General features: G+C 46.0%; 55 protein-coding genes (2 of these 55 only partly in view). 14 read left to right on the top strand and 41 right to left on the bottom strand.

Annotated features, from left to right (window positions below; all coding sequences use genetic code 11):
* Positions 1-92, top strand: the 3' end of a protein-coding gene (gene bioA / locus L8G48_RS02890; RefSeq protein ID WP_248263110.1) for an adenosylmethionine--8-amino-7-oxononanoate transaminase. It extends 1,204 nt beyond the left edge of the window; the window shows 92 of its 1,296 coding nt (coding positions 1,205-1,296); the start codon falls outside the window, past its left edge; it ends in the stop codon at positions 90-92.
* A 48-nt stretch (positions 93-140) separates the two neighbouring features.
* On the opposite strand, the gene L8G48_RS02885 is transcribed toward bioA, so the two are convergent.
* Positions 141-500 carry a hypothetical protein gene (locus L8G48_RS02885; RefSeq protein WP_248263109.1) on the bottom strand — a complete coding sequence of 120 codons (360 nt, stop codon included), beginning with the start codon at positions 498-500 and terminating at the stop codon, positions 141-143.
* Positions 501-606: 106 nt separating this feature from the next.
* Between L8G48_RS02885 and asnS the strand changes: the two genes are divergently transcribed.
* On the top strand, positions 607-2,007 hold the full coding sequence (asnS, locus tag L8G48_RS02880; RefSeq protein WP_248263108.1) for an asparagine--tRNA ligase: 1,401 nt from the start codon (positions 607-609) through the stop codon (positions 2,005-2,007).
* Here the strand turns inward: asnS and L8G48_RS02875 are convergent.
* The gene (locus L8G48_RS02875) at positions 2,004-2,570 is read right to left on the bottom strand and encodes a nitroreductase family protein (RefSeq protein ID WP_248263107.1); all 567 of its coding nucleotides are present in this window, start codon (positions 2,568-2,570) and stop codon (positions 2,004-2,006) included. The genes asnS and L8G48_RS02875 overlap by 4 nt on opposite strands.
* 109 nt (positions 2,571-2,679) lie before the next feature.
* Between L8G48_RS02875 and sppA the strand changes: the two genes are divergently transcribed.
* From sppA to L8G48_RS02860, 3 genes are read left to right on the top strand one after another with little or no spacing between them, the layout of a single operon-like run.
* Complete coding sequence (gene sppA / locus L8G48_RS02870) at positions 2,680-4,533, top strand: signal peptide peptidase SppA (protein ID WP_248263106.1); 1,854 nt, start codon at positions 2,680-2,682, stop codon at positions 4,531-4,533.
* Between the two features lie 38 nt (positions 4,534-4,571).
* Entirely contained in the window at positions 4,572-5,585 is a 1,014-nt protein-coding gene (gene ansA, locus L8G48_RS02865; RefSeq protein WP_248263105.1) for an asparaginase, read from the top strand.
* A gap of 34 nt (positions 5,586-5,619) precedes the next feature.
* Positions 5,620-6,963, top strand: coding sequence for a sodium-dependent transporter (locus L8G48_RS02860; RefSeq protein WP_248263104.1), 1,344 nt, complete (start codon positions 5,620-5,622; stop codon positions 6,961-6,963).
* Between the two features lie 66 nt (positions 6,964-7,029).
* Here L8G48_RS02860 and L8G48_RS02855 read toward each other — a convergent pair whose 3' ends face one another.
* The 17 genes from L8G48_RS02855 to rluC all read right to left on the bottom strand — a co-directional run bounded on the left by L8G48_RS02855 (position 7,030) and on the right by rluC (position 20,408).
* Positions 7,030-8,514, bottom strand: a complete 1,485-nt coding sequence (locus L8G48_RS02855; protein WP_248263103.1) for a bifunctional 2-methylcitrate dehydratase/aconitate hydratase — start codon at positions 8,512-8,514, stop codon at positions 7,030-7,032.
* Between the two features lie 339 nt (positions 8,515-8,853).
* Positions 8,854-9,642 carry a TatD family hydrolase gene (locus L8G48_RS02850; protein ID WP_248263102.1) on the bottom strand — a complete coding sequence of 263 codons (789 nt, stop codon included), beginning with the start codon at positions 9,640-9,642 and terminating at the stop codon, positions 8,854-8,856.
* 12 nt (positions 9,643-9,654) lie between these two features.
* The gene (locus tag L8G48_RS02845) at positions 9,655-10,020 is read right to left on the bottom strand and encodes a hypothetical protein (protein ID WP_248263101.1); all 366 of its coding nucleotides are present in this window, start codon (positions 10,018-10,020) and stop codon (positions 9,655-9,657) included.
* 24 nt (positions 10,021-10,044) lie between these two features.
* On the bottom strand, positions 10,045-10,905 hold the full coding sequence (locus tag L8G48_RS02840) for a DNA polymerase III delta subunit-related protein (protein WP_248263100.1): 861 nt from the start codon (positions 10,903-10,905) through the stop codon (positions 10,045-10,047).
* Positions 10,905-11,522 carry a dTMP kinase gene (gene tmk / locus L8G48_RS02835; RefSeq protein WP_248263099.1) on the bottom strand — a complete coding sequence of 206 codons (618 nt, stop codon included), beginning with the start codon at positions 11,520-11,522 and terminating at the stop codon, positions 10,905-10,907. Before tmk ends, L8G48_RS02840 begins: the two co-directional genes overlap by 1 nt.
* A gap of 2 nt (positions 11,523-11,524) precedes the next feature.
* On the bottom strand, positions 11,525-12,526 hold the full coding sequence (gene mltG / locus L8G48_RS02830; RefSeq protein WP_248263098.1) for an endolytic transglycosylase MltG: 1,002 nt from the start codon (positions 12,524-12,526) through the stop codon (positions 11,525-11,527).
* The gene (gene pabC / locus L8G48_RS02825) at positions 12,523-13,311 is read right to left on the bottom strand and encodes an aminodeoxychorismate lyase (protein WP_248263097.1); all 789 of its coding nucleotides are present in this window, start codon (positions 13,309-13,311) and stop codon (positions 12,523-12,525) included. Before pabC ends, mltG begins: the two co-directional genes overlap by 4 nt.
* 56 nt (positions 13,312-13,367) lie before the next feature.
* On the bottom strand, positions 13,368-13,607 hold the full coding sequence (gene acpP / locus L8G48_RS02820) for an acyl carrier protein (RefSeq protein WP_248263096.1): 240 nt from the start codon (positions 13,605-13,607) through the stop codon (positions 13,368-13,370).
* Positions 13,608-13,725: 118 nt separating this feature from the next.
* Complete coding sequence (gene fabG / locus L8G48_RS02815) at positions 13,726-14,463, bottom strand: 3-oxoacyl-ACP reductase FabG (protein WP_248263095.1); 738 nt, start codon at positions 14,461-14,463, stop codon at positions 13,726-13,728.
* 16 nt (positions 14,464-14,479) lie between these two features.
* Positions 14,480-15,400 carry an ACP S-malonyltransferase gene (gene fabD, locus L8G48_RS02810; protein ID WP_248263094.1) on the bottom strand — a complete coding sequence of 307 codons (921 nt, stop codon included), beginning with the start codon at positions 15,398-15,400 and terminating at the stop codon, positions 14,480-14,482.
* Between the two features lie 10 nt (positions 15,401-15,410).
* Entirely contained in the window at positions 15,411-16,373 is a 963-nt protein-coding gene (locus L8G48_RS02805; protein WP_248263093.1) for a beta-ketoacyl-ACP synthase III, read from the bottom strand.
* A 16-nt stretch (positions 16,374-16,389) separates the two neighbouring features.
* The gene (gene plsX / locus L8G48_RS02800) at positions 16,390-17,415 is read right to left on the bottom strand and encodes a phosphate acyltransferase PlsX (protein WP_248263092.1); all 1,026 of its coding nucleotides are present in this window, start codon (positions 17,413-17,415) and stop codon (positions 16,390-16,392) included.
* A gap of 8 nt (positions 17,416-17,423) precedes the next feature.
* Positions 17,424-17,594, bottom strand: a complete 171-nt coding sequence (gene rpmF / locus L8G48_RS02795) for a 50S ribosomal protein L32 (protein ID WP_248263091.1) — start codon at positions 17,592-17,594, stop codon at positions 17,424-17,426.
* A 16-nt stretch (positions 17,595-17,610) separates the two neighbouring features.
* Positions 17,611-18,138, bottom strand: coding sequence for a 23S rRNA accumulation protein YceD (gene yceD / locus L8G48_RS02790; RefSeq protein ID WP_248263090.1), 528 nt, complete (start codon positions 18,136-18,138; stop codon positions 17,611-17,613).
* A 51-nt stretch (positions 18,139-18,189) separates the two neighbouring features.
* Entirely contained in the window at positions 18,190-18,786 is a 597-nt protein-coding gene (locus L8G48_RS02785) for a Maf family protein (RefSeq protein WP_248263089.1), read from the bottom strand.
* On the bottom strand, positions 18,783-19,445 hold the full coding sequence (locus tag L8G48_RS02780; RefSeq protein ID WP_248263088.1) for an HAD-IA family hydrolase: 663 nt from the start codon (positions 19,443-19,445) through the stop codon (positions 18,783-18,785). Before L8G48_RS02780 ends, L8G48_RS02785 begins: the two co-directional genes overlap by 4 nt.
* Before the next feature lie 15 nt (positions 19,446-19,460).
* Complete coding sequence (gene rluC, locus L8G48_RS02775) at positions 19,461-20,408, bottom strand: 23S rRNA pseudouridine(955/2504/2580) synthase RluC (protein ID WP_248263087.1); 948 nt, start codon at positions 20,406-20,408, stop codon at positions 19,461-19,463.
* Positions 20,409-20,859: 451 nt separating this feature from the next.
* Between rluC and rne the strand changes: the two genes are divergently transcribed.
* On the top strand, positions 20,860-23,760 hold the full coding sequence (gene rne, locus L8G48_RS02770; protein WP_348983633.1) for a ribonuclease E: 2,901 nt from the start codon (positions 20,860-20,862) through the stop codon (positions 23,758-23,760).
* An 80-nt stretch (positions 23,761-23,840) separates the two neighbouring features.
* Here rne and L8G48_RS02765 read toward each other — a convergent pair whose 3' ends face one another.
* The 11 genes from L8G48_RS02765 to gyrA form a co-directional block, all read right to left on the bottom strand.
* Entirely contained in the window at positions 23,841-24,161 is a 321-nt protein-coding gene (locus L8G48_RS02765; RefSeq protein ID WP_248263086.1) for a ComEA family DNA-binding protein, read from the bottom strand.
* Between the two features lie 108 nt (positions 24,162-24,269).
* Positions 24,270-24,965, bottom strand: a complete 696-nt coding sequence (gene pyrF, locus L8G48_RS02760; protein ID WP_248263085.1) for an orotidine-5'-phosphate decarboxylase — start codon at positions 24,963-24,965, stop codon at positions 24,270-24,272.
* Between the two features lie 4 nt (positions 24,966-24,969).
* Positions 24,970-26,127: a lipopolysaccharide assembly protein LapB gene (gene lapB / locus L8G48_RS02755; RefSeq protein ID WP_248263084.1), complete on the bottom strand. Its 1,158-nt coding sequence runs from the start codon at positions 26,125-26,127 to the stop codon at positions 24,970-24,972.
* Between the two features lie 6 nt (positions 26,128-26,133).
* Complete coding sequence (locus L8G48_RS02750; RefSeq protein WP_248263083.1) at positions 26,134-26,394, bottom strand: lipopolysaccharide assembly protein LapA domain-containing protein; 261 nt, start codon at positions 26,392-26,394, stop codon at positions 26,134-26,136.
* 74 nt (positions 26,395-26,468) lie between these two features.
* Positions 26,469-26,750, bottom strand: a complete 282-nt coding sequence (gene ihfB / locus L8G48_RS02745; RefSeq protein WP_011234600.1) for an integration host factor subunit beta — start codon at positions 26,748-26,750, stop codon at positions 26,469-26,471.
* A 38-nt stretch (positions 26,751-26,788) separates the two neighbouring features.
* Complete coding sequence (gene rpsA / locus L8G48_RS02740; RefSeq protein WP_248263082.1) at positions 26,789-28,471, bottom strand: 30S ribosomal protein S1; 1,683 nt, start codon at positions 28,469-28,471, stop codon at positions 26,789-26,791.
* Positions 28,472-28,585: 114 nt separating this feature from the next.
* Positions 28,586-29,278: a (d)CMP kinase gene (gene cmk, locus L8G48_RS02735; protein ID WP_248263329.1), complete on the bottom strand. Its 693-nt coding sequence runs from the start codon at positions 29,276-29,278 to the stop codon at positions 28,586-28,588.
* A 97-nt stretch (positions 29,279-29,375) separates the two neighbouring features.
* Positions 29,376-30,665: a 3-phosphoshikimate 1-carboxyvinyltransferase gene (gene aroA, locus L8G48_RS02730; protein WP_248263081.1), complete on the bottom strand. Its 1,290-nt coding sequence runs from the start codon at positions 30,663-30,665 to the stop codon at positions 29,376-29,378.
* The gene (gene hisC / locus L8G48_RS02725; RefSeq protein WP_248263080.1) at positions 30,658-31,761 is read right to left on the bottom strand and encodes a histidinol-phosphate transaminase; all 1,104 of its coding nucleotides are present in this window, start codon (positions 31,759-31,761) and stop codon (positions 30,658-30,660) included. The genes aroA and hisC overlap by 8 nt, the downstream gene beginning before the upstream one ends.
* A gap of 31 nt (positions 31,762-31,792) precedes the next feature.
* A complete protein-coding gene (gene serC, locus L8G48_RS02720; protein ID WP_248263079.1) occupies positions 31,793-32,878 on the bottom strand; it encodes a 3-phosphoserine/phosphohydroxythreonine transaminase in 1,086 nt (361 codons plus the stop codon).
* Positions 32,875-35,508, bottom strand: coding sequence for a DNA gyrase subunit A (gyrA, locus tag L8G48_RS02715; RefSeq protein WP_248263078.1), 2,634 nt, complete (start codon positions 35,506-35,508; stop codon positions 32,875-32,877). The genes serC and gyrA overlap by 4 nt, the downstream gene beginning before the upstream one ends.
* 149 nt (positions 35,509-35,657) lie before the next feature.
* On the opposite strand from gyrA, the gene ubiG reads away from it, so the two are divergent.
* From ubiG to L8G48_RS02685, 6 genes are all read left to right on the top strand, one after another.
* Positions 35,658-36,386, top strand: coding sequence for a bifunctional 2-polyprenyl-6-hydroxyphenol methylase/3-demethylubiquinol 3-O-methyltransferase UbiG (gene ubiG, locus L8G48_RS02710; RefSeq protein ID WP_248263077.1), 729 nt, complete (start codon positions 35,658-35,660; stop codon positions 36,384-36,386).
* 3 nt (positions 36,387-36,389) lie between these two features.
* Entirely contained in the window at positions 36,390-37,073 is a 684-nt protein-coding gene (gene gph, locus L8G48_RS02705) for a phosphoglycolate phosphatase (protein ID WP_248263076.1), read from the top strand.
* A gap of 270 nt (positions 37,074-37,343) precedes the next feature.
* Positions 37,344-39,674 (top strand): class 1a ribonucleoside-diphosphate reductase subunit alpha, encoded by a 2,331-nt coding sequence (gene nrdA / locus L8G48_RS02700; protein WP_248263075.1) that lies wholly within the window; start codon positions 37,344-37,346, stop codon positions 39,672-39,674.
* A gap of 18 nt (positions 39,675-39,692) precedes the next feature.
* Positions 39,693-40,826, top strand: a complete 1,134-nt coding sequence (nrdB, locus tag L8G48_RS02695) for a class Ia ribonucleoside-diphosphate reductase subunit beta (protein ID WP_248263074.1) — start codon at positions 39,693-39,695, stop codon at positions 40,824-40,826.
* A gap of 3 nt (positions 40,827-40,829) precedes the next feature.
* On the top strand, positions 40,830-41,090 hold the full coding sequence (yfaE, locus tag L8G48_RS02690; protein ID WP_248263073.1) for a class I ribonucleotide reductase maintenance protein YfaE: 261 nt from the start codon (positions 40,830-40,832) through the stop codon (positions 41,088-41,090).
* Between the two features lie 100 nt (positions 41,091-41,190).
* The gene (locus L8G48_RS02685; RefSeq protein ID WP_248263072.1) at positions 41,191-41,457 is read left to right on the top strand and encodes a GrxA family glutaredoxin; all 267 of its coding nucleotides are present in this window, start codon (positions 41,191-41,193) and stop codon (positions 41,455-41,457) included.
* A gap of 28 nt (positions 41,458-41,485) precedes the next feature.
* On the opposite strand, the gene hrpA is transcribed toward L8G48_RS02685, so the two are convergent.
* Complete coding sequence (hrpA, locus tag L8G48_RS02680; protein WP_248263071.1) at positions 41,486-45,415, bottom strand: ATP-dependent RNA helicase HrpA; 3,930 nt, start codon at positions 45,413-45,415, stop codon at positions 41,486-41,488.
* An 11-nt stretch (positions 45,416-45,426) separates the two neighbouring features.
* On the bottom strand, positions 45,427-46,461 hold the full coding sequence (locus L8G48_RS02675; RefSeq protein WP_248263070.1) for an isoaspartyl peptidase/L-asparaginase family protein: 1,035 nt from the start codon (positions 46,459-46,461) through the stop codon (positions 45,427-45,429).
* A gap of 89 nt (positions 46,462-46,550) precedes the next feature.
* On the opposite strand from L8G48_RS02675, the gene L8G48_RS02670 reads away from it, so the two are divergent.
* Together L8G48_RS02670 and L8G48_RS02665 are read left to right on the top strand one after the other, a co-directional pair.
* Entirely contained in the window at positions 46,551-46,787 is a 237-nt protein-coding gene (locus L8G48_RS02670; RefSeq protein ID WP_248263069.1) for a hypothetical protein, read from the top strand.
* 259 nt (positions 46,788-47,046) lie between these two features.
* On the top strand, positions 47,047-47,457 hold the full coding sequence (locus L8G48_RS02665) for a hypothetical protein (RefSeq protein WP_248263068.1): 411 nt from the start codon (positions 47,047-47,049) through the stop codon (positions 47,455-47,457).
* Here L8G48_RS02665 and L8G48_RS02660 read toward each other — a convergent pair.
* From L8G48_RS02660 to L8G48_RS02620, 9 genes are all read right to left on the bottom strand, one after another.
* Positions 47,413-47,754: a hypothetical protein gene (locus L8G48_RS02660; protein WP_248263067.1), complete on the bottom strand. Its 342-nt coding sequence runs from the start codon at positions 47,752-47,754 to the stop codon at positions 47,413-47,415. The two genes, L8G48_RS02665 and L8G48_RS02660, sit on opposite strands and share 45 nt — an antisense overlap.
* A 3-nt stretch (positions 47,755-47,757) precedes the next feature.
* A complete protein-coding gene (locus tag L8G48_RS02655) occupies positions 47,758-48,786 on the bottom strand; it encodes a reverse transcriptase/maturase family protein (RefSeq protein ID WP_248263066.1) in 1,029 nt (342 codons plus the stop codon).
* Between the two features lie 288 nt (positions 48,787-49,074).
* Positions 49,075-49,419, bottom strand: coding sequence for a diversity-generating retroelement protein Avd (avd, locus tag L8G48_RS02650; protein WP_248263065.1), 345 nt, complete (start codon positions 49,417-49,419; stop codon positions 49,075-49,077).
* Between the two features lie 64 nt (positions 49,420-49,483).
* Positions 49,484-51,019, bottom strand: a complete 1,536-nt coding sequence (locus L8G48_RS02645; RefSeq protein ID WP_248263064.1) for an SUMF1/EgtB/PvdO family nonheme iron enzyme — start codon at positions 51,017-51,019, stop codon at positions 49,484-49,486.
* A complete protein-coding gene (locus tag L8G48_RS02640) occupies positions 51,016-55,827 on the bottom strand; it encodes a phage tail protein (RefSeq protein ID WP_248263063.1) in 4,812 nt (1,603 codons plus the stop codon). The genes L8G48_RS02645 and L8G48_RS02640 overlap by 4 nt, the downstream gene beginning before the upstream one ends.
* On the bottom strand, positions 55,827-56,228 hold the full coding sequence (locus L8G48_RS02635) for a DUF6950 family protein (protein ID WP_248263062.1): 402 nt from the start codon (positions 56,226-56,228) through the stop codon (positions 55,827-55,829). The genes L8G48_RS02640 and L8G48_RS02635 overlap by 1 nt, the downstream gene beginning before the upstream one ends.
* Positions 56,225-56,848 (bottom strand): hypothetical protein, encoded by a 624-nt coding sequence (locus L8G48_RS02630; RefSeq protein ID WP_248263061.1) that lies wholly within the window; start codon positions 56,846-56,848, stop codon positions 56,225-56,227. Before L8G48_RS02630 ends, L8G48_RS02635 begins: the two co-directional genes overlap by 4 nt.
* Positions 56,838-57,440, bottom strand: a complete 603-nt coding sequence (locus tag L8G48_RS02625; RefSeq protein WP_248263060.1) for a hypothetical protein — start codon at positions 57,438-57,440, stop codon at positions 56,838-56,840. Before L8G48_RS02625 ends, L8G48_RS02630 begins: the two co-directional genes overlap by 11 nt.
* Positions 57,441-57,530: 90 nt before the next feature.
* On the bottom strand, positions 57,531-57,671 hold the 3' end of the coding sequence (locus L8G48_RS02620; RefSeq protein ID WP_248263059.1) for a hypothetical protein. 354 nt of this gene lie beyond the right edge of the window; the window shows 141 of its 495 coding nt (coding positions 355-495); the start codon falls outside the window, past its right edge; its stop codon occupies positions 57,531-57,533.

Here is a 57,671-nt window from a genome sequence, read left to right as displayed (position 1 = left end):
TGCCGCCGTATGTGATTACTAAAGACGAACTGAGCCGTTTAACGCATGCAATGAAAGACTACATAGAAAGTGTCGAAAAACTGCTTAGCTAGGGCGTGTTGATCTTTGCTGATTGCTTTTGCAGCAAAGATCAACACGCCCTAATAACCGAAGAAATAAATAGTCAGCCCCCCTAAACAGCTCATAATCAGAATAAGGGTGTTAAGCCACATATGCTGCTTATGCTGTCGGAAAAGAACGTAATTAATAACCAGACTGGTTAAGCTGACAAACAGTCCAATTAACAAAAGAATAAAAAATAAATCACCGAGCGTAATGTGCCAATAGTCACGAACGGATATTCCGAAAATCTCGGTTAAAATGTTATTACGCTCGGGTTTGGCGTAATTGAAAACTACGGCTGCAACGACAAAAATCAACCAGCCAAAAATAGACAACCATCCCAGCACGCGAGACCAGAACGGGACTCTCTTTAAATCATCTAAAGATCCCCTTTTCATAATTTTTCTCTCTGTTATCAGGGGTTATACTTGAGTCTGCGCCAAACCGAGGTAACATAGCAACCTTTCTATACCAAAATAGTGTAATTTCGGAGAAAACCAACTCATGTCGTATGCTTCTGTAGTGGATGTTCTGGCAGGAAAAGTCGCTGTCGATGAAACCGTAACAGTCCGGGGCTGGGTGCGCACGCGCCGTGACTCAAAAGCCGGTATTTCCTTCATTAACCTGCACGATGGCTCATGCTTTGATGCCATTCAGGCAGTGGTTCCGGCAGAACTTCCCAATTACAGTAATGAAGTTCAGAAGCTGACTACCGGTTGCTCCGTTGCAATTACCGGTGTCGTTGTTCCCTCAAAAGGTAAAGGGCAGTCGTTTGAGCTGCAGGCAACTAAAGTACACGTCTATGGCTGGGTGGAAGATCCGGACACTTACCCGATGGCTCCGAAGCGCCATAGCATGGAGTATTTACGAGAATATGCACACTTGCGCCCTCGTACTAACATTACCGGCGCGGTGATGCGAGTTCGTAATGCCTTGTCTCAGGCAATACACCGCTTCTTCCATGAACAGGGCTATTTGTGGGTCAGCACCCCTATTATTACCACCTCGGACTGCGAAGGCGCCGGTGAAATGTTCCGCGTTTCAACATTAGACATGCTGAACATTCCAAAAACCGATAAAGGCGAAGTCGACTATTCAGAAGACTTTTTTGGCAAAGAGGCGTTTTTAACGGTTTCTGGTCAACTGAACGTTGAATCCTACGCATGCTCATTATCGAAAGTTTATACGTTTGGTCCGACTTTCCGGGCTGAAAATTCGAATACCAGTCGCCATTTGTCTGAGTTCTGGATGGTTGAGCCTGAGCTGGCGTTTGCCTCGTTAGATGACGTTGCAGGCTTAGCCGAAGCCATGCTGAAATATGTGTTTAAAGCGATACTTGAAGAACGCCCGGACGATATGGCTTTTTTCGAGCAGCGTATTAACTCTGAAGCAATTAAACGGCTAGAAGCAATTGTCAATAACGACTTCGTGCATATGGATTACACCGACGCGATTGAAATACTGAAAAACTGCGACAAGAAGTTTGAATATCCGGTTGAATGGGGTGTTGATTTACAATCTGAGCACGAGCGTTACTTAGCCGAAGAGCACGTGGGCGCGCCCATTATTCTGAAAAACTACCCGCGTGATATTAAAGCTTTTTATATGCGTCAGAACGAAGACGGCAAAACTGTTGCAGCAATGGACGTTCTTGCCCCGGGGATTGGTGAAATAATTGGTGGTTCAGCGCGTGAAGAACGTTTAGACATTCTTGACCAACGTATTGAGGAGATGGATCTGCCAAAAGAAGAATACGGTTTCTACCGTGACTTACGCCGGTATGGCACAGTCCCTCACGCCGGTTTTGGCTTAGGTTTTGAACGTTTGGTTGCTTATGTTACTGGCGTACAAAATATTCGTGACGTGATTCCATTCCCACGCGCTCCGAAAAGTGCTGAATTTTAATCCAGCACCAGTTGATTGCCGTTCATAAAGAACGGCGATGGGTCTTTTTGAGGTTTTATCGGCGTAGGGACAGCCGGAGTCCCTACGTACAGAAAACCGACAATAGCATCGTCTACCGATAGTCCCAGCTGTTCCTTTATGAAGTCATTTTCAGCCATCCATCCCGTACGCCAAATGGCGCCAATACCCTGTGCAAAAGCAGCTTGCTGCATACCATGAGTCGCGCAGGCAACGGTACAGAGTTGCTCATCTCTCGGAACCTTTGAATGTTCCCGCAAACGTAAGCAAGAAATTATAATTAAAGGCGCACGAAAGGGTAACTGCCCTGCTTGTTCTATTACCGTTTCAGAAAAGTCATTCAGACGCGCCGCCTGCTGGTAAATATCCGCCAAAATCTGTCTTTCTTTTCCCTGAAACTGAATAAACTGATAAGGCGTTAACCCCATGTGATCGGGAGCCCGCACGGCAGCGGCCTGAATTAATTTTAATTGTTCTACAGTTGGGCCAGGTTCATTCAAACGAGGCATAGACGAGCGAGTCGTCAGTAATTCTTCGGCATTCATACATCAACCCTATTCAGTGTGTAATGCTTCGTTACATTCTCTGGCTGGTTTGCAGCTTAAACATTCGATATGCTAAGGCTAATTAAAATTACTAGATGAGAGTGTAACTATGCGTTCAGTCGGATCAATCTTCAGTTATTTATGGAAAATAATCAACGGTACTCGCCGGTTCATTTTGAATCTTGTGTTCTTCATTATTTTAGCGGTATTCATTGCTAGCATGATAAAAGGTGATGACCCTATTGAAGTGCCGGAAAATGGAATTTTGGTTCTTAATCCAAACGGGATATTAGTAGAAGAGAAAACGTGGATTGATCCTTTCGATAAATTCCTCAGCGAAGCTCTGGGAAATGGTGACAATATCCCTGAAGTCCTTTTGTCTGATGTTGTTGATGCGATAGAAAAAGCAAAAACCGATGAGCGTATTGGAGCTTTGTATCTGGATTTACAAAAACTTTATCCCAGCGGTCTGAATAAGCTCGGTGTAGTGGCCGATGCTCTGGATGATTTCCGTACATCCGGTAAACCCATTATAAGCAACGCGGACTATTACCTCCAGCATCAATACTACCTTGCAGCGCATGCCGATCAGCTGTACTTGAACCCAATGGGTACGGTCGTTTTTGAGGGGCTTGATTACACCCAAGTCTACTTCAAAGAATTGCTGGATAAGTTAAAAGTACAGCCAAATGTTTTTAAGGTGGGCAAGTTCAAAGCAGCGGTTGAGCCTTTTATTCGTAATGATATGTCGGAAGAAGCACGTGAGGCAAATGAGTTTCTATATTCGGCCTTATGGAAAAATTTCCACGCAGACGTGACTGCTGCCCGTAATATTAATCCGTTAGTGACCAGCGGTAAAATTAATGACTACATGTCAGCCTTTAATAATGCCGATGGTGATATGGCAAAAATGGCGTTAGAAACTAACCTGGTTGACGCATTGCGTACTCGTACAGAAGTTCGTAATGAACTCATTAATTTAGCCGGACATGATAAAGAAGCGGATACGTTCCGCCAGATTACCTTTGATAATTACCTGGCTTCTGAAGCTACTGTTCCGGATAATCTAAAACCAAAAGATAGTGATCAGGTTGCTGTTATTGTTGCCCGGGGACAAATTGTAAATGGCTCACAAAAGGCTGGAATGATTGGCGGCGACAGCACTGCAAAATTGATTCGCGAAGCACGCAATAACGAGCAGACTAAAGCGATTATTCTTCGCATCGATAGCCCTGGTGGTAGTGCATTTGCGTCTGAAATTATTCGACAAGAAGTACTACAGGCAAAAGAAGCCGGCATTCCTGTTGTTGCTTCCATGAGTACGGTTGCAGCATCTGGTGGTTACTGGATAGCCGCTGACGCAGATAAAATCGTCGCTGCGCCAACAACGATTACCGGTTCTATTGGTGTCTTTGGTTTATTAATGACCTTAGAAGACAGTTTTGCCGCGATTGGTATTCACAGTGATACCGTTAGTACCACTGAGATATCCAGTTTAAATCCACTGGAAGAAATGACTGATTACCAAAAAACACTCATACAGCGCTCAGTAGAAAGCACTTACGAGAACTTCCTTAGTATTGTCAGTAACGGTCGCAACATGGCTCGTGAAGACGTTCATGAAATTGCACAAGGTCGTATCTGGACCGGCAAGCAAGCTATGGAATTAGGTTTAGTTGATAAACTCGGTAACTTTGATGAGTCAGTGACTCTTGCTGCTGAACTCGCAGCCCTGGAAGAGTATGACGTAAATATTGTTAAGCAAGAACTTTCATCAAAAGAACAGTTTTTTGCCAGCTTGTTTAACAGCACATCAGAATTTCTCCCCAGCCCCAGTATTAACAGTCAACATTGGTTAATGGGCACGCTGAATAAAGTGAAATCTGAAACGGCGGTTTTACAAAACTTTGATGACCCTAAAAATGTTTACTCTTACTGTGCACTCTGCCCCCAACCGCGATAGAATTATCGCGGTTGTTTCGCAGAGCACAGGAGTGAACTTTGCCTCGTAAAAAAATTTATGTCGCCTACACAGGCGGCACAATAGGTATGGAAAAATCAGCTCAGGGTTATGTTCCGGTCGCCGGACACCTGAGCTCATGCGTTCAGAATATGCCCGAGTTTTTCCGCGACGAAATGCCTGAATTTACTATTAATGAATACTGTCCATTAATGGATTCTTCCAATATGACACCTTCTGACTGGGTGACTATTGCCCGTGATATTGAAGAAAATTACGCGGATTATGACGGGTTTGTTATTTTGCACGGTACTGACACTATGGCATACACGGCCTCTGCATTATCGTTCATGCTGCAAAGCTTAAGTAAACCAGTCATTGTTACCGGCTCTCAAATACCCTTGGCTGCTTTACGTTCCGACGGTCAAACCAATTTATTAAATTCGTTATATGTTGCCGCCAACTACCCTATTCCAGAAGTTGGTTTGTTTTTTAACAATACGCTTTACCGGGGAAATCGCTCCACCAAAGCCGACGCTAACGGCTTCAATGCTTTTGCCTCACCGAATTATCCATCGTTACTTGAAGCTGGAATTAAAATTCAATTAAATGCAGGACAGTTATCGGAACCCTTAACTCACTCATTAAAAGTTGTTGAGATGACGCCTCAGCCTATCGGAGTTGTCATGCTTTATCCGGGCATTTCCGCTGAAATTATACAAAATCAGTTACAGCAACCCGTTAAAGCCATGATTCTGCAAAGTTATGGCGTCGGTAATGCGCCACAAAATGAAACCTTATTAGCAAGTTTAAAAACAGGCGTTGAGCAGGGTATTACGATTGTTAACTGCACCCAATGCTTCCGTGGTCGAGTCAACATGGACGGTTACGCAACCGGCAATGCTCTGGCTGAAATAGGCATAGTTTCAGGCTCTGACATGACCATAGAAGCGGCTCTTACAAAGCTGCACTATCTGTTATCTCAAGACTTAGATAAAAACAAAATGCAAAAGTTGTTACAGAAGAATTTACGTGGCGAATTAACTCCGCCATAATTTAACGTTGCTCAAAAAATAATAAGAAAAAACTATGGCAAATTCATCACCCGCTTTCGCAACCCGACTGGGTTTTATCTTGGCCGCCGCAGGCTCTGCGGTCGGCGTTGGAAATATCTGGGGCTTTCCTACACAAGCGGCCAGTAATGGTGGCGGCGCATTTCTGCTCGTTTACCTCATTATGATTGTGTTACTGGCCTATCCTATGCTGGTGGCAGAAATTACAATTGGTCGAATACGACGCCAGAATCCAATAGAGTCTTTGCGTAATTTATCCGATAAATCATTGCTACGGGGTTCAGGTGCGATAGCGGGTGTTATAGGCCTGATAGTACTTAGCTTAATATTGAGCTTTTATGCCATTGTGTCCGGCTGGCTTTTATCTTATATGCTTGCGCCAGTAATGGTGTTAATTGGCTTACCTGAGACCGCTGCCTGGTTTACAGAATTCTCCGTCTCCAGGAATATGGTAACCATGATATTTTTCATGCTGTTAACCATTTATGTGGTGCGCTCCGGAGTAAACAACGGTATTGAGCGCTGGTCGCGACGGCTAATGCCTCTATTATTCATTCTGTTAATTGGAATGTCCGGTTATATTTTGACCCAGGACGGCGCTATAGACGGCTTAAAAATGTATCTGCTGCCGGACTTTTCAACCATAACCGACCCCAATCTGATTATTCGCGCTATGGGCCAGGCTTTTTTCTCATTGTCACTGGGTGTTTGTGTGATGATGACTTACGGGGCATACCTGTCAAACTCTGAAAATATTCCGAAGACAGCAGCCTGGGTGACCGGTATTGATACCAGTGTTGCTTTTTTAGCCGGGTTACTGATTTTACCTGCCATGTTTGTCGCGCAATCTAATGGCGTTCCAATTTATGCGGACGATGGTACTTTACTATCCGCAGATACCTTGGTTTTTACTGTGTTACCGGCAATGTTTGATGCGCTTGGTTATGCCGGTTTGTTTGTTTCCTTCGGTTTTTTTCTGTTAATGGTTATTGCGGCCATTACGTCATCAATTTCTATGCTGGAAGCACCGGTTAATGCGTTGCGGGAGGAAGCGAATTGCGATCGAAGCAGTGGTGTTTGGATAATTGCGCTGGTTGTAACAACTCTTTCAACCGTCATCATTTATAATTTTGACGTACTTTTCGGCGCGGTTATAACCTTCAGCACGGTTTATATGCAACCAATAATGGCTCTTGTGTTCGGTATCATGCTGACTTGGGTGCTTCGCCAGAACTATTTATTAAAAGCACTAAAACAAGGGTCACCTGATATCGATAAAAGCTTGTTTTGGAAAATTTGGCCCTGGTACGTTAAGTTCATTTGCCCCGTCCTTATTTTGTTAGTTATCTGGCAAGGTTAAGAACGATAAAGCCCTCCGCTCTATTGAACGAAGGGCTCTGCTTCTGGCTACATATTTAAATACAAACTAAATAACAAACATATCCATAAACTCGTTGACCGCTATATTTTCAAATGATTTCTGCTGGCTACAACGGTTGAAAATTAAGCCTACTGTTTGCTCCGGGAAACGCGTTGCTAAATTTTCCTTAAATTTGTTTTCAAGCACAGGCAGGCCTTCTTCTCTGCGTCGTCTATGCCCTATCGGATATTCCACTGTCACTTTCTCGGTACTGCTTCCATCTTTGAAGAATACCTGCAGCGTGTTAGCAATAGAACGCTTTTTTGGATCGTGGTAATCGTTACTAAATTCTTTATCTTCCACAACGTTGATTTTTTCCCGGATAGTATCGATAACCGGGTGGTTTTCATGAAAGCTATTTTCGTAATGATCAGCATTTAACTCACCAAAAATTAAAGGCACAGCTGTCATATACTGTAAGCAATGATCGCGATCCGCTGGGTTTGCCAGCTTTCCCTGTTTTGAAATGATACGAATAGCCGACTCATGAGTGGTAATTTCGACTTTTTCAATTTCATCAATTTTATCTTTTACTTCCGGATGTAAAGTGACCGCCGCTTCACAGGCCGTTTGAGCGTGAAACTCAGCAGGAAACGATAACTTAAACAGAATATTTTCCATGACATAACTGCCATACTCGCGTTGAAACTTAAACTCCCAGTCCGATTCAGGTTTCAACTGCTGATCTTTATTGGTCTTATTAAATAAGACATCGTAAAAACCCCATTGAGGAGCTGTCAGTGCCCCCGGAATGCCCATTTCACCGCGCATGGTCATGTCGGCTAAGCGCACCGCTCTCGAGGTGGCATCCCCTGCCGCCCAGGACTTTCGTGAGCCCGCATTGGGCGCATGCCGATAGGTTCTCAGCGACTGACCGTCAACCCACGCTTGTGATACCGCGGCCATAATGTGCTCTTTTGAGCCACCCATTAACCAGGTAACAACCGCTGTAGAGGCAACCTTTACCAGAACAACGTGATCAAGACCGACGCGGTTAAAGCTGTTTTCTATCGCTAAATTCCCCTGAATTTCATGCGCTTTTATCATTGCCTCTAACACTGTTTTCATCGTTAAAGGTTTCTCACCTTTGGATAACCGATTTTGTGAGATAAAATCAGCAGTCGCTAATATACCGCCTAAATTATCAGAGGGGTGACCCCATTCAGCGGCTAACCAGGTGTCGTTAAAATCCAGCCAACGAATAATACAACCAATATCCCAGGCCGCTTTTACCGGGTCCATACGAAACTGAGTACCCGGTACTCTAGCGCCATTCGGAACCGTTGTCCCCTCAACTAAAGGACCCAGATGTTTGCTGCATTCGGGAAAGCGTAAAGCTAACAGACCACATCCCAAAGTATCCATCAGGCAATTACGTGCGGTATTCCAGGCCTCATCACTGTCAATTTCATAATTAATGACATAGTCTGCGATCGTTTGAATCACTTCGTCATAATCTGGACGTTCATTACTCTCAACTGTTGCATTCATCGCTGATTCCTTAGTTAAAATTTTAAGTATGGATTCACTATAAGCGCTCTTTATTTGTACCGCAAACCGGTTTTTTTTGATCGCTACTTTCTATTAGAGATGAATTTAAAAAACAAAAAAAACCCGGAACCAATCCAAGTTGTTCCGGGTATAGGGGAAAGGCTCAAAGAATGAGCCGTGCGCTAACTCATGATAAAAAGAGTAAAATAATGCCTAAAATTTGTTCGGTAAGCTTTAGTTTAGACAATATTAGAGAGATGTCTAATATTTTTCAGTTTTTTTTATCTTATTGTTTTTAATTAGTTTTAATAACTATAAACACAAGTTATTCACAGCTAATTAACGGTTATTAAACAGCTTGTAATAGTTAGCTGTCGTCTTCTTCGCCACCTCTTCTAAGGTGACGCCTTTCACGTCAGCAACGCACTTGGCAACGTCGACAACATAGGCGGGCTGATTCTCTTTACCGCGATGAGGGACAGGTGCCAACCACGGACTGTCCGTTTCAATAAGCAACTTTTCCAGAGGCAAAGCTTTTATGGTGTCGCGCAATTCTTGAGCATTTCTGAATGATGCAATCCCTGAAATAGAAATGAAGAAATCGAGATCATCTATGGCTTTTTTAGCCATCTCCAGAGATTCTGTAAAACAATGGAGAACCCCACCGGGTCTTTCAGCATGCCCATTTCTTAATAACGACAAGGTATCGTTCTGCGCATCGCGTGTATGAATAATCAACGGCTTATGAATATTGTTTGCTATTTCAATGTGCTGCTCAAAATTTTCCCGCTGTAACATTTTTGATTCGGGATCATAAAAGTAATCCAGCCCGGTTTCTCCTACTGCTACAACATGGTCGGCTGAAGCTAGTTCACTGAGCTTGAGACCCAACTCGGCTATAGAAGTTTGACTGTCTTTAACGTACAGCGGATGCACCCCGCACGAAATCGATACATTATCAAATTCTGCAACCGCAGCCTGCATGGCGGGAAAGTCTTCAAGAGTAACGCAGACACACAATATGTGTTCAACTTTATGAGCACATGCCTTATCAATAATTTCTTTTAAATCAGCGCCCGCTTTTTCAGGATTAATCTTATCCAAATGGCAGTGCGAGTCGACGAACATAGTTAGCTCCACTTAGCGTTGATGAGAGTGACAGAAGTCGTTAATCAGTTGCTGTAAGAGTTTACCATACTCACTTGTATGATGACGGCAAAGGTAACGAATATGGTGGATCATAGCTTGCTGTGCGGGAAAAATCGCAACCGCTAACCAGTGTTTTAACTCTTCACGTTCAAACTGGAAAACAACGGTTACCTCTAAATGAAAGATTTCCTGACAGCAGCCAGGCTCTTCAAACTCCAATGTCGTTTTATCGTCAATCATTAACTCATCGGAGCAATCAGATTCACGGCGTACAAGTAGAGTAAAAGGGGAAAACTCGGGAATAACATGTGAGGCAAGCTCATGAGTTGAGCTGGGGTTGAATTTTAAGGTCAGCACGGGCAACTCCTTTCTATGGAGCCTCTACCGCAAAAGACTATCTGCCCAGCGGCTCCATGCAAAACTTAATAATAACGGTAAATTAATTCCGGTGGACCCCTGAAATCGCTGACGCAACTGTCGGCATTCTGATACCCAACCGCTCAATTCAGCCACACTGACCCATTTAAAACGACTGACTTGTCGCAAGTCATCAGCTAACGGCTGGTAACGTAGCCGATTGATCGCAATATCCTGACTCATAAGCAACCAGTCGAGAAGTAAATTCTCAGAAATATCGAGCCAGTCTAATGCCGCTTCTTTGTCTTTCAATAACGGCAACCCGTTGTGCCCGCGCAAACCAGCCAACAGCTCCTTGGCCGAAGAAATCTGCTCGTCGTTTTGTACGGTCGTTGGGTAAGAGACACTAAGCCATTGCATACGACTTCTGAGTGTAGGGAGTAAGCGCTCTGCATCGGCTGTTGAAACGAGCCAATGCGTATCCGCAGGAGGTTCTTCCAGAACTTTTAACACCGCATTTCCGGCTTGCTCCGTCATTTTTTCGGCCCGTAATATTACCGCAACTTTTAAACCGCCCTGATTGGCTGTCTGCATAACGTTTTTCTGCAATTCACGAACGCTATCTACTCCAATCCGGTTAACTTCAGCACCATCAATAGTCCACGTATCCGGGTGATTACCTGATTGGTAAAGTAAGCAGGATTTGCATTTTCCACAGGCACTTTTGCCCGGCTGGTTACACAATAAAAACTGCTGCAGCCGATGAATAAACTCCGTTGAGCCGGCTTCGACATTGTGTTGTAAATAATAAGCATGAGCTAAGCGTCCTGCTTTGGCACTTGCTATTAGTTGCAACCAGGGTTCTCTCAGCCAGGGAAAAGCCATTAAAACAGGTACTCCTCAATTGTTCTCAGTATTGCCTGATGCACATCCAGCATAGACTGGTTTGCATCAATGACAATAATGGCCGGATCTTTAGCGGCTATATTTAAATAGGCTTGCCGGGTTCGCTGAAAAAATACCAAGTCTTCCTCTTCAATCCGATCAAGCTCTCCGCGTTCCCGGGCACGCTCAAGGCCTTTTTTTTCTTCAACATCAAGCAATAGGGTTAAGTCCGGTTTAAAACGCCCTAGTGTGATTTTTCGGACCTTTTGTAGCAATTCATCACCAAGCTGTCGGCCGCCCCCCTGATAAGCTCTTGAAGATAAGTCATGCCGGTCTCCAATTACCCAGCTATTCCTGGCTAAAGCCGGCTTAATGATATTATCAACAAGCTGAACTCTGCTGGCGTACATCAGTAAGAGCTCAGTGGTTGGGCTGATTTTTTCATCCCACTTCTTTTTGACTAAATCTCGCAGAGATTCCGCCAGTGGTGTTCCGCCTGGTTCCCGAACCGTTTCAGTTTGAATGCCTTTAGCTTGTAAGTGCGTAACAATGCTTGCGATAGCCGAACTTTTTCCGGCACCTTCAAGTCCCTCTATAACAATAAATTTTCCTGACATAATCACTCTTGGTTCAGTTGGTATCGGCGTACAGCCTGTTGGTGTTCTTTCAACGTTTCAGAAAACACATGACCACCCGACTTGTCTGCAACAAAATAGTAGTATGGTGAACCCACAGGATTAGCCGCGGCCTCGATTGAGGCCTTGCCGGGCATTGCGATTGGTGTTGGTGGCAATCCATTAATTCGATACGTATTATAAGCCGTTTTCTCACGCAAATGAGCTCTCGTGATATTTCCGTCAAAGTTCTCAATACCGTAAATAGTGGTTGGATCAGACTGCAATCGCATGCCTGTCTCCAGGCGATTGGCAAATACGCTAGCCACTAACGGGCGTTCATCCGCCAACCCGGTTTCCTTTTCTATAATAGAGGCAAGTATGAGCAGTTCGTAAGGTGAATTTACCGGACAGCGATCCGAGCGCGTTTCCCAGGCTTGCTCTACGACATTCTGCATTGCTGTATAAGCTTGCTTTAGTATCGAAACATCGGTTGTGTAAGCTCTGTAGCTATAGGTTTCCGGCAACAATACACCCTCTGCGGAAGCCGTTTCAATGCCTAGCTCTTGTCTTAATCCAGAGTCATTTAACTCAGATGACTTATCAACCAGATAAGGCTGTTGACTCAGCTGAGCTAACCACTGTTGCAGAGTTAACCCTTCGACCAAAGTGACATTGAAGGTTTTCTCGCGCCCCTGACTGAGCATCATCCAAATGTCGAACCAACTTTGCTGACCTTGTATTTCATAAAGACCGGCCTGCAAGTGGTTAATATCTGCAAACAACTGACTCAGACGATAACTTAATGTTGAGTGTCCGGACTGAAAGCGCTCAGTAACTTGATTTGTTACGCTTCGTGCTGTTGCTCCGCCCCTAAAATCTAATAATAAAGGCGTTGTTGCATCTGATTTTATCGGTTTTGACAAATACCAACGACCCGAAAAATAGGCAGCAGCCGCAATTATCAACAGCGCTATAAAGAGCAATATAGGAAGACGTATTTTCATAATGTAAATGGTTTTAATATCGCTGGTAATTTACGATTATCCAATACTTTACCATTAAACTGAGCGACGGTAACAGCGCCCCGAACGCTATTAGTGATGATCATCTGCTCGATACCGGTCATTTCATCGAGTGGGTAATCACCAATATTCAAAGAGCCAAGAAGGTCTTTATCAATGATAAATTGACGAATTACGCCGTTAACTCCGGCGGCACTCAAATTTGGAGTGTGCCATTGGCCCTGTTTATACCAGAAAATATTACCCTGTATGGCTTCAACTACGTTGTTGTCCGAGTCACACACTAATAAATCATCAAACCCGGAAGTCCGGCACTCCCTCGTTAATAAGACTTGTTCCATTCGGTTTAGGGTTTTAAGACCAGCCAGTGTGGGCTGCTTTGCTAAACGCAACTTGGCTACTCCGAGATGCACGTTTTGGATAGGTCCCGGTAAATCACTGACCTGAATATATTCGTTCGCTACAGCATCATCCGAAAAGCTATAACCACGCCCTCCGTATCCCCTGGTCACAATAACTTTGCAAACCCCCTCCTCGATACCCAGGCAGGCCTTATTGATTCGCTCTTGCAGAGAATCAAAGTAAAGATGGTTTATGAATAAGCGAGCATTAGCTTCAGACAGCCTTTGCAGGTGTCTTTCTATAAATTGAGGCTGACTATTCACAACTTTAATTGTTGTAAAGTGCCCATCACCAAACTGCAAGCCTCTGTCAATTGCAGAAGCAGCAAACGGCTTATTATTGAGTCGTATTTTTCGTATTGTCATAACAAAAAAAAGGCGGAACCATTGGTTCCGCCTTTTATATCACGTTCTGCGACAAATTAGTCGTCAGAATTATTATTTACATAATCAATAGCTGATTGAACAGTTTTGATTTTTTCAGCTTCTTCGTCCGGAATTTCAGTTTCAAATTCTTCTTCCAAAGCCATTACCAGTTCAACGGTATCCAAAGAATCAGCACCCAGGTCATTTTCAAATGACGCTTCAGGCTTAACTTCTTCTTCTTTAACGCCTAACTGTTCAATAATGATTTTTTTTACGCGTTCTTCAATAGTACTCATGATTATAAAATCCCTCAGTAGTCATCGCGAGAGTGAAAATTGGCTGTAGTGTAGTGAAACCAGCCTCATTAATAAAGTAAAAAATAGCATAAAGTTAAGAGGTCGTACCGCTTACCTCTTAAACCATTGCCATACCACCATTAACGTGAATGGTTTCACCAGTGATATAAGCGGCACCATCTGATGCCAAAAATGCTACCGCAGCAGCAATTTCGGCAGGCTCGCCTAAACGCGAGGCCGGAATATTATCAAAAATAGCGTGTTTCTGTTCGTCATTCAGAGATTTGGTCATATCCGTATCAATAAAACCCGGTGCAACGCAATTTACCGTAATACCGCGTGCGGCAACTTCTTTTGCCATGGCTTTACTGAAACCGACCAAACCAGCTTTAGCGGCACAATAGTTTACTTGTCCCGGGTTTCCGGTAGTACCAACCACTGAGCTGATATTAATAATGCGCCCATAACGACGTTTCATCATACCACGCACAACCGTTTTACAAACTTTAAATACCGCTGACAGATTCGTATTCAGCACCGCATCCCACTCGTCATCTTTCATTCTCATCATTAAGTTGTCACGAGTGATACCAGCATTATTGACCAAGATATCAATAGAGCCGCACTCTTTTTCAATATCTTTAATAATTTGAGGCAGGTTTTCTGAATCAGTAACATCAAGCGCTAATCCTCTGCCTTTTGAACCAAGATACTCAGAAATTGCTGCAGCCCCTTTATCTGACGTTGCTGTACCAACAACCTTCGCACCCTGGCTGGCGAGAGTTTCAGCAATAGCTTTTCCTATCCCGCGGCTTGCGCCGGTAACCAATGCGACTTTATTTTCAAAGTTTTGCACGTAAATAACCTTTTCATTAAAGTGAGTTAAAAGAGTCTAGCGTATTCAATGCATTACAGCCAAAAGACTGAGTAATGCGTTTGTTCAACCCTGTTAGTACTCTCCCGGGACCAACTTCATAAGCTGTTTCGACATCCATGTGCTCAATCTGTTCCACCGTTTCTGTCCAACGAACCGGGCAGTATAATTGACGCACTAATGCATCTTTAATGGCATCTTCGCTATCCGCTATCGCAACATCGACATTATTGATAACTGGTGTATGTGCTGATTGCAGAGTTACGGACTTTAAGGCCTCAGCCAGTTGGCTGGCTGCGGGTTGCATGAGGGCACAGTGTGACGGAACGCTGACAGGCAATGGCAAGACACGCTTGGCACCAGCTGCCTTTAAAGCTTCAGTTGCTCGGGCGACCGCTTCAGCATGACCGGCTATAACAACCTGACCCGGAGAGTTATAGTTAACCGGCGTGACAACCTGTCCACTCGCCTGCTCTAAACAAATTTTTTCGATTTCAGCATCTTTTAAACCAATGACAGCAGCCATAGCACCTTCGCCTTGTACTACGGCTTGTTGCATAAATTGTCCGCGTAAAGCCACCAGCTTAACAGCATCGCCAAAATCAAGAACGCCGGCACAGACCAGTGCCGAATACTCTCCCAGACTATGTCCGGCCATTACAGTAACGTCATTCAAACCTTTATCTTTAGCAACACGGTATAAAGCAACACTCGCTGCTAATAAGGCGGGTTGAGTACGTTGTGTTTCGTTTAATTGTTGTTCTGGTCCTTGTTGAACCAGCTTCCAAAGGTCGTAATCCAAAGCGCTGCTGGCTTCAGAAAAGGTTTCCTTAATCAGAGCAAAGTCATTAGATAATTCACCTAACATCCCAACACTTTGTGAGCCTTGCCCCGGAAATAACAATGCCGTTTTCGTCATAATTATCCTCTTAATATTGAACCAGTGCTGAACCCCAGGCGAAACCACCACCAAAGGCTTCCAATAAAAGTTTCTGACCGCGTTTAATGCGTCCGTCCTTAACCGCCCAGTCTAGTGCAATGGGCACAGATGCAGCTGAAGTATTCCCGGTTTTATCCAGAGTAATAACGACGCGATCCATCGGCATCTGTAATTTCTTTGCTGTCGCGTTAATAATACGCAAATTCGCCTGATGTGGAATCAACCAGTCTAAATCCTGCGCCTGTAATTGATTTTTTGCTAAAGTCTCGCTCACCAGAGCGCTTAGCTTTGCCACGGCAACCTTAAACACTTCATTACCTTTCATGTACATCCAGGCACTTTCTGCATGGCCCTCTGTCCCACGGGGCGGCTGTTTAGCCCCCAGCAGGTGACTGTATTCACCGGCACTGTATAAATGCGTTGAAAGAACTCCGGGGGAGTCACTTTGCTCAAGAACAACGGCTCCACCGCCATCACCAAAAAGCACCAGAGTGTTTCTATCTTCAGGATCGCACAAGCGAGCCAGTACGTCAGCACCAATAACTAAAATACGTTGATGTTGGCCACTCTTGATGAATTGATCGGCTACCGATAGCGCATAGATGAAACCAGAACAGGCGGCTCCAACATCAAACGCCGGAACGGAGGTAATACCCAGCATTCGTTGAATTTCACAAGCTGCACTTGGAAACGCATGCTCCGCCGACGTTGTCGCTACCACAATCATATCGATATCCTGCGGACTCAGGTTTGCGGATGCAAGGGCTCCTTTCGCCGCTTCATAGCCTAAGGTTGCTGCCGTTTCATCTGCGGTGGCTATACGTCGTTCCGATATACCGGTTCGATCCTTAATCCATTCATCGGACGTATCAACCCGTTTGGAGAGTTCTTCGTTAGTGAGCCGTTGTGCAGGAAGATAATGCCCGGTACCAACAATTTTTGAATAAGTCATAACGCTACTTAACTGGTTACAGCTGTTCTGATAAGACTGCTTCTACACGATGTTTAATTCGTTCAGGAAGCTGTTCATGCGCCTCTGCGACGGCTTGTTGAATGGCACTATAAAAGGCGCCGGCGCTAGCGCTGCCGTGACTTTTTATCACGACATGTCGCAATCCTATCAGACTCGCACCATTGTAGTGGTCGGGCTTCAACCTTTCCCATGACTTATGTGTCCGTTTTTGTAAAAAACGAAAGAAAAACCGATACAACCAATGTGAATTAACTGTTTCGCGCATTTGGTCAATAATAAAGGTTGCCAGACCTTCGCAACTCTTCAGCGCAATATTACCGACGAAGCCATCACAAACAACAACATCCGCACGCCCGCTAAATAAATGATTACCTTCAATAAAACCAATATAGTTAACATGCTCGCATTGTGCGAGTCGTGCTGCCGCATTGCGAACGACATCGTTACCTTTAATGTCTTCTTCGCCCATATTCAACAGGCTAATTTTAGGAGCATGCACATCAGAGAGGTACTCTGCGGCAACAGCTCCCATAACACCAAATTGAAAGAGTGTTTCCGAATCGCAAGTTGCGTTCGCGCCGAGATCTAACAGGTAAGATTTACCACCGGTCTGGTTAGGTAGCGCGGTCATTAAAGCCGGACGTAATACTCCGGGCAAAGTCTTTAAGGTAAAATAGGCGTTAGTCATCAATGCGCCGGTATTTCCCCCGCTGACCATAGCCTGACAGTCACCGTCAGCTAGTGTATTAAGGGCGATACGCATAGATGAATCAGGCTTACTGCGTAGAGATTGGCCCGGTTTGTCATTCATTTCAATGACTTGCTCAGCATGCATCAGCTTTACTGCAGAGTGTGTGCTTAAATGATGCTTTTCAAGTAATGGGGTAAGTTCTTGCTGATGACCGACAACGGTAAATTTGACATCGGGGTACCGATGAACCGCTTTTTCCAGGGCTTCTATAACAATAGAGGGGCCATTATCGCCCCCCATTGCATCAATCGCTATATTCAGTTCAGGCATGGCCTGTCTTACTTGTTAACGACCTTACGACCCTTGTAAAAACCGTCGGCTGTTACGTGGTGACGACGATGCGTTTCACCCGTAGTTGAGTCAACCGACAGTGTGGGGCCGTCTATTGCATCGTGTGAACGACGCATGTCGCGTCTTGAACGACTTTTCTTACTTTTCTGAACAGCCATTTACGCTATCTCCTGATTATTTACGCTTCAATTCTTGTAATGCGGCAAACGGGTTATCTGACTCTTCATCAACTGATTCGTCAATCTCACCCCAGGTCATCGCATCACGGTCCACCTGACATGCCTTAGCATCGTGCTTTGGAGCTAATGGCATTGCCAGAATTAATTCGTCTTCAATAAGCCCATGCAAGTTAACTTCTCCAAAATCGTTTACCTCAATAGCTTCGTAACTATCAGGAAAGTCATCCGCTACCTGCCGCTTAGTGACAGGAGCATACGCAAATTGCGCGAGAATATCAACATCCAGAGGCGTATTACAGCGTTCACAAAGTACTTTTACAGCAACTTTTGCTTCCCCTGCAAAATAACTAATGCCTTGCTCATCAATTCCAAACTCAACAGTGGCTTCAGGATCCGGACATGAATTTACCAGGCTTTCCTGTAGCCGTTTCAATGTTTTGCCAGGTACGACCCCGTCATAGGCCAATTTCTTGTTGGCACTTTTAACTGGGTCAACCGTTATGGGAATACGAAGTTTTTGCATAGCGCGCGAATACTAACGAAGTTCCACCTTAGTGACAAGGGAAATCTGTCGTTACTCCTTATTCAGAGGGTTAATTCCGTGGGTTCTCAACATATCTAATAAAGCTATAGCTGGTAACCCGATTAAGGTGTTTGGATCATCACCTTTTAGACTATTGAATAAACTGATGCCCAGCCCTTCACTTTTAAAACTACCAGCACAATCAAATGGCTTTTCAAGTTCAACATAACGCTCTATTTCATCAATAGTCAATTGCCGAAATTCAACGTCAAAAGGCTCAACTCTGACATCACATTGCTGGGTTGCGGTATTCAGCACAGCTAGCCCAGTGTAAAAGGTAACCGTTTTACCAATAAACCCCAGTAATTGTTTCACCGCGTTCTCAGTGTTTCCCGGTTTCCCTAATATATCCCCGTCACAAACAGCAACCTGGTCAGAACCAATGATAATCGCCTGTTCATGCGTTATGCGTTGTTCAACTGCACGGGCTTTGGCTTCAGCCAAACGTTCTACCAATTGTTGTGGGCCCTCAGCCGTTATTGCAGATTCATCAATATCAGGTTTAACAACATCGTACTCTAAATGAAGTTTATCCAAAATCTCACGGCGGTATTTAGAACCTGACCCAAGGATTAACGGCAACGTCATAGTCTCTCCTTTATAAGTCTACCACTCAATTCTGTTAATGAATCGACAACCAAAATAGCTCCAGCTTCTCGTAACCGGTCAGCATTATGCACACCAAAACTAACCCCAACCGGGGATACTCCGGCTGCGACTGCCATTTTCATATCATGAACTGAATCCCCTACCATGACGGTTTGTTCCGGAGGTGCTTTAAGTTCATCCATTATTTCATGAAGCATTTGAGGATTAGGCTTACCTAATGTTTCACTAGCGCACCTTGAGCTTACAAAATAATGTTCGGTTTCACTTTCTGACCAGACTCGTTGTAATCCTTTGCGCGCTTTCCCTGTTGCTACAGCCAACTGGAATTCCGCATCGGTTAATTGAGAAAGGACCGCTTTTGCATCATTAAATAATGGTGACGGTGTTGGATTTAAATCGACATATTCATCACGGTACTGAGCTAAAAAGCTATCCAGTTCTGCAGGATTAAGCACACCAAACAGTTTTTCTATTGCCGGTTCAAGGCTTAAACCAATGATATCTCTGACCGCGACATCGGTTGGGACCGGAAAACCTATATGCTGAGCGGTATTTTGCATCGATGACACAATACGACCTATTGAGTCCATTAAGGTACCGTCCCAGTCAAACACAATAAATCGCTTATCGTACATCATTATAAACCGTCCATATTATTGAGCCGTTAGCTGTTTTAATGTTTGTTGTAAGTTGTCATCCAAAGGTGCTTCAAAAGCTACATCTTTTTCTGTCACAGGGTGCAGAAAACGCAACTTCCATGCGTGCAGAAACAGTCGGTTTAATCCAAGTTTTGACATAGCATTATCAAAGTCTGTGTCACCATATTTAGGATCTTTGGCAATAGGATGACCAGCATGCAAAGCATGTACCCTAATCTGATGAGTTCGGCCGGTAACAGGAGAAGCTTCAACTAACGTCCCTTCTTTATACCTTTGTTGAATTCTGAATCGCGTTAAAGACGCCTTACCTTCTGCATCAGCACGTACAATTCGCTCGCCAGACTTTAAGGTATTCTTTTTTAGCGGCGCTTCTACACTGCGAACCCGCTTTTGCCACTGGCCTCTCACAAGAGCTAAGTACTGTTTGTTCATTTCCTTATTACGCAATTGTTCATGCAAACTTCGTAATACAGAGCGCTTTTTAGCAACAAGCAGTAAACCGCTGGTGTCGCGGTCAAGACGATGAACCAGCTCTAAACTTTTTTCTTTGGGTCGCAGAGCCCTCAGCCCCTCAATAAGGCCAAACTGCAAACCCGAGCCACCATGTACCGCAACACCTGAGGGTTTGTTAATTAACAGCAGTGCGTCATCCTCATAAACGATGGCATATTCCAGCGCGGCAACCTGCTCAAGTTTTACAGAAGGTAGCTCTGGTCGCTCGCTGACTTTAACCGGAGGAATACGAATAAGATCGCCCTCCTTCAGTTTATAGTCAGGTTTTATACGCTTTTTATTCGCGCGCACTTCGCCTTTGCGAACAATTCGGTAGACCAAAGACTTGGGAACACCGCGTAATTGCGCTATCAAAAAGTTATCTATTCGCTGGCCTGATTCATCGGCAGAGACAGTGTGCCAGCGAACTTCTTGTTGAATTGTTTTCATGCCTCTATTTTACCATCATCTGCGGGATTCAACAGCGAAATTGTCGCTTGTATTTTCAATGGTTTTCATGAAATAATCAGTCCTCAAAGTCCATCGACGATGGCAGACTAAAATATATTTCGCGCAATCGAAATAACGAAGCGACGCATTATCCACATCAGCGTACGGTTTTAAAGTCTAAAAAGTGACTTACCCGAGATGTTGATGGCACGGAGAGGAACACAGCACATTGAATACGCTTTGTTTAAAGATCGATTGCAGACGTAAAATTTAGCGACAATATGACACCTAACAGTTGGTGTTATCGGCACAGTCAAACTCATTTTAGTTACACGTTGCAGATGACGGGTAACGCAGGTTCTAAAGGGCTTGCAGCGACAGACGAATTCGATAATTGCACGATCGCCATAAAGGCGTGTCATATTGTGGCCCAAAGAATTGAGTCACAGTAATGAAAAGAATGCTAATAAATGCCACGCAATTGGAAGAATTGCGTGTAGCGTTGGTTGACGGTCAACGCCTTTACGATTTAGATATTGAAAGTCCTGGTCACGAACAAAAGAAAGCCAACATTTATAAAGGCAAAATCACTCGTATTGAGCCTAGCCTTGAAGCGGCTTTTATTGACTATGGCGCTGACCGCCACGGCTTCCTTCCTCTTAAAGAAATCGCAAAAACTTATTTCCCACAAGGTTATACTTTCCAGGGCCGCCCTAACATCAAAGATGTGGTTAAAGAAGGTCAGGAAGTTATTGTTCAAATTGACAAAGAAGAACGTGGCCAGAAAGGCGCCGCTTTAACAACCTTTATCTCTTTGGCGGGCAGTTATTTGGTTCTAATGCCGAACAACCCTCGAGCCGGGGGTATTTCTCGTCGCATTGAAGGCGATGAGCGTTCAGCTCTGAAGGAAGCGTTATCTGACTTAAATGTGCCGAAAGATATGGGGCTCATTGTTCGTACGGCTGGCGTCGGTAAGTCAAAACAAGAACTGGAATGGGATTTGAACGTTCTGCTAAACCATTGGGAAGCCATCAGCAAAGCAGCTAACGAACGCCCTTCTCCGTTTCTTATTCATCAGGAAAGCAACGTTATCTTCCGGGCCCTCCGTGATTACTTGCGCCGTGATATTGGCGAAGTTCTTATTGATAGCCCGAAAGTCTATGAACAGGTACGCAATCATATACAGCTTATCCGTCCTGACTTTTTGCAGCGCGTTAAGCAATACGAAGGCGACGTTCCCCTTTTCAGTCACTATCAAATTGAAAGCCAGATAGAGTCTGCTTTCCAACGCGATGTGCGGTTGCCTTCAGGTGGCTCAATTGTTATCGACCCAACCGAAGCTTTAACGTCTATTGACATTAACTCGTCACGGGCCACTAAAGGTGGGGATATCGAGGAAACAGCATTACAGACGAACCTCGAGGCGGCAGAAGAAATCGCGCGTCAGTTGCGTCTCCGCGATGTTGGCGGATTAGTTGTTATCGACTTCATTGATATGACCCCTGCTCGTCACCAGCGCGATGTAGAAAACCGTTTGCGTGACAGTTTATCTCAAGACCGGGCCCGCATTCAGGTTGCTCGTATTTCTCGCTTTGGTTTGATGGAAATGTCACGTCAGCGTTTGCGCCCTTCACTGGGTGAATCAGCAAACAATATCTGTCCACGTTGTAACGGGCAGGGAACCATACGTTCCAGTGACTCGCTGGCGCTTTCAATTTTGCGTCTAATTGAAGAAGAATCCATTAAAGACAACACTATTCAGGTTCACTCGCAAGTGCCGGTGGATGTTGCCACTTACCTGTTAAATGAAAAGCGTCAATCCGTTAACCATATTGAGAAGCGTCACAACGTTAAAATCGTCATTATTCCAAATCATCATCTGGAAACACCGCATTTTGAAGTTTTGCGCGTTCGCGATGACGAAGTTCCCGAATCAGCCAGTTTTGAATTGGTGCAAAAACCAGAACAAACAGAGTCTACGGTTTCAATTACCCTGACTCAGGATAAAGCTAAGTTTGAAGAGCCTGCATTGAAAGGTCTTCAGGCACCGAGTGCAGCACCTGCGCCGACACCTAAAATTGAAGAGCCAAAAACTGTTCAACCTTCGTTACTGAGTCGATTAAAAACTTGGTTCTCTGGACTGTTTGATTCAGATGAAAAACAAAGCCAGGCGGAAGTTGATAAAGACAAGCAAAGCAGTTCTCAGAATCAACGCAATCAACAACGTCGGGGCCGTAACCGCCGCTCCGGCAATCGTCAGCAACGCGGTCGCAACCACTCATCGACGGCTAAAGATACCAATGCCAGTAAAGGTAATGCATCTGAAACCGCTACTGTAACGGAAGAGAAGTCAACCGAGTCTCGCGATGACGCCGGTAACCGAAACAGCCGCAATCGTAACGACCGTAGACGCCGGGGGCGCAGTAACAAAAATAGTCAGCAGAAAGTTGACACCGCAAAAACTGAGACGGTCGGCAACCCAGTTGAAGCAGAAAAAGAAAAGGCGAAGGAGAACAAACCTGTTCAAGATAAACCTCGCCGTCAACGCAAGCCTATTGAGAAATCTGTTCGTGTGTCAGCGACAGATAATTCAGTAAAAGCGAGTGAATCAAAGCAACGAGAGTCTTCAGAAGTGACTACCGATAGAGGTAATAACACTCAAAAAGCGGATCAGACTAAAGACAAGCCTTCGCAGCAAACCGGCTCTGGTAAAAATGAAAATAAAGCGATCTCTGATAAAGTACTCGACCCACGGATGCAAGCAGCCGCTGAATTAGTACAGAATCAGACTCAGCCGACAGCTAAGGAAGAGAGCTATAAAGAAGATACGGCGGAAACTCCTGCTAAAGCAGAAGTGAACAGCTCAGAAGAACCTTCAGCCACAATTGAATCTGAATCAGCCCCTTCTCAAGATAAAGTAGAAATCCCAACGGAAAAGGTTGAGGAACAAGCTTCACAGCCTGATACGGGTCAAGAAAGCAGCAATGACAAGGCCGTTGATGAAACACCAGAGACAACTGAAGCGATAGATACCGCTGAAGAAAAACCGGAACCTAAGGTTGCTGAACAGAAGAAAGGCCGGGATCGTTCGCGTCGCTCTCCTCGTCATCAAAGAGCTGCCGGGCAAAAACGTAAGCAGCAAAAGACTCAAGCGGTTATACCAAACCGTACGCTCAGTGGATCCTCGTTTTCTGCAATGACAAAGGCAACGGCCGAGGAGCGCAAGGAAGAGTTTAAAGCACTGCCTGTAGCCTCAGCTGATAATCGCCCGCAGTTTGTTAAAGACAGCCGTATCGCGAGTATCTCTCAAGCTCGTTCGAGCTCTCATGCCGAAATGGAAAAGTGTGACTAAGTTTAGCTAGGTAAAGCCGTTATAAAAAAAGGTCGATAGTTATCGTAACTATCGACCCTTTTATCTCTGGAGTTTTTTCATTACTCAATAGTAATAAAGGAGCGGTTCTTCTCTAATGTTTTGATACCTATACCTTTGACATCAAGCAACTGCTCAACTTCTGTAAAGCCTCCCAGCTGCTCTCTGAATTTGATAATTTGCTCCGCCCGCTTCACACCAACACCAACCAAAGCTGATGAAAGCTCTTGCGCAGAACTGGTGTTAATATTCACCGTCTTCTCAATATCTTCAGACTGCACCACCGGCGATAACCCCGGTAATGCCGATAATGGAGTGGCTTGTGCTCCTGCCGCTAAAAATAGCGATGAGGCAACAAATATCGGTATAAATTTCAGCTTCATAGTTTCATTCCCTATTCAAAAAATTACTGCGTCACTGCAGTAAGGACAACTATAGCCGAACTCTTTTAGCCTGTTTGAAGATTACGATATTGCAGAGGTCAGAATAAGTTACTCTCCTATGGCCTGTAATATCTCAGTAATTACGGTGGCGGGATCCTCAGCCTGCGTAATTGGGCGGCCAATAACCATATAATCGACTCCGGCTTGTATCGCTGCTTCTGGTGTCATAATTCGTTTTTGATCATCAGCCGAGCTGTTAGCCGGTCGTATTCCCGGAGTAACCAGTTTAAATGAAGAACCTAACTCACTTTTAAGCATTGTAGCTTCCTGAGCAGAACAAACAACGCCATTCAAGCCCGCTTGCTGCGCTAATCCAGACAATTTAAGCACTTGTTGCTCTGCGCTCGATTGAATTCCGATTTCGGCAAGCTCAGCATCACTCATACTAGTCAGTACTGTCACAGCAATTAGCAACGGCGATCTGTCAATTTGGTTTAATGCATTTTTTGCGGCTCTCATCATTTCGCTACCGCCACTAGCATGCACATTAACAATATCGACACCAATTTTAGCCGCAGAAGTAACTGCTTTAGCCACGGTGTTTGGAATGTCATGAAATTTCAGATCCAAAAAAACGGAAAAGCCTTTATCAACTTGCTTTTTGACCCAGTCAGGGCCTGTTGCGGTAAACAACTCCTTACCCACTTTCAGTCCTACTTTACCAGCAGGTAGTTTGCTCACTAAATTTTCAGCTTCATTTTCTGTTTGGCAATCTAATGCGACATAAATTTTTGGCAACGCCATATTGTTATTCACCATCTAATCCGAAAATAGGTTTTGTTGTTGTCCAACTCTTACAAGAAGGACAACGCCAATACAAAGTATGTCCAGAAAAGCCACAATGACGGCATTTGTAATTGGGTCGCTGGACGATGTGTTCATGTACCATTTTCCTAAGTCTACGAAGACTGTCACGGGCATTTCCGACGTCAGCAGCCCGAATATGAAGACCCATTAAATAATGAAAGCCTCGCATTGTTGGATGCTGCTCTAATACTTGCGTCATAAAGTGTTCAGCATCTTCGATACTTTGTGATTCGCAAATTTTTTCTGAAAGTGTAATAGCAGCAGTTATTCCTGCGTTCTGCTCGACGCAGTTGTGGAGAAATTCTACAAAGGTATGAGTATCAGAAGTTTTTTCAAAAGCTTCTTGTAACAGAGGGACCGTTTCGCAAACGAATGACTTGTCTTGTTCAAATACCCGGGTTAAATAATTGATAGACTCGCCATATTCACCTTCTCTCATATAGATTTTACCCAAAGAAAGTACTGCCCGAACACAATTACCGTCATGTTTAAGTGCTTTATTATAATGTTTAATTTTACTCAATATATTGTCGTCTAGCTCTGCCAGTTCACAATAAAGTTGTGCCAGAACAATTCGGGCATGACTGTCTTGTTTTGCCAGGCGCAAGCCGATTTTTATCGCCTTATCCCATTCATGGGTAGATTCGTACAATTCAAGAAGATGTTTTTGGCTTTTTTCCCGAAACAATTTATAACTCTGCAGACCCGCGAACATTTGCTCAGCGCGATCGTAAATTCCGGCGGACAGGTAATCTTTACCCAACTCGTACATAGCGGTTAAGCGATCATGCTCTGTCAAATTAGGAAGTGACGTTAGATTTTTGTGAATTTTTATAGCGCGATCAATTTCCCCTCTACGGCGAAATAATTTTCCTAACGTCCAATGGGTTTCTATTGTCTCGCTATCAACATCTAATAGCTCCACAAACAAATCAACTGCTTTGTCGGGCTGATCTGATAACAAAAGGTTAATACCGGTAGCATATTGCTTGGAAAATCGCTTTTGTTCTTTCCTTTCTTCCGTGCGAACACTATTACGACCCATGAACCAGCCATAGGCAGCAGCAATAGGTAAAAGCAGAAACAGAAGCTCTAACATGAACGGTTAACTGTCCTTATCCAATTTATTCAAACGCTTTAGTAAACGACGGTACCGATAGCGCCAGGATAAACTAGACAAGCAAAGTAATAACAGACCAACAACAAAACCACTACCAAAAAAGATAGCAAGTAATGATGCAACAGCCATTTCTGTTTTCAGAACCAGTAAATTAACAATCACTGTTTGCGGATTCTGCGCACCAAAAGCCATTGCCAAAAGAAAGATGAGTAATACAGGGATGAGAATAAGCAGCTTTTTAAGCATAATTGCTTACCTGTTAGTTATAAAAAAACGGCATGCCAGTATAGCATGCCGTTTTTATCGATCGAGCGTAAAAACTAACTTAATGTATCGACCCTCTCGCGAAGCTCTTTGCCCGCTTTAAAATGCGGTACGTATTTTCCGTCTAATTCAACCGGATCACCTGTTTTAGGATTACGACCGACGCGAGGAGCCCGATAATGCAGAGAAAAGCTTCCAAACCCCCGAATTTCAACGCGCTTACCTTGTGATAAGGATTGCACCATCTGCTCGAGTATTTCTTTTACCGAAGCTTCTACCTGCTTAGGAGGTAACTCGTGTTTCAAAGTTAACCTTTCAATCAGCTCTGATTTAGTCATCATTACCTCCATTTAATCAACTGCATAAGCGCAGTAAATTATTCGTCGTCAGTTTTAGCCGCTTTAAAGGCTTCAGCCATTGCGCTGTTCAGACTTGAATCGGTATCTTGCTGTTTATTAACGCTTTCAACCGCTTCTTTCTCTTGAACTTCATCTTTCGCACGAATAGACAAGCTAAGAGTACGGTTTTTACGATCAACGCCCATGAAGCGAGCTTCAATAGAATCACCAACGCTCAGTTCAGTGCTTGCATCTTCAACACGCTCACGTGAGATATCTGCGGCACGAACATAGCCTTCAACGCTTTCGGCTAACTCAACTTTGGCGCCTTTAGCGTCTACTTCAGTAACTGTACCTGTAACAATAGCACCTTTTTTATTGGCAGCCAGGTAGTTATTGAATGGGTCTTCTTCAAGCTGCTTGATACCCAGTGAGATACGCTCACGTTCAGCATCAACCTGCATAACTACAGCGGTAACTTCTTCACCTTTTTTGTAGTCACGAACAGCCTCTTCGCCAGTAGCGTTCCAGCTAATGTCCGACAAGTGGACCAAACCATCAATGCCGCCGTCAAGACCAATGAAGATACCAAAGTCAGTAATTGACTTGATCTTACCGGTAACTTGCTCACCTTTATTGTAATTCTTAGCAAACTCTTCCCATGGGTTTGGTTTACACTGTTTAAGGCCTAGAGAAATACGACGACGTTCTTCGTCGATTTCCAGAACCATAACTTCAACAGTGTCGTCCAGGTTAACCACTTTAGAAGGATGAACGTTTTTATTAGTCCAGTCCATTTCTGATACGTGTACCAGACCTTCAACACCCTCTTCGATTTCGACGAAGCAGCCGTAATCAGTCAAGTTCGTAACACGACCAGTTAAACGGTGACCTTCTGGGTAACGGTTTGCGATATCAGCCCATGGATCTTCGCCTAACTGTTTCAGGCCAAGAGAGACACGAGTGCGTTCACGGTCAAACTTCAATACTTTAACAGTGATTTCATCGCCAACGTTTACGATTTCACTTGGATGTTTAACACGCTTCCAAGCCATATCGGTAATGTGCAACAAGCCATCGACGCCGCCTAAATCAACGAATGCGCCGTAGTCAGTCAGGTTCTTAACGATACCCTGAACTTCCTGGCCTTCTTGCAAGTTCTCAAGCAGTTCTTCACGCTCGGCACTGTTCTCTTTCTCGATAACAGCACGACGAGAAACAACAACGTTGTTGCGCTTCTGATCAAGCTTGATAACTTTGAATTCTAAATCTTTGTTTTCCAGGTGCGTTGTTTCACGTACCGGACGTACATCAACCAGTGAACCAGGCAAGAATGCGCGTACGCCGCCTAAGTCTACTGTAAAGCCACCCTTAACCTTACCGGAGATAATACCGATAACAGTTGCATTGTCTTCGTGTGCTTTTTCAAGAACCAGCCAAGCTTCGTAACGTTTCGCTTTTTCGCGAGACAGAACGGTTTCACCAAAGCCATCTTCAACTGCATCAAGGGCTACGTCTACTACGTCGCCGACGCTGACTTCTAATTCACCTTCTGCATTACGGAACTGTTCTGCTGGAATCGCGCTTTCTGATTTAAGGCCTGCATCAACTAAGATCAGGTCTTTTGCGATAGCAACGATAGTACCTTTAACAATGGAGCCCGGGCGAGTTTCAACTTCCTTTAGGCTTTCTTCAAATAATTCTGCAAAATTTTCTGACATAGTAATTAACTTCGCTTATAAATAAGACGTCCACTGAACTTCCGTATGCAGCGGGGTTATTAATAAAGTCTGTTTGCTTCCTTACAACAGACGCCTAATTAAGGTCACATGACCTTAGCTAGTCTTTGAGAGTTTGCTATGTGCAAACGTCAATACTTGTTCCAATACGTCCTCTATAGACGTATCGGTAGAGTCCAGATACAACGCATCCTCGGCTGGCTTAAGTGGTGCCACCGAGCGATTCATATCGCGATCATCCCGCTCTTTAATTTCGTTCACTAATTCATCAATATTAGCATTAAAACCTTTTTCCTTCAATTGCTCAAAACGTCGTCTTGCACGTTCTTTAGCAGAGGCGGTCAAAAAGATTTTTGCATCGGCATCAATAAAAACAACGGTTCCCATATCCCGGCCATCTGCGACTAAACCGGGAAGCTCTTTCAAACCTCGCTGGCGGCGTAGCAAAGCCTCTCTGACTCTAGGCAAGGCGGCAACCTTTGAAGCCATATTGCCTACCTGTTCAGTTCGGATCGTCATGGTAACGTCTTCACCTTCAAGAATTATATGAGTCAGTGCGCGTTCTTCTCCCGCTTCAAACTTTACATCAAGATGTGCCGCTAAAGCTACCAGACTCTCTTCGTCTTCTGGTGTAAAATCATGATGCAAGGCTGCTAACGCCAGCACCCGATAAATAGCACCGCTGTCTAACAAGTGCCAACCTAGTTTTTCCGCCAATAACCGGCTTATCGTTCCTTTTCCTGCCCCACTCGGCCCGTCAATCGTAATGACTGGAATATGAGTTGCCATAAAATCCTCTAATTGCTCTGCGTTACGCAGCATTTAGCCGCATAATTATACGCATTTGTAAAAAAATTGCATTAATGAAAGTCAGCGAGTTTAAGAGTTAACTGTAACAGAGCCGTGAAAACTCGGAAAAGTAGTCAGGGTAGGTTTTTGCACAACAGTCCGGATCGTTAATTGTAATGCCGACGGGAGAGAAAGCCACCAGAGAAAAGCACATCGCCATACGGTGATCATCGTAGGTATCAATAACCGCACGTTGCCAATTTTGAACAGGCTCTACACGCAGGTAGTCCTGACCTTCCTCCACCCTGGCTCCCAATTTACTGAGTTCCTCTGCCATTGCGTGAAGACGATCCGTCTCTTTCACCCGCCAATTGGCTACATTACGAATTGTCGTTGGCTTATCTGCAAACAAAGCCAGTGGCGCCAGGGTCATTGCCGCATCGGGAATGTCGTTGAAGTCTTCGTCAATTCCGTGAATAAAGCCCGAGCCACTGACTATTATACTGTTCTCACAGTAGTTGACCGAAGCTCCCATTTGCTCGATGACTTCAGCGAATCGCTTATCGCCCTGAATTGAGTTTTTGCCAATACCAATAATTTCCAACGGACCATTGCCCAGTAAAGCCGCAGCCATCCAGTAGGAAGCTGCACTTGCATCACCTTCGACCCAGTAATCACCCGGAGATTGATAATGTTGCCCGCCTTTTATGGCATAACATTGAGAGGAACGTTTGTTTACAGCAATACCAAAGTCAGCCAGCATTTGCAGCGTCAGTTCAATATAAGGACGGGATACCACCTCGCCTTTTAAGGTCAGCTTTGAATCTCCCGCAAGTAAGGGAAGTGCCATTAACAACGCAGAGATAAACTGACTGGACACGCTACCGTCTATTTCAAAATTACCCGCCTTAAGCCCTGATGAAATTGCCACGGGGGGATAACCAGACTCACCCAAGTACTCAATCCGGGCGCTTTGTTGGCGCAAAGCATCCACTAAATGCTTTACCGGACGTTCCTGCATTCGTGTATCACCCGTTAATACAACTGCTGTCTCGGGGTTTTGCAAAGTCGCTGCTAATACGGCAAGCAAAGGGCGCATCGCGGTACCGGCATTGCCGAGATAAAGTTCTGACGATGAGTTTTGCCAATGACCGCCAACACCTGTCACTTGTGTCATTAATTCGTTGTCTTTAAAGCCAACACCCAACGCCGTTAAAGCTTCACGCATTCGGCCGGTATCATCACTTACCAATAAGTTACGTAACCTAACCGGCGTTTGACACAAAGCGGCCATGAGCAAAGCTCGGTTAGCGATGCTCTTTGAGCCCGGTAAAGTGACACTACCGCGACACGAACGCCGCGGCTTCAGTTCAATAGGGTTACCCACGCAGCTTTTTCATCGCGTTAATAAAGGCTTGGTTTTCTTCCGGTAAGCCAATACTGACACGCAAATGGTGAGGTAACTCATAACCCGCAACAGGACGAACAATAACGCCTTCGTGTAACAGCTGATCATAAAGCTTTTCGGCATCAGGGCCGACTTCTATGGTTAAGAAGTTGCCGTAAGATGGAATGTAATTAAGGCCTAGTTCTTCACAAAACTTGATCAACTCCTCCATACCCTGAGCGTTTATCTCAACCGCTTTTTGCAAATACGCGTGATCATCCAGTACCACTTCAGCGGCTTTCAGTGACAACGAATTCATATTGAACGGTTGACGAATTCGGTTCAGCACATCCGCAACAGTTTCATTGCTGACAGCATAACCTGCACGCAAGCCTGCCAAACCATAGGCTTTAGAAAAGGTTCGGCTGACAACCAGGTTAGGATATTGCTTTATCCACTCTAACGATGGAGCGCGCTCTTGTTCTGGCACATACTCGTAATAAGCTTCATCCAGAACCACAATGATATTCTGCGGTATTTTATCCAGAAAGCCCTTAAGAGCGGATGTCGATAAAAAGGTACCCGTTGGGTTATTCGGGTTGGCAATAAAAACCATCTTGGTTTTATCAGTTACCGCATTTGCCATTCCATCAAGATCATGCCCGTAATCTACCGCAGGAACCGCTACAGGTTTGGCGCCAATAGCTTGAGTAACCAGCGGATACACCACAAAAGCATGTTGTGAAAAAATAACTTCATCTTTATCTGACACAAAAGTACGAGCTAAAATTTCCAGCACATCGTTAGAGCCATTGCCAAGCGTAATTTGCTGAGTCGTTACTTCATTTAATTCTGCCAGGCGGCTTTTAAGGTAATAGCCGTTAGCATCGGGGTAACGCACTAAGTCCGTTAACTCAGCTTCCAGAGCCGTCTTTACCTTCTCACTCAAACCCAGAGGGTTTTCGTTTGAAGCCAGTTTAACCACATGTTGTAAGCCTAGCTCACGTTGTAATTCAGAGGTCGGCTTTCCCGCCTGATACGGACGTAATTGCTTAACTCCGGAATTAACCAGTTCTGATGCATTAAATTGTCCCATAGCGATTCACTACCTTTTCTATTCTATTTATTTAGCCAAGCTTACGCTCAAAATCTACCATATAACTTAACAATGCTTCTATGCCTTCTGGAGGCATCGCGTTATAAATACTGGCTCTCATTCCACCAACAAATCGGTGGCCTTTTAGTCCCGGCAGCCCTTCTTTTTCAGCGCCTTTTAAGAAAGCCTCATCGAGTTTATCATCAGCTAACTGAAAAGGAATGTTCATAATTGAACGATAATCAGGGTTTATATTATTGCTGTAGAAGTCCGACTTATCGACAAAATCGTATAAAAGCCGGGCTTTATGGTGATTGCGCTCACCCATTGCGGTTAATCCGCCCTGTGCCTTTAGCCATTTGAAGACTAAGCCCGCTAAATACCAGGCAAAGGTATTAGGGGTGTTATACATCGAACCGTCTTTAGCCTGAAGCTGATAGTCCATAATTGAGGACACTTGCTTCTGGGGATTACCTAAGAGTTTTTTATTGACAATAGCAATAGCAAAGCCCGAAGGACCAATATTCTTTTGAGCGCCTGCGTATATAACGCCAAACTTTGAGACATCCAGCGGCTCAGAGAGAATATTTGATGACATATCGGCAACGATTGGGGCATTAACCAGGGGAATATCATGCAGCGCAATGCCATCAACCGTCTCATTCGGACAATAGTGAAAATAAGCGGCATTATCAGACAACTGCCAGTCTGCCGGAGACTGGACTTCTTTGCCTCGAGCGCCCTCTTTCACTTGCCCTGCAACATTAACCTTAGAAACAAACTTCCCGGCTTCACGAATAGCAAAGCCCGACCATATTCCCGTATCCAGGTAGTCAACGGTTGCATCCGCCGAAGCGATATTCTGCGGAACCGCCGAAAACTGCCCTCGTCCACCACCTTGCAAAAAGAGAACATCGTAGTCGTCGGGTACCTCAAGAAGGTCCCGTAAATCCTGTTCGGCTTCACGCGCCATGCGAACGTAAGCCGGGTCACGGTGTGAAATTTCCATCACCGAGACGCCCCGCCCATTCCAATTCAATAATTCTTCCTGAGCTTGCTTTAAGACATCGACCGGCAACATTGCCGGTCCGGCAGAAAAGTTAAACAACTGACTCATGACTCGTCGGAACCCTCTTGATTTTCGGCATTACCTTCAGAGTTAACTTCACCCTCAATAACCTCACCATCAATCAGGGCGTCGTCCTCATCAATTTCATCAATACGTTGCAGACCAACCACTTTTTCATCATCTGCAGTACGAATTAAGCGCACGCCCTGGGTATTACGGCCAACGGTTGAAACCTCGTGAACACGGGTTCTGACCAGCGTGCCTTTGTTACTGATTAGCATGATTTCATTGCCGTCGATAACTTCCATTGCGCCGACGACCGCTCCGTTACGTTCGCTCACCTTGATGGAAACAACGCCTTTAGTAGCACGGCTCTTAGCCGGATACTCACTTAATGGGGTTCGTTTCCCGTAACCGTTTTCAGTCACCGTTAATACATTAGCTTCTTCATCTTCGTATTCACGCGGAACAATCAAGGAAACCACTCGTTGACCTTCTTCTAAGCGGATACCGCGAACACCGGTTGCTGTGCGACCCATAGAGCGCACTTGCTCTTCGGTAAAGCGCACAACCTTGCCCGCATCCGAAAACAGCATAATTTCACCGTTACCATCAGTGATATCAACACCAATCAGTTCATCGTCATCAACCAGGTTCAGCGCGATGATGCCGCCGTTACGAGGACGTGAGTACTCCGGCAGTGGGGTTTTCTTAATGGTTCCCTGGCGCGTTGCCATAACCACGAACTTATCGTCCGGATAATCCCGCGTTGGCAGAATAGCGGTAATACGCTCATCGGCCTCAAGCGGCAATAAGTTCACAATCGGCTTACCACGTGACGCACGGCTGGCTAATGGCAACTGGTAAACTTTCATCCAGTAAATACGACCACGGGTTGAGAAGCAAAGAATAGTGTCATGCGTATTTGCTACCCAAAGTCTCTCAATAAAGTCTTCGTCTTTCATCTTAGTGGCGGCTTTACCTTTACCACCGCGGCGCTGCGCTTCGTATTCTGTCAGCGGCTGATACTTCACATACCCTTCATGAGAAAGCGTCAGAACCACATCTTCTTCGTTAATTAAATCTTCCATGCTGATGTCATGTGCAGCAGCCGTAATATCGGTTTTACGCTCATCACCAAAATTATTACGAATTTCAACCAGCTCTTCACGAATGACTTCCATCAGGCGCTCTGAACTGTTCAAAATATGCAGCAGTTCAGCAATTTGCTCTAACAGAACTTTATATTCATCAAGAATTTTCTCGTGTTCTAAACCTGTCAGTTTATGCAGACGTAAGTCCAGAATGGCCTGAGCCTGCTCTGCAGTCAGATGATAATTATCACCCCGAATGCCGTATTCTTCCGGTAAGTGATCAGGACGAGCAGCATCGACACCGGCAGTTTCCAGCATAGCGGCAACGTCACCCAGCTGCCATGCGCGAGCAATCAGTCCAGATTTAGCTTCAGCCGGTGTAGGCGAACGGCGGATCAGTTCAATAATTTCATCAATATTAGCCAGCGATATCGCCAGCCCCTCTAAAATATGAGCGCGTTCCCGTGCTTTACGCAACTCATAAACGGAACGGCGAGTAACAACTTCACGACGGTGACGAACAAAACAATTCAACATGTCACGAAGATTAAACAGGCGTGGCTGATTTTTATCCAGTGCAACCATATTGATGCCGAAAACAACCTGCAGTTGCGTATTGGCATATAAATGGTTAAGAACAACTTCACCGACATCACCGCGACGAATCTCGATAACGATGCGCATACCATCTTTATCAGACTCGTCACGCAAGGCGCTTATGCCTTCAAGCCGTTTCTCTTTCACCAGCTCAGCAATTTTTTCAATTAAGCGAGCTTTATTCACTTGATACGGAATTTCCGTAACAATGATGGTTTCTTTACCAGTTTTCTCGTCAACTTCGACTTCCGCCTGTGCTCGCAGGTGAATACGTCCACGACCCGTTTTGTAAGCTTCAACAATACCGCTGCGACCAGAAATGGTTGCCGCTGTCGGGAAGTCAGGCCCGGGGATATATTCCATTAACCCTTCAACATCAATATCCGGGTTATCAATCATAGCCAGCGAGCCGTCAATAACTTCTCTCAGGTTATGCGGCGGAATGTTCGTTGCCATACCGACGGCAATACCAGAAGAGCCATTCACTAAAAGGTTAGGTACCCGGGTCGGCAATACATCCGGGATGCGCTCGGTACCATCATAGTTGTCAACAAAATCGACCGTTTCCTTATCAAGGTCCGCCAGCAACTGATGAGCAATTTTTGCCATACGAATTTCGGTATAACGCATTGCGGCAGCTGAGTCGCCGTCAACTGAACCAAAGTTCCCCTGACCATCGACCAACATGTAACGCAATGAAAAGTCCTGCGCCATACGAACAATCGTGTCATAAACAGCACTGTCACCATGGGGGTGATATTTACCAATGACATCACCAACGACACGAGCTGACTTTTTATAAGGTTTATTAAAGTCGTTGCGCAATTCATTCATTGCGAACAAGACACGTCTGTGTACTGGCTTTAAACCGTCACGGACATCAGGTAAGGCACGCCCTACAATGACGCTCATGGCATAATCGAGGTACGAACTCTTTAGCTCGTCTTCAATATTTACCGGTGACACTTCTCTGGCTAGATCGCTCATAGTTTATTCCCTAAATATAGATCCGCATATTCATTGTTATTTTGATCCAGTCATTGTACCCATCCAAAACCAGTCTCGCACCCTCTTTTTCTTATTCTTTGCCTGAGGTAGACTAGTTGTGTTATCCATCTCTTAAAGACGCATAATCTATGACCACCCGTCGCTCTGAAAGTGAACAAAAAAACGTCGATCAGGAAGAGATCGCAAAATTTTCAGCTCTCGCCTCGCGCTGGTGGGATCCTGATGGTGAGTTTAAACCGTTACATAAAATCAACCCGGTCCGGCTTGGCTTTATTGAAAACCACGCCGCCGGGTTATTTGGTAAAAAGATACTGGATGTCGGTTGTGGTGGCGGACTGCTCAGCGAGGCAATGGCCGAGCGTGGCGCTGAGGTTACCGGTATTGATTTAGCGGAGCCTTCCTTAAAAGTCGCCCGTTTGCACGCATTAGAAAGTGGGCGCAACATTGCTTATCAATGCATTGCTATTGAAACACTAGCGCAACAGCAGCCAGCGAGCTTTGATGTTGTCACCTGTCTGGAAATGCTTGAGCATGTGCCTGATCCTGTCGCTATTGTCCAAGCCTGTGCCAAAGTGGTAAAACCGGGTGGATTGATCTTTTTCTCTACACTGAACCGCAATGTTAAGTCCTGGTTGCTGGGAATCGTTGCGGCAGAACATGTTTTAGGCTGGGTACCCAAAGGAACTCATCAGCACCGACGTTTTATTCGACCTTCAGAGCTTTTACAGATGTGTGACCAGGCCGGATTAGAAGATATTGCAATTAATGGTCTTATTTTTCATCCGCTCAACGGTTTTATACTTTCGGAGAAAGATGTCGATGTGAATTATATTGTTGCTTTAAGAAAACCGGAGTAGTCAATGACAACAACCGATAGAGACTCTCTGGTAAAAGCGGTCCTATTTGACTTAGATGGCACCTTACTGGATACCGCTCCCGATTTAGGTGCCGCATTAAATATCGTCTGCGAACAGTATGAACGCCCGGCCATCGACGCCGAGGTTTTTACGCCTATAGCTTCCCATGGCTCAAGGGGGTTACTAAAACTAGCCTTTGGTGACAACGACACGCACAGGGAAACTGAACTCAGGCATGCATTTCTTAGCGCTTATAAAAATAATATCGCCACTCATACACAACCCTACCCGGGAGTTTTGGAACTGCTGGCGGTGTTACAGCGTAAATCTTTTAAAATTGCTATAGTCACTAATAAACCTGAACGTCTGACACATTTGTTATTGCCACATTTCCCTGAATTTGAAGCCATTAAAGTTGTGGTTAGCGGCGATACTCTCAGTGTTGCCAAGCCCTCTCCTGAGCCTCTTTTCCACGCCGCCGAGCAACTGGGTGTAGAGCCCGCTGACTGTATTTATGTTGGGGATGCTGAGCGTGATATTGAAGCTGGTAGAAATGCAGGGATGGTTACCGTACTTGCTGCATACGGTTATATAAGTAACGAAGACCAACCACTGCGTTGGCAAGCCGATTACCATATTGCATCACCGTTAGCGCTGCTGGAGTTGCCGGCTATCGCTAATTCTTGATCTATAAATGTCTTTTGAAAGACAAAAAAATTATATAGCGAGTGTTTGCCTCAAACTCGCGCCAGTTAAAGGCTGACAAAAAATCAAGATTTCTAAATCAAAATTATTCCTATTTTGCCGTTAAATTAGCTTGATCACAGTGACAGTTAGACCTAGCATACGGTTATCACTACAGGCACTAGATATTGTGTAAATATCGCTCTACACAAGTAATAAGCACAATATATAGTACCTACGAACCTATAACAAAAAGCTAAGAGTCGGGTCAAAATGAACGAGCAACTTTATGTCACCAAACGCAGCGGCGAACGCGAACCGCTAAACCTCGATAAAATTCACCGGGTTATTATGTGGGCTGCCGAAGGACTGAATAATGTCTCGGCTTCTCAGGTAGAAATTAAATCTCACATTCAGTTTTATGATGGCATCAAGACAGAAGACATCCATGAGACCATTATTAAAGCAGCGGCCGACCTTATTTCAGAAGAGGCACCCGACTATCAATACATGGCTGCACGTCTGGCGGTATTCCATCTGCGCAAACGCGCTTACGGTAAATTTGAACCGCCACGCCTCTACGACCATGTGAAAAAAATGGTCGCAGAGCATCGCTACGATGAGCACCTGCTGGACGACTACAGTGACGAAGAATTCGACCAAATGGACGAACTGGTCGACCACTGGCGTGACATGAATTTCTCTTATGCCGCGGTTAAACAACTGGAAAACAAGTACTTAGTTCAAAACCGGGTCACCGGTGACATTTACGAGAGTGCACAGTTCTTATACATTTTAGTGGCCGCCTGTTTGTTTTCGGATTACCCGAAAAGCACTCGCATGGACTACATTAAGCGTTTCTACGATGCGACTTCGGAATTTAAAATTTCTCTGCCAACCCCGATTATGTCAGGTGTGCGTACGCCGACCCGTCAATTTAGTTCCTGTGTCTTAATTGAAGCCGGCGACAGCCTGGACTCTATTAATGCCACCGCCAGCGCTATTGTAAAATATGTGTCGCAGCGCGCTGGCATTGGCATTAACGCTGGGCGTATTCGTGCATTAGGCAGCCCTATCCGTAACGGCGAAGCCTTTCATACCGGTTGTATTCCATTTTATAAATACTTCCAGACAGCGGTTAAAAGCTGCTCTCAAGGCGGTGTTCGTGGTGGCGCGGCAACCTTGTTCTACCCGCTTTGGCATCTGGAAGTGGAAAGCTTACTGGTATTGAAGAACAACCGTGGTGTTGAAGAAAACCGGGTTCGTCATTTGGATTATGGTGTACAGTTCAACCGCACTATGTACCAGCGCCTGATTAAAGATGATTACATTACGTTATTCAGTCCATCCGACGTACCCGGGCTGTATGACGCTTACTTTGAAGACCAGGACGAATTTGAACGCTTGTACCTTCAATATGAGCAGGACGAAAGCATTCGTAAAAAACGGATTAAAGCCATAGAGCTGTTCGGTCTGTTTATGCAGGAGCGAGCCAGCACAGGGCGTATTTATGTGCAGAACGTTGACCACTGCAATACACACAGCCCGTTTGACTCGAAAGTTGCGCCAATTCGCCAAAGCAACCTGTGCCTTGAAATTGCATTACCGACTAAGCCACTCAGCCACGTAAATGACGAAGAAGGTGAAATTGCACTTTGCACGCTGTCGGCGTTTAATTTAGGTAAAATTGAGAATCTGAGTGAGTTTGAAAACCTGGCAGACCTGGCTGTTCGCGCTCTGGACAGCCTGCTGGACTATCAGGAATACCCGGTTCCGGCAGCATACAATGCCACCATGAACCGCCGTACTTTGGGTATTGGTGTTATTAACTTTGCTTACTACTTAGCCAAACATGGTGTTAAGTATTCAGATGGTTCTGCTAATGGTCTGGTGCACCAGACTTTCGAAGCCATACAGTATTACCTGATGCAGGCCTCAATGAACCTGGCCAAAGAGAAAGGGGCTTGTCCTAAATTTAACGAGACCACTTACTCTCAGGGCATTATGCCAACCGATACCTACAAAAAAGATTTGGATAAGGTCTGTGACGAACCACTGCATCTGGATTGGGACAAGCTCCGTGCGGACATCAAACAGCACGGTATGCGTAACTCAACCTTATCGGCGTTAATGCCGTCAGAAACGTCGTCTCAAATATCTAACGCGACCAATGGTATTGAGCCGCCTCGTGGTTTCGTCAGCATTAAGTCCTCAAAAGACGGCGTCACCAAACAAGTTATTCCCGATTACGAGAACTTAAAAGACAAATATGAGCTGTTGTGGCAAATTCCGAGCAATAAAGGGTATCTGGAACTGGTTGGTATTATGCAAAAGTTTGTTGACCAGACAATTTCTGCTAATACCAATTACGATCCCAACAAATTCGACGCCGGTAAAGTACCAATGAAGCAGCTTCTGCAGGACTTATTGACAGCCTATAAGCTTGGGGTAAAAACACTTTACTACCATAACACCCGTGACGGTGCTGCGGATAACCAATCCGACATTGTTGCACGCCAACGTGCCGATAAACCTGAAGCTCAACCGACAGAAGTGATCATTGAAGACGATGACGATTGTGCCGGCGGTGCCTGTAAAATTTAATAAGAAGGATTTTACCCAATGTCCTACTCGACGTTTAATCAAGAGCAAAACAATCCGTTAACAGAGCCCATGTTTTTGGGCAACTCCGTTAACGTTGCTCGCTACGACCAGCAAAAACACAGTATTTTTGAGAAACTGATTGAGAAACAAATCAGCTTCTTCTGGCGGCCTGAAGAAATTGATGTCAGTCGGGACCGCATCGACTTTGATAAACTGACCGCCAGTGAAAAACACGTATTTATTTCTAACCTGAAGTATCAAACGCTGTTAGATTCAATTCAGGGGCGTTCGCCGAATATCGCGCTATTGCCGATTGTTTCACTGCCTGAATTAGAAACCTGGATAGAGACCTGGTCGTTCTTTGAAACCATTCATTCACGTTCGTACACACACATACTGCGGAACCTGTTTAGTGACCCGAGTGAAGTGTTTGAAGACATCGTTATTAACGAGCAAATTAAAATTCGTGCAAATGATATTTCTCAATATTACGACGATCTGATTTTTTACACTCAGCTGTTGCAAACCCATGGTGAGGGCGATGTGGTCATTGACGGGGAAACCCATACGATTACCAAGCGGGAAATTAAGAAAAAGCTGTTTTTATGCATTAATTCAGTTAATGCGCTGGAAGCCATTCGTTTTTATGTGAGTTTTGCCTGTACCTTCGCTTTTGCAGAACGGGAATTAATGGAAGGTAACGCAAAAATCATCAAACTGATTGCCCGTGATGAGAACGTCCACTTAACCTCCACTCAGCACATTCTAAACTTATGGCAGTACGGCGAAGACGACCCGGAAATGAAAGAAATTGCCGAGGAGTTGCGTGATGAAGCCTATGAAATATTCATGACCGCAGTGAAGCAGGAAAAGCAGTGGGCACATTACCTGTTTAAAGACGGTTCCATGATTGGTCTTAACGAAAGCATGCTTTGTCAGTACGTGGAATACATTGCTAACTTGCGCATGCAGGCTATTGGCTTTGACGCGCCCTTCGAAAACCAGCGCTCTAACCCACTACCGTGGATGAACAAATACCTGGTATCTGACAACGTTCAGGTCGCGCCTCAAGAATCAGAGATCACCTCTTATCTTGTAGGTCAGATAGACAGCGAAGTCAATGCTTCCGACCTTGGGGACTTTGATCTCTAAGCTATGACCAATACCTTTAAAGTCAAAGTCAACGGCGGGCCTGAGCTTGCTGTTGATGCGACTGAAGGCACCTTACTCGAAGCCTTAGAAAAACATCAGTTAGAAATGAACTATCATTGCCGTAGTGGCTTTTGTGGTGCCTGTCGCAGCACCTTAAAATCAGGCAAGGTGCGTTATACCACAGAGCCTCTCGCCTATGTCAGAAAAGGCGACATTCTGCCCTGCTGCTGTGTCCCCGAGTCAGATTTGGATCTTGACCATTAGTATCATTCATTAAATCAATTGAGCTCATCGTACAGATTAATTGTTAACCACCGGCAAAATCTGGATAATAGAGACATAAACTTTTAAGAAGAGGTATTTCATGTTTACAGTAATTTTCGGGCGCCCTGGTTGCCCATTTTGTGTTCGCGCAGTTGAAGTGGCCGATAAATTAAAAGCCGATAAAGAGGATTTTGATTATCGTTATGTTGATATTCAAGCCGAAGGTATTAGCAAAGCGGACTTAGAGAAAACAGTCGGTAAACCCGTACAAACCGTTCCTCAGATTTTTGTCGACGAACAACACGTTGGCGGATTCACTGAATTTGAAGCTTATGCAAAAGAAAATTTAGGGCTTTATACCGCGTAATTTATGGTTTAAATGACTTAAGGGGCGGCTATTTAGCTGCCCCTATTGCTTGTTTCACCCGTTTGTCAGACACCGGATATTTTGTCCCCAGGGTTTGAGCAAAAAACGACACCCGCAACTCTTCAATCATCCAGCGAATTTCAGCAGCCTCGTCAGGTATTACAGAACCTTTATTTTCATAAGCTTTAATCACAGCTTTATACTGTTCTTCAAGGTTCGCCAAGGTCAAAGTCATTAAACGGTCTTTATTCGGGTCGACCGGCAGTTTTTCCAAACGGCGTTGAATAGCTTTTAAATAACGCACTATGTCACCCAGCCTTTGGCCACCAAAGGCGGATACAAACCCGGCAAAGACTAAATTATCCAGTTGATCCTGAATATCGCCCCGCGACTGAATTTGCTCCAACGGAATTTTGCCTTTTAAAGATTTTCTAATTTGCTGCGAGAGCAACAGACATTGCTCAACCTCCAGCGCAATCTGCTCGACACGTTCATTCAAATGAGCCCGCACAATGTCTTTCAGCTGTTCAAAGCCCTGTTGTTTCCTCAGCTCATTGCCCTGCTCTATTTGTTCCTGAATCAGAGCGTCTACTGCCGCCGCTATGCAATCTTCGATTAAGGCATCGACTTTGCCCCAGGGGTTAAAATAAAGAGCCAACTTAGCTTTGTTCGACAGTGACTTCTGCAAATGATTAATTGGCGATGGTATTTGCTGCAGCAGCAACTCTCGCACACCGGTTTTATGATGTTTTTTCGCCTGCTCCGGGTTATCAAATAACTGCAGCGCAACCCCACCGTTACCTTTGTCTATTAAACCGGGATAAGCCTTAAGCTCAAAACCTTGCTGACGCTCGGTGAGCACTTCAGGCAAATCATCGAAATCCCAGTTATCAACGTGTTCGCGACTAATGTCATCGCCTGCTGTTTTCTCAAGGCGCTGCTGCACTTTACCGGATAGCTGTTGCTGCAGACTTCGTAAATCACGTCCTTGACTCACCAGCTTTTTTCCATCAAAAATTTTAAAGTTCATTCTTAAATGAACCGGCAACGAAGTCTCGTCCCAGCTATCTTCAGGAACGGTGACACCTGTCATACGTCGCAGCTTGTGTGCCATGGCATCGGGCAAACGCCCTTCCAACGGTTCAATGTCAGCAATAATAGCGCCAGCGAAATTAGGCGCCGGCACAAAGTTGCGGCGTAACGCTTTTGGTAAAGACTTAATTAAATGCGCAATACGCTCCTCTCGCAACGCAGGAATATGCCAGTCAAAGCCCTCCGGCTTCACCTGGTTCAGAATACCCAGCTGAATATTCACACTGACACCATCGTCTTCTGCGTTAGGCTCAAAGTGGTAGCTTAATGGCAGTCGTAAATTTCCCTGTCGCCAAAACTCAGGGTATTCATTCTCTGTAATATGCTCGGTTTCACCGGCAATTAAATCTTCACGTTCAAAGAATAGTAGCTTGGGTTCTTTCTTTGCCGCTTTATGCCACCAGCCCGCTAATAACTTTTCATTATATATTCCATCGGGTATGACTCGTTCGTACGCTTCAAACAGTACCTCTTCATCAACAAGAATATCCCGACGTCGTGACTTAGCTTCCAACGCCTGAATATCTTTAATTAATTTCAAGTTGTGTTGAATAAAAGGTAACTTGCGCGTTAACTGGGAGTTAACCAGACCTTCGCGAATGAAAATTTCCCGTGCTTTTACCGGTACGACAGGCCCATACTGCACGCGTCGTCTTGGAACCAGAATAAGACCTAGCAGAGTCACTTGCTCATCGGCAATAACACTGCCTTGCTTCTTTTCAAAATGCGGCTCAAGATATTGCTTTTTAACTAAGTGCGGAGCCGCTTCTTCTATCCACAGAGGATCAATATCCGCATTAATGCGTGCGTATAATTTTGAGGTTTCAGCCAGTTCAGCAGTCACAACCCACTTGGGCGGTTTACCAAACAATCCTGACCCCGGAAAAATATGAAACCGCGTCTGGCGCGTGCCCTGGTATTCATGTCGGTCTTCTTTAAAACCAACCTGGGACAATAACCCCGTAATTAGAGCCCGGTGCACTTGTTCAAAGGTGGCAGCTTCTTCGTTAATGGATAACCCCATTTCCCGAACGGTTTGCCGACTTTGAGTGTATATATCCTGCCATTCACGCAAGCGCATAAAGTGAATAAACTCACGCCCCATTTGCTTACGGAACTGGTTCCCGGACAACGCTTTTTGTTGCTCTTTTACGTAATTCCACAGGTTCAGAAAGCCCATAAAGTCGGAGCTTTTATCACGAAAACGTTGATGCCATTCGTCCGCTTTTTGCTGGGCATCGTGTGGCCGCTCGCGTGGATCCTGAATACTTAGGGCGGCGGTAATTATCAGCATTTCGCGAACACAGCCATATTGCTGTCCGGCTATGACCATTCTGGCTAACCTCGGGTCCAGAGGCAGTCGCGACAATTGCCGTCCGGTATCGGTTAATTGCGGTTGTTGATTTTTACGTCCCGGCCTAATTGCATGCAGCTCTTCCAGTAAGTTCAGGCCGTCCTTAACAAAGCGCTCATCGGGCTTTTGCACAAAAGGGAATTGCCGAATATCGCCAAGTCGCAATGCCGACATTTGCAGTATAACTGCCGCTAAATTAGTACGAAGTATTTCAGGGTCGGTATATTCCGGACGCTGTAGAAAGTCCTCTTCGCTGTATAAACGAATACAAATGCCCGGGCCTATACGACCGCAACGACCTTTTCTCTGGTTTGCACTGGCTTGTGAAATAGGCTCAATGGGCAGCCGCTGCACTTTGGTTCGGTAACTGTAACGACTCATCCGAACGGTTCCCGGATCAACCACAAAACGTATGCCCGGAACGGTTAACGAGGTTTCAGCAACATTGGTGGCAATAACAACCCGGCGCTGGCTGTGCGTCTGGAACACTCGATTTTGTTCATGCGATGATAAACGCGCATACAGTGGCAGAATCTCAGTATTACGCAGTTGCAGATCGCCAATAGCTTCCGCGTAATCGCGAATTTCCCGCTCGCCGCTCGCGAATATCAGAATATCGCCTTCACTTTCACGCTGCAGCTCTTCAACGGCATCGCAAACCCCCTGTAAAATATCAGCGTCGGTTGCTTTACTCTCTTGTTTTGGCGGCTGGTAACGGACTTCCACCGGATACGTGCGGCCGGTTACCGTCAGTACCGGCGCATCGTGAAAATGCTTTGAAAAACGCTCAGTTTCAATGGTTGCGGAAGTAATAACCACTTTAAGGTCGCGACGTTTAGGCAATAGCGTGTGCAGCACGCCCAGCAAAAAGTCGATATTCAGGCTGCGCTCGTGGGCTTCATCAATAATAATGGCGTCGTACTGCAGTAATAACGGGTCTTGCTGCAGCTCCGACAGCAACATACCATCGGTCATCAGTTTTATTGCTGTGGTGGGGGCAGTTTCATCCTGAAAGCGGATTTTATAACCCACCTGCTTTTTGGCGTGGTCTTTTAGTTCTTCGGCAATGCGTACCGCAACACTACGTGCCGCTAAACGTCTGGGCTGAGTATGACCTATAGAGCCTTTGCGGCCGTAGCCCAGTTCCAGCAACATTTTAGGTAGCTGAGTGGTTTTACCCGAACCCGTTTCGCCGGCAATAACCACCACCTGATTTTGCTCAATGGCTTTTTTAATATCACCGCGCTGCTGGGCAACCGGCAACTCTTCCGGGTAGCTAATATCAAAGCTTTGTTGCTGGCGTTCTAAATACGCCAGTTGAGCTGTTTCAATGTCGGCAACGATTCGCTCCAGCACTTGTTGCTGTCGTTGTTCGTTTTTAATTTTGCTCAGACCACGCAAACGACCGCGCAAAAGCGCAGTCTGTTGGGTAGTACATTGCTCTAATTTTGACTCAAACTTATCAACTAAAGGACTACTTTGTGATTTATCCTGCGATTTTTGACGACTCATAGACTCCGAACTTATTCATCCTCGTTATAAATAGCAATTTCTGCTTTTCCCTGACCCTTAAAGTAGCCGCGGTACATGCCCTCGGTGTTAAATGGCATGGCGATATTGCCGTCTGCATCAATAATAATAACCCCCCCGGTACCACCCGCCTGCTCTAGCACACCGTGAATCACTTCATCGCCGGCTTCACTCACCGAGAGACCTTGGTGTTTTACCCGCGAGCAGATATCGGCAGCCACATGAAAACGAATAAAGTATTCGCCATGCCCGGTTGCCGAAACGGCGCAACTCTCATTGTCGGCCCAGGTGCCGGCACCAATAATGGGGGAATCACCTATTCTACCATAACGTTTGGCTGTCATGCCGCCGGTTGATGTACCCGCGCTTAATAAACCATTCTTATCAACCGCTACAGCACCGACAGTGCCATATTTGTAATCCAAGTCGAGATATTCCCAGGCCTGCTGCTCCGCTTGTTCACTTTTATTAATGGTTTCTTTCGCTTTTTGCAGCTGCTGATAACGGTGCTCGGTATTAAAGTAACTGTTATCCAATTGCTCCAGCCCCTGCTGGCGGGAGAACTGCTCGGCGCCTTCACCACTTAGCATCACATGCACAGATTCTTCCATCACTTTGCGGGCTAATTCAATTGGGCTTTTTACCGTTTTCACGCCAGCCACAGCGCCGGCATTCTGGTTTAAACCTTCCATTAATGACGCATCCAGCTCATGTTCACCGTTCCAGGTATACACCGCGCCTTTGCCGGAGTTAAACAGCGGTGATGCTTCCATTACCTGAATAGCGGCAATAACGGCAGTGGTGCTGTCGCCGCCTTCTTTCAAAACCTTACGTCCGGCTTCCAAAGCTTCTGTTAGCTTATCTTTATAAGCCTGCTCTTGTTCGGCGGTTAAGTTCGCGCGAGTAATAGTGCCCGCACCACCATGAATAGCCATCGCGTAGTCGCCATTGTGATCATCAGCATGCGCTGGCGTTATCGATCCAAACGCAGCAGCGGTAAGTAACACAGATAAATAGAGTTTTTTCATCTCGACCTCGGTTTTATTGTTATAGGCTAGACTGTTAGTCATAACATAGTCGCAGGAAAGCAACGAACTGACAATGAGGAGATATTCAGATGCCGACTTATCACGTTGAATACACGCACTTAGGCGATAAGCAGCAAATAACGCTGGAAGTGAATGGTGACACGCTCGATAGCGAACAAAAGTTCAGAGATGCGCTAGCACGCCGTTTGGCCGAGCGCATACTGCCTCACGCAGAGCTCACCTTTCGCCACGAGGATAACCGCACTCTAGAGCAAAAGCTGGACAAAGCTTACGATTTACATTTGAATAAGATTGATAGGGAGTGAGTGGCTGAATTCATCTCCGTGCTCGTGCTATAGTTTTCCTTTTCCGCTGAGCAGTTAGGCTTATGGCACAAAACGAACAAGAAACCTTTTACTGGCACGATAAAACACCAATCTTCCTATAGCTTTTTAAATAAAAGAAACTATCCGCTAATTGGGATTTAAATAGCACTTGTATAGCACACGAGTTCTGCAAGGAACCTGGGGGGCTACTCCGTTATCACGGGGTAGAACCCAAACAGTAATCAAGGAAAGGGTTAAGATGAAATTTAAAAAGATAATCGCAAGTACGTTTCTATTAGCACTACTATCCGGTTGTTCAGTAAACGGGCACGATGCAGGGGAAAATAACCTGAAACCAAGCCACGCATCTTACATACCAACTGAAGTCGTAGTAGGTTCAGAATCAGCGAAAAGTTATTTTTTATTTGAAATAAAAAGCGATGTTTTGCCAGACAAGAAGTTTGTCATTTACTCGGATGACTTCAGAAAAAAGAAGTCATTTAGCTTGTGTCCTGAGACTCCAAAATATAACTGCGAAAGTTATATTCAGGTTCTTGAACGTTCTAATGTAGCCCGCCGCGCATTTTGCAACGCCGCGCCGAAAAAATTGAAACAAAAGACCGCGCTAAGACGGCCAATGTTCATCCTTTGTATAGTTGATATCAAGTAGTTCAGGGTTGCTTAGCAGGGTGTTACATGCGGCTCTGTGGGCCTCAATGCACTGTCGGCACGACTCGGTTTCTTCCGTTGAGTAAACGCCCAGAGCGGCGTTGATTTGTCCTACCTCGTTCCAGTTTCTGGCTATCCGTCGCGAGCACTCTTTGCGCACCTTTTCTTTAACGGCCTTTAAATCGTGGTTACGCTGGTTGTTAACGGCCTCTATCTGCTCCGCATCCATGCCGAGTTGCTGCATGTAAGTGATGCTGAAGTCGCTGTGTGTTTGTCCTTTATATATATAAGTGTACATGGGTTAACCCTCTCGTTTGAATGTAACAGAGCCTAATATTTTGTTTCTAATGCGGTATGAATGGGCGTATTGTGCGTGCCCTATCCAGCTGACAATGCGTCTCTTTATATAGTCGTGGTCGATGTCTCCGGCGGAATATAAACGCGCCATTTTCTTCATCTTTTTATTCATTCTTTTAACGGAGTCTTTGCGTATTCGCTTGTGTGTTGGCCGTGTTCTATAACCGAGAAAGTCGAGCGCTCGACCATTATTTCTACTGACCGGGAATATCTGCGTTTTATTATTTAAGCGGAGTTTTAAAACGTCATTTAAAAACTCAGTAATAGTATTTAAAACCGCTTTTAAATAGTTTTTATCGTGGTGAATAATGACAAAGTCATCCATATAACGAATATAACGATGGATGCGCAATTTGTGCTTCACCATTGCATCCAGTTCGTGCAGGTAAACGTTCGCCCATAGTTGGCTGGTAAGGTTGCCGATTGGCAGTCCGTCCGGCCATGACGACATGATATTTTTGCATAGGTTGAGCGTTGGTTCGCACGCTATTTTCCGGCTTAATATGCTGGCTAATACCCGCTGGTTGATGGAGGAGAAATACTTGCTAACGTCAGCTTTAAGGCAATAGGCAGTGCCGTGCTGGCGCTGTACTTCTCTAAGCCATTGCTGTGCCTGGGTGTTGCCTTTGTGCATCCCTCTACCGGGTCGGCAGGCGTAACTGTGGTGGATGAATCGCTTTTCCCAAATCGGCTCTATCACGCTGATAAGTGCGTGCTGGGTTACGCGGTCGCGAAATGGTAATGCGGCCACCAGTCGGTGCTTGGGTTCGTGCACATAGAATTTGCGGTACTGCCCGGTGGTATAGGTTTCATCAATAAGGCGCTCCTGAAGTCGAATCAGGTTGCCCTCGAGGTCGCGCTCAAAGCGTAACACTTCGGTGCGCTCGCGCTTGCCGAGTCGGGCTTTTAAGTATGCGTTATGCAGGTTTTCGAGTTGGTAAATTCTCGGGTAAAGGTTGTTGCACGTCTTCACTTCAAATCCTTTTGAATGTTTGGGGCGACAGCCGAAAGCGGTCGTGGTGGCTACTAGCCTACGACTGTCTGTATATGTTTCACCGTTGAGGTGAGGACTAAGCGCCCTTTTAATAGATGCGCTGTCAGTGCCGCCTTGGTCGCACTGCTTCGGGCAGTCATTAAGAGCGGGGCGAAACCCGATATTGCTGTTCGTGTTCGAACGCTCGTTGTTCAAGTTGCGAGCGGCGAGGCCGGCATTGGAGCTATTGTTCCAGTTGCCGCCACGATACGGGAGCCGTTGTAGCACTTAGCCCTTTTCCTTTTTAAGCCAGCTTCCGATGAAGCGGCCAATCTCTGCCAAATGATGACTCCAGACCTCGTATTTCTTGAATGGAAGATGCCCGAGATCTTTGGCTAGTCGTACTAATCGGCGGGTTAATTCAAGCTCTGCATCGGCGTCCTGTAGTGTGGTTTTCTTGTGGTATCGCTTAGATACAACAATCATTAACCGCAGTAGTCGAAACATGCTCTGGCGTATCTCTGCGCTTAATACGTGACGCTCGGATTTCGGGAAGTGCGCAAGCGCTTTATACCCGTATTTTGTCATCTCTTCGATGCGTTGAATGACGATTAAATCTTGTTGTACGTGCATTTTAAAACCACTTAAAAGTAATGCTGCGCTCTCGCGCAGCTAACAGGAAACCAAGTGCAAGAACTCATGCGACAAAAGCGGGGCGAAACCCGAGAAGGCCGCTCGTGCGCGAACGCTCGTTGTTCACGGCGCGAGCGGCGAGGCCGGCATTGGAGCCAAGGTGCCAGTAGCCGCCACGATACGGGAGCCGCTCGCCTCCCGTTCGTGCGTATAGACGGCCTTGCGGGGTGATACCGGCAGTTGAGAAAAGCAAGCGTTGCAGTAGCTGCGATTCGCTGTAGCCGGACTCTTTTGCTAGTGCTCCCCAGTCCGTGCTTATAGCGTCTTCATTGGATACGCCTGGGCTGTTTTTGAGTGTCAGTGTCCCGCTCTCGTTAGATAGATAGTGCCCCTGCGGTGCCCAGTTTATTTCGTCCTCCTCAAAGTTGTTATCGATGGTGCAGTAAACGCGGCCATCAACCAGTTTTAGCTGGTCACTCCACTCCCAAATATTGCCGGTTAAATCGGCTATGCCAAAGGGTGAGTTGTCGTGCCGCCATGCGTCAGGGCCAGAGCCGGTTAATATGCGGACAGAGCCTGACGTATCGCCCGCGATGCCGCCATCCTGTCGGCGGCCAAATTCATGGGTTGCATCGTGCGCTCTGCCGTAGTTGGTGTTGCCGCGTGGCTCGAACCCGTTGGCCATGCACCAAAGTGCAATGGCTGCCCATTCGTGCTCTGACATTAAATGCCAGCCGGCACCGTTTGCCTGGCACCACGATTTGGCTGTGTCGAAGTTAACCGATGTGCGTGGGTCAAGTCCTGGTAAAGAAACGACCTGACCATCGTGGTAATGCGCCTGAAATGCGCCGATAAACACTTCAGATTTCTCCACGCCGTTAACCATAAATGCGGTCGCGACACCAGTGCCGAACGGGTCGCCAGCAAAACCTAAGTCTTCATAGCGAAACTTGTAGATAGGTACCATGACGGACGGGTCGCCGTTGGCGTTGTAGATAACCGTGTTCTTGCCTTGCGTCGACAGCTCAACCTGTTTTCGCAATGCGTCCGGAATAAAGGTTAGTCCGCCCGGGATTGATATGGATTTCATCACGTTGCCGGACGTGCCCAGGCGCTTGTTCAGCTCGGTTGTGTCCGGCACATTCTGAGCCTCAGAGCCGACATCCCGGGTTGCTGCACCTTGTAGGTAACCTTTATTGACCGCGTCATCGTTGGCGTTGGGTGTGTTGGTTTTTAAGCGACCACCCTCGTCGCGCTTGGCTATCGAGTCCGCTGTTGGGTTGACTGATTGACTGCCAAATAAAAGCTCTGACGCTTCGATTAACTGCTTAGCTTGCTCGCTCAGGGCAAGTATTGCGCCCGGGTGCAAAACGCCTTTAGCGACCTTGCCTGCGCCGGAGCCTGCCTCCCAGTTTTCAATGGTTTCGATGGTGTCGACGCCGCTGTCGGTTGTGAACGTGCGCTTAACCTCCAGTAGCTGCCCTTCGATATAAAGCGAGGCGCCAGGCTTTAGGCCGGCAATGTCATCGCCGGCCTGAACTGAAATAAGCGGATTGCCGTTAGTAACGGTAACGCTACTTGCTCTCCATAGGATACTCATGCTTCCTCCGTTATGAGCGATAAACGCTGATTTGTATTAATATAAATTGGCGTGCTGTGAATGACTTCAAGCCGATAGGTTCGGCTGCTGGTCGTTTGCAAATTATCGGTGTAAGTAAAAGAGCCACTTAAATTCCAGGTTTCAATTTTTTCCGGACCCTCTTCAAAGCAGTTGTAGCTACCCGAGACGCTCTCGGTTGCAACTAAGATGTCGCCACCAGCTGTTTCTCTATAAAGCTTAAGGGTTCCTGTTGGGTTTGCTGGTGCTGGATATGGGCAGTTGCCGCTTACCAATCCGGTGCTTGAGGCGACACTGATAGAGCATTTAATCTCAATTATTCCGCCGTTCGAGCCGAACGGCCCGACGGTAACGTCGGCGGTGCCTAGCTGTGTCGACTGAACCGCATTCTTAAGGGTGCCGGCAGTGATTGAACCGCCGAAGTATGAATCGCCTTCATCACTGAAATAACCAATCGCATTAGCCTTTGTCAGGCCATCAAATTTAACCAGCTTATTCGCTTCGTCGTAAGTGTAGCTATTTCGCGGGCCTTTCCATTCAAGTAGATTGTTAGGTCCAAAAGGCGTAGCTGTCTGAATGCTCATATAGCCATTACCAACAAGCTGTATTTGCCCGGATTTAATGACTGGCGAGTTCAGTTCAGTACCGGCAATTAGTACCTCACCGGCGACGCTTCCCGTGGCTAACAATGAGCCATTGACTAAAAGTGTCGGTTGGACCCAGCTGGCTCCGTCGTATTGTCGTGCCTGGGAGCCTTGTCCATTCGTTAGGGTTTGAGTGAATACATCCAAAGGCACTGGGGCGCGGCCAACTAGCGCTGTAAAACGGCTATTGGCTGTTGAGGTTGTCCAGCTGATGGTGTCGTAACTTTGGCCATACATTCCCGCACCCGGGGTGCCGGCTTCTCCATCAAGGCCCCGAATATCCTCTTCGCTGGTTACCGTAAAACCGTCAGCTAGTACCAACCGGCCACGGAAGTAAGCAGTATCCTCATCAGTATCGTAATGGAGTATCAGTTCCCCGGTCGTATCTTCCCATTGATAAACGTCACCACGAAAGCTGACGGCATTCGTTGAGCCGCCAAAAGTGACACCGGTTAAAACAGCTCGGCCATTTTGTACCTGTTCAACACCTAGGAACGCGCGGGCTTCAAACTGCTGCAACTGTTCATTGTACTGAGTGTTTAATGATAACTGTGCCTGGGCAAAGTTTTCGGATGAGCCCACACGGGATGATAGTATCTGAAGCGCCCGGGCATACCCATTAATGTCGGTTTCGGCTTGTGATATACGAGAGGACTGTGCCTCTATTTGCTCACCCGCCTGCTGGGTGAAGCTGTTCAGTTGGTCAATGCTTTTGGCTAAAGACCCTTCTTCGGAAACATCAATTTGAAGCTGGTTTAGAGCTAAAGCGAAGCGAGCATCTTTATCGAGCTCTCCGAGCCGGACAAGCCCTCCGTCTAGCGTGTTCTTCAGCTCTTCAATAGCTGTCTCGTCAGCTATCTCTCTGGCCATCGAAATACCGAAAGCCTGCGTCCTAATCGTTCCGTCCGGGTCGAAAGTCTGCTCAAGGTTGGTAAGTTTTTGGTCGATGACATTGTCTCGCTCGTCAAGCTCTTCGTTTAAGCTGCTTACAAACGATGTAAATGTGCCTTCTGCGCCATCTAAAAATATTGCCGCCTCATTAGCTTTATTGATAACGCCGTTTTCATCTACAGACTGATATACGGCTTTTATACTGGCGTAACTTTCTAGCCCATCCAGCACGCTTTCAACGTTCGAGCGGGTGACGGCGCTTTCTTCATAAGTCGTGACCGTGACGCGGTCTTGAATTTGCCCTTCAAGCGCTGATATTTGAGAGTTAGCTTCAGTGACTTGCGCCTGGATGTTTGTTAAGTCCTGAAGTGCTGCGTCCGACTTTCCTATATTCAGTGATGACAGTTCAAATTCATCGGCGGTCGTCTGACCGAGCGTAATACGCAGGCCTTTTATGTTGCCCTGGTAGCTTTCAAGTGCGGTGAAGTCGACAATGCGAACAACGTCAGTATCGAGCTGCTCAACCGGCTCAATAATACCCTGGTAGGTTTGTGTCGTATCGTCGGTGAATGTCACCACGATATTACCAAGCCAGCCATCTCCCGCCGTGCGCCGAACTTTAAGTCGTACAACAGGATATTCAGAGCCGTTGTAGTTCAGCGACTGGTTCTCGATGTCACCCGTAGTCAGGCTTACTTTGTTATTGCCTGGGGTGATGGTGCCGATAACAGCACCCCACCCCTGAGCGCTGTCGAAAAAATTAAACGCGTGAGCGGGCTCAAGCGCTGCAATCGAATTCGACACAATGGCGGTTGCTTTTTGCTCAATTAGGCCTGGTACCAGCAAAATTTCTGAGTTTAGGTTTTCAACCTGCTCTTCAGCGTAGCTAATACGCTCGACTGCTGTTTGGACTTTGCCTTCGACGCCGTCTATATTCTGTTGAGCCTGAGTAAAACGCTCATCAGTATAAGCAAACGCGCGGCTGGTGATTTCTCCGGTCTCAGCGTTAACCTCAATAGCAGCATCAATTAACTCCATTGAGTAGTCGACACGGCGGCGCATTTCGTCACGTGATGCGGCGGACTGTAAAATACCGGACAGAATAGCGGCATCGGATTCTTCCCGCGCAAACAGCTCCGAGCTAAATCGCACCTGCATCTCCTGCGCGTTGGCGTTAACCAGCTGCTGTAAATCGGCATAGTCTTCTTCCACAAAGCGCTGAAAGTCGGTTTCAACCTCACTTAAACGACTGGTGTACTGGTCAATAATCGGATCGACCTGCGACGTGTCTTTTGTTGTCGTAACCGTTTCATTAACCCAGGCAGAATTACCCAGTACGTTAACCGTGCGGGCGTAGACCTCATGCTCTGTTTCCGGAGTCAGTCCAGGGATCACAACACTCGCGCCACGGCCAATGATGTTGTCCGGCTCACCGTAAGCAAATTCGAACATCGTGCCCAGGCCAATGCCCGCAAGTTCAGGTGCCAGAGTGATTTCCCAGTTGCCGGCAGTGGCACCCAAGCTGGTTGGTGGTGACGGTTCATTAAGAGTCAGCGATATACTGGCCGGTACCGACGTGCGGTCATAACGGTTGCGGGCATACACTTCAATGCTGTACTGACCCGCATCCAGTCCGTTAATGTCCTGCTTAAGCTGTACGCCGCTGCGGGCAATCACCGGGTATTCAATAATATCGTCGCCGTCTTTGCGCACGAGAACGCGGTATTCAGTCACCGCCCTAGGTGTCGGGTGCGACCAGGTAACGTAGCCTTGCCTGTGGGTTGATATTGGGTCGAGAGTAAACGACAAAGATTCCGGTAGCTCCGGGCGCGTTAAATCGGGTAGATCAGTATTGGGGGTTACGTTGCCTTCAGATGGAACCAGACTATCACTGTATAGCTCGGGGGATTCTTCCTCGAGAATAAGCTTTGTCTTTTTCGCCTTAAAATCAAACTGCCAGTCTGAAACAATAAACTCTTTATCAATTCCCTCATTAGGCAAATCAACACGCACTGTTGTGCCGGCAAGAGCTAATAACCCTTTCGACTTACACGGAAATTCCAGACGCATACCCGCCCTATTCCGTTCCAAATGGTATTTCATCAACCTTTGCGCCCTCGTTGATGAATTGGTGAAGTTCAGCTGCAGTTCGTCTTCCAGTTCCATCCCATCACGGTCGACATAAATATTATTTGTCACTACAGGAGCATCTGTTGGTTGATACCCCTTTTTAGGATCCTGAAATGACGCCCGTACGGTGTTAGTCCGGTCTTTTAATTCACGGTGAGGCGTTATTGTTATTTCACCTGCAGCATCAGTATCTGTTAGCGTTATTTCAGCCATTCCATGATAGCTTGCAGTTTGTAGGTACATTTTTCCGCCACGACGATAAGGCTGGCCACCACATGAACTCATTAACCGCTCAAGCACACGAGACGGTGATTGATCGAATGTCCATGAACCGTTGCAGGTAAAACGTTTCTCGGTTTGCTCTTCTCCATCAGCGTCTGTATAGCTCACCAACTCATCACAGATATTCGCCTGCTCCATGATATGAGCAAGGTCAAACTTATTGAGTCCAAGAGTTTTGTACCCATGGAATCGCTGGTAGTCCAACGCACAGAGTATTGAGTTATCCGACCATTCCCACGTCGCATCGTCGCTTGCTCTATGAGATCCACTACCACCAACAGTGGTGTCTTTACGAGGATCGTAAACACGCTTACCTTTAGCCTTGAACGTAATATTTTGCAGACCAGACGGCATTTCTTCAGGGTCAATCGGAATTGTTACGACGGCATAAGAGACTCCGAAACCGATATGGTCTTCGGTCCATCCATCAGCATACTGAAGAAGTGTTGAACTGGCAGCAGTTTGATCACCGAGGAACACTTCAGTCGTTGTTCCTGAAGGCTTTGGTTTACCATTAACTTCATAAAGCTCAGCAGATTCTATATTGTGGCCAGCCAGCGTAACAGCAACAACGTGAGCTTCCTTATCTCCCATTTTTCGCTTGCCATACCCGACAATAGAGCCCGATAGGACAGTTTCTCCGTAAATTCCTCGACGGGGCTGTAAAGGTTCAGTTGTCAGCGTTTGTGCTTCCCGGGCAGATTCATCTACTCCAGGCATATCCGGATTTAACGAATTCTGAAGCGCGACAGTTCCTATCGCAACAGCAATACCGACAACTACGGAGCTTGCCGCAACACCAGCAGCGACTCCAACCGCGACTGCAGCAATAGCCGGGGGCATTAGCTAAGACTCCATGATTGAATTACCGATTCAAACGGCATTCCCTGTAGTCCTTTTTCAGTTAATGCCCAAGGCTTCTGATAAAAAACACCGGCGACTTGCTCGCCTTCAGATTCGACAATAACGATGGCGCCACGAGTAATAAAACCATCCGGCCGTCCTAATCGCTGTTTCAACAGCTCAGTAAGAGAGTTAGCTCCGAACTTTTTCATTATCCGGTGAGCACCAATAGCTGTTTTGTAACGGCCACGGACATCTTCAGCCACATCTTGACCGCCCATAGCTATGATCGCGTTAGCCGCAAACAAGCAGCAATCATTTTCACCCCACTTAAATGGCGTCTTACGGGTCTTTAAAAGGAAGTTGGCCAATTCAGTCGGCCAGTCATTTGTTCGTTTCATCGCTGCTGCATGCTCCTCCTTTGACGAGTTGAGTCACCACCGCCACCAGGAGAGCCCACGTATTGACCGGGGCTATCGCTCTCAATGCCCTTAGCCAGCCTTTCTACCTGATTAAAAAACTTATCTCCTGGATGTTTCGCTTGCTGAGCTTCATCGGTCATTCGTGCGTTTTGAACAGGGCTGCTCCAACGCTCGTACCAGTCGGTGAGCTTTAAAGTGATAACGAATGGCTTTCCTTTCTTGACGGAAACTGCGCCTATGTCACCATCGAATAGCAAAGCCCCTTCGGTAACTCTCCTGTTTTCATCGAGCCCAACAAGGTGGAGTCTGGCGGTACCATTAGTGGGGTCTTCCTGAACCGTATCGGCAAAAAGCGTAACGTCATGTACGACTAAGGAGACGTCGAAGCCACGACTACTACGTCCTCCACTTTCTTTAAAAGAGCCAATTTTTGCCAGCTCTCCGACACCTTTATAAACCTGCCCCAGATAAGTACGGTCACCAACCCCTGTATGCGCCCGAACCCATCCGGAAGGAAACTGAAGTTCCCCGAAAACCAGTAAGCGTTTGGGGTCATAACCTGAAAGCATTTGCTGAATGGACGCATCATTAAACCTCACTAAGCGCCTCCACAAATTCTACCTGGACGTTTCTAACTCCTGCTTTAGTGCCAGACCAATCAGGGATTTGATTTGGGTTTGAGAGCCGAAATAAACCTTTAGGCTCATCACTTATGAGAGGGTCACCATCTACGGGGATAGTTTTGATTTCGGGCTGGAATGTCAGTACCGCTCTACCTGTGCCGTCACTTAAGACATCTTCGGTAAGTTCATGCAGTCGGTTGTTTAGCTGGAACCGATCTCCTCGTTTAGCAACAACCTGGGATACAGCGAAGTTCCTGACGTTCAGAGTAACGCCGTATTCATCCATGCCATCAACGACAGGAACACCATTCCAGCTACCTTCATTACTGTGTGCAGTATCGTGAATGAATAACGTACCAACATGGCCACGCAAGCTGGTAAGAACAGCGCGCAACTCACGGGCTTCAGCTTTTGTCAGAAATGAAAATCCGAGACGGGCCTGCCACATGTCGCCAGGCTCTTCCCAAATTTCTTCTACCTGATTGTATGGCGAACGGATAAGACGAGTCGCCGGCTGAATTTTAAAACCGGAGCGCGTTCTTGGTATTTCTGGGAAGTTTGCGGGCATTCAGCCATTCCGTAGTTAAACGACAATGGCCAGATTGTGGGGACTTTAAGACTGGGTGACTACCCGTGTTTTGTTCCACGGGTGGCAACGCTACATATCGATACCGTAAGGTATACGTAATCCTGCTAACGGTGTATTCGACAAAAGGTTTTTCAAAGAATTCGTTGCCGAGGCCTGAGCAACCGGTCTGAATTGCGACTCGTGCTCTTCAAAAAAGTTGTTCATTTCATC

This window comes from Idiomarina aminovorans, assembly GCF_023155095.1.
Lineage (GTDB): Bacteria > Pseudomonadota > Gammaproteobacteria > Enterobacterales > Alteromonadaceae > Idiomarina > Idiomarina aminovorans.
Note: the sequence above shows the minus strand (reverse complement) of the source record. Positions and strands in the feature narration are given on the sequence as shown.

Coding starts and splice junctions, on each gene's coding strand:
- L8G48_RS02885 (WP_248263109.1), bottom strand. CDS start 500: ATGAAAAGGGGATCTTTAGATGATTTAAAGAGAGTCCCGTTCTGGTCT.
- asnS (WP_248263108.1), top strand. CDS start 607: ATGTCGTATGCTTCTGTAGTGGATGTTCTGGCAGGAAAAGTCGCTGTC.
- L8G48_RS02875 (WP_248263107.1), bottom strand. CDS start 2,570: ATGAATGCCGAAGAATTACTGACGACTCGCTCGTCTATGCCTCGTTTG.
- sppA (WP_248263106.1), top strand. CDS start 2,680: ATGCGTTCAGTCGGATCAATCTTCAGTTATTTATGGAAAATAATCAAC.
- L8G48_RS02860 (WP_248263104.1), top strand. CDS start 5,620: ATGGCAAATTCATCACCCGCTTTCGCAACCCGACTGGGTTTTATCTTG.
- L8G48_RS02855 (WP_248263103.1), bottom strand. CDS start 8,514: ATGAATGCAACAGTTGAGAGTAATGAACGTCCAGATTATGACGAAGTG.
- L8G48_RS02850 (WP_248263102.1), bottom strand. CDS start 9,642: ATGTTCGTCGACTCGCACTGCCATTTGGATAAGATTAATCCTGAAAAA.
- L8G48_RS02840 (WP_248263100.1), bottom strand. CDS start 10,905: ATGGCTTTTCCCTGGCTGAGAGAACCCTGGTTGCAACTAATAGCAAGT.
- tmk (WP_248263099.1), bottom strand. CDS start 11,522: ATGTCAGGAAAATTTATTGTTATAGAGGGACTTGAAGGTGCCGGAAAA.
- mltG (WP_248263098.1), bottom strand. CDS start 12,526: ATGAAAATACGTCTTCCTATATTGCTCTTTATAGCGCTGTTGATAATT.
- pabC (WP_248263097.1), bottom strand. CDS start 13,311: ATGACAATACGAAAAATACGACTCAATAATAAGCCGTTTGCTGCTTCT.
- acpP (WP_248263096.1), bottom strand. CDS start 13,607: ATGAGTACTATTGAAGAACGCGTAAAAAAAATCATTATTGAACAGTTA.
- fabD (WP_248263094.1), bottom strand. CDS start 15,400: ATGACGAAAACGGCATTGTTATTTCCGGGGCAAGGCTCACAAAGTGTT.
- L8G48_RS02805 (WP_248263093.1), bottom strand. CDS start 16,373: ATGACTTATTCAAAAATTGTTGGTACCGGGCATTATCTTCCTGCACAA.
- plsX (WP_248263092.1), bottom strand. CDS start 17,415: ATGCCTGAACTGAATATAGCGATTGATGCAATGGGGGGCGATAATGGC.
- rpmF (WP_248263091.1), bottom strand. CDS start 17,594: ATGGCTGTTCAGAAAAGTAAGAAAAGTCGTTCAAGACGCGACATGCGT.
- yceD (WP_248263090.1), bottom strand. CDS start 18,138: ATGCAAAAACTTCGTATTCCCATAACGGTTGACCCAGTTAAAAGTGCC.
- L8G48_RS02785 (WP_248263089.1), bottom strand. CDS start 18,786: ATGACGTTGCCGTTAATCCTTGGGTCAGGTTCTAAATACCGCCGTGAG.
- L8G48_RS02780 (WP_248263088.1), bottom strand. CDS start 19,445: ATGATGTACGATAAGCGATTTATTGTGTTTGACTGGGACGGTACCTTA.
- rluC (WP_248263087.1), bottom strand. CDS start 20,408: ATGAAAACAATTCAACAAGAAGTTCGCTGGCACACTGTCTCTGCCGAT.
- rne (WP_348983633.1), top strand. CDS start 20,860: ATGAAAAGAATGCTAATAAATGCCACGCAATTGGAAGAATTGCGTGTA.
- L8G48_RS02765 (WP_248263086.1), bottom strand. CDS start 24,161: ATGAAGCTGAAATTTATACCGATATTTGTTGCCTCATCGCTATTTTTA.
- pyrF (WP_248263085.1), bottom strand. CDS start 24,965: ATGGCGTTGCCAAAAATTTATGTCGCATTAGATTGCCAAACAGAAAAT.
- lapB (WP_248263084.1), bottom strand. CDS start 26,127: ATGTTAGAGCTTCTGTTTCTGCTTTTACCTATTGCTGCTGCCTATGGC.
- L8G48_RS02750 (WP_248263083.1), bottom strand. CDS start 26,394: ATGCTTAAAAAGCTGCTTATTCTCATCCCTGTATTACTCATCTTTCTT.
- ihfB (WP_011234600.1), bottom strand. CDS start 26,750: ATGACTAAATCAGAGCTGATTGAAAGGTTAACTTTGAAACACGAGTTA.
- rpsA (WP_248263082.1), bottom strand. CDS start 28,471: ATGTCAGAAAATTTTGCAGAATTATTTGAAGAAAGCCTAAAGGAAGTT.
- cmk (WP_248263329.1), bottom strand. CDS start 29,278: ATGGCAACTCATATTCCAGTCATTACGATTGACGGGCCGAGTGGGGCA.
- hisC (WP_248263080.1), bottom strand. CDS start 31,761: ATGGGACAATTTAATGCATCAGAACTGGTTAATTCCGGAGTTAAGCAA.
- serC (WP_248263079.1), bottom strand. CDS start 32,878: ATGAGTCAGTTGTTTAACTTTTCTGCCGGACCGGCAATGTTGCCGGTC.
- gyrA (WP_248263078.1), bottom strand. CDS start 35,508: ATGAGCGATCTAGCCAGAGAAGTGTCACCGGTAAATATTGAAGACGAG.
- ubiG (WP_248263077.1), top strand. CDS start 35,658: ATGACCACCCGTCGCTCTGAAAGTGAACAAAAAAACGTCGATCAGGAA.
- gph (WP_248263076.1), top strand. CDS start 36,390: ATGACAACAACCGATAGAGACTCTCTGGTAAAAGCGGTCCTATTTGAC.
- nrdA (WP_248263075.1), top strand. CDS start 37,344: ATGAACGAGCAACTTTATGTCACCAAACGCAGCGGCGAACGCGAACCG.
- nrdB (WP_248263074.1), top strand. CDS start 39,693: ATGTCCTACTCGACGTTTAATCAAGAGCAAAACAATCCGTTAACAGAG.
- yfaE (WP_248263073.1), top strand. CDS start 40,830: ATGACCAATACCTTTAAAGTCAAAGTCAACGGCGGGCCTGAGCTTGCT.
- L8G48_RS02685 (WP_248263072.1), top strand. CDS start 41,191: ATGTTTACAGTAATTTTCGGGCGCCCTGGTTGCCCATTTTGTGTTCGC.
- hrpA (WP_248263071.1), bottom strand. CDS start 45,415: ATGAGTCGTCAAAAATCGCAGGATAAATCACAAAGTAGTCCTTTAGTT.
- L8G48_RS02675 (WP_248263070.1), bottom strand. CDS start 46,461: ATGAAAAAACTCTATTTATCTGTGTTACTTACCGCTGCTGCGTTTGGA.
- L8G48_RS02670 (WP_248263069.1), top strand. CDS start 46,551: ATGCCGACTTATCACGTTGAATACACGCACTTAGGCGATAAGCAGCAA.
- L8G48_RS02665 (WP_248263068.1), top strand. CDS start 47,047: ATGAAATTTAAAAAGATAATCGCAAGTACGTTTCTATTAGCACTACTA.
- L8G48_RS02660 (WP_248263067.1), bottom strand. CDS start 47,754: ATGTACACTTATATATATAAAGGACAAACACACAGCGACTTCAGCATC.
- avd (WP_248263065.1), bottom strand. CDS start 49,419: ATGCACGTACAACAAGATTTAATCGTCATTCAACGCATCGAAGAGATG.
- L8G48_RS02645 (WP_248263064.1), bottom strand. CDS start 51,019: ATGAGTATCCTATGGAGAGCAAGTAGCGTTACCGTTACTAACGGCAAT.
- L8G48_RS02640 (WP_248263063.1), bottom strand. CDS start 55,827: ATGCCCCCGGCTATTGCTGCAGTCGCGGTTGGAGTCGCTGCTGGTGTT.
- L8G48_RS02635 (WP_248263062.1), bottom strand. CDS start 56,228: ATGAAACGAACAAATGACTGGCCGACTGAATTGGCCAACTTCCTTTTA.
- L8G48_RS02625 (WP_248263060.1), bottom strand. CDS start 57,440: ATGCCCGCAAACTTCCCAGAAATACCAAGAACGCGCTCCGGTTTTAAA.